Here is a 57,671-nt window from a genome sequence, read left to right on the forward strand (position 1 = left end):
ATGATGTTCGTTGCCGTTCTTATAGGCGCGCTTATAGCGGCATATGGGCTATATGACGGCTTCCTTACCCTCTAAAGCCTTGGCGGCTTGATGTTTAAAGGATGATCTCAATGCTCACCGAAAATGTTAAATACGGCGTCCATTCCGAATGCGGAAAACTCCGGAAAGTACTGGTGTGCTCGCCGGGTCTGGCTCATCAGCGACTGACCCCTTATAACTGCGACGCGCTATTGTTCGATGATGTGCTATGGGTGGCCCAGGCCAAGCGCGATCATTTCGACTTTGTCACCAAAATGCGCGAACGCAATATCGATGTGCTGGAAATGCACAACCTGCTGACTGACATTGTCGCGATGCCTGAAGCACTTGACTGGATTCTTGAACGCAAAATCACTGCCAACTCGGTTGGCCTGGGTCTGGTCAATGAAGTCGCTGCCTGGCTACGTAGCCTGGAGCCGCGCAAGATCGCCGAGTTTCTGATCGGCGGCGTTTCGGCTGATGACTTGCCGGACAGTTTCGGGGGCCAGGCCATTCAGATGTTGCGCGAGTTTGTTGGCCATTCAAGTTTTATCCTCCCGCCGCTACCGAACACCCAATTTACGCGTGACACCACCTGCTGGATTTATGGCGGTGTGACGCTGAACCCTATGTACTGGCCGGCCCGTCGCCAGGAAACCTTGCTGGCGACGGCTATCTACACGTTTCACCCTCAATTCACGAGAGCCGACTTCGAGATCTGGTACGGCGACCCGGATCAGGATCACGCCAATGCAACCCTTGAGGGGGGTGATGTCATGCCGATCGGCAATGGCGTCGTTTTGATCGGCATGGGCGAGCGCTCATCCCACCAGGCTATCGGCCAGCTGGCAACGCGCCTTTTCAAGCACAACGCGGTAGAGCGTGTGATTGTCGCCGGTCTGCCTAAATCCCGCGCGGCAATGCATCTGGATACGGTGTTCAGTTTTTGCGATCGCGACCTGGTCACGGTATTTCCGGAAGTAGTGAATCAGATCGTCGCGTTTAGCCTTCGCCCGGACGAGAAAAAGCCCGGTGGTATTGATATACGCCGCGAAGAAGGCACGTTCCTGGACACGGTTGCCAAAGCGCTCAACCTCAAGGCACTGCGCGTGGTGGAAACGGGAGGCAATAGCTTTGCCGCCGAACGCGAGCAGTGGGATGACGGCAATAACGTTGTGGCGCTGGAGCCTGGCGTCGTCATCGGATACGACCGAAATACCTACACCAACACACTGTTGCGCAAGGCAGGAGTGGAAGTCATCACCATCAGTGCCAGTGAACTCGGCCGAGGCCGGGGCGGCGGCCATTGCATGACGTGCCCGATCATTCGCGACGCTATCGATTATTAAACCCGGTCACTGTGATGCGGTTTTAAAGCCGCCTGCAAACCGTCAGTCCAGATTGAGGATATCCACCATGGCTTTCAACATGCGTAACCGCAGCCTGCTCTCGCTCATGCACCACACTCCTCGCGAGCTGCTGTACCTTTTGGACCTGTCCCGAGATCTCAAACGTGCCAAATATACAGGCACCGAGCGTCAGCACTTGAAGGGCAAGAACATAGCGCTGATATTCGAGAAAACCTCAACGCGCACCCGTTGTGCATTTGAGGTCGCCGCCCACGATCAGGGGGCTCACGTCACTTATATCGACCCTGTGTCCTCGCAAATCGGCCACAAGGAAAGCATGAAAGACACCGCTCGCGTACTGGGGCGGATGTTTGATGCCATCGAGTACCGAGGGTTTGCACAGGACATCGTCGAAGAGCTGGCTCACTTTGCCGGTGTCCCGGTGTTCAATGGTCTGACCGCCGAGTTTCACCCTACGCAGATGATCGCAGACGTACTCACCATGCGCGAGCACAGCGATAAACCGCTGCACGAGATCAGCTACGCTTACCTCGGCGATGCGCGTTACAACATGGGCAACTCGCTGTTGATGATCGGTGCCAAGCTGGGCATGGATGTGCGTATTGCGGCGCCTGCAGCCCTTTGGCCGCACACTGATTTTATTGCCCAGTGCAAAGCCTTTGCCGAAGAAAGCGGCGCGCGTATCACGATTACCGAAGACCCGCTGCAAGCCGTCAAAGGCGTGGACTTTATTCATACCGACATCTGGGTATCCATGGGCGAGCCGGTAGATGCCTGGGATGAGCGTATTGGACAATTGCTGCCCTATCAGGTGAACCCGGCGATGATGAAGGCCTCTGGCAACCCGCGGGTAAAGTTCATGCATTGCCTGCCTGCATTTCACAACAGCGAAACCAAAGTCGGTAAAGACATCGCAACCCGGTATCCGAATCTGGCCAACGGCGTTGAAGTGACCGAGGAAGTGTTTGAGTCGCCAGCCAATATCGCGTTTGAGCAGGCGGAAAACCGCATGCACACCATCAAGGCCATTCTGGTCTCGGCACTGGCCGATATTTAAGCGCCAGCCTTCTTTCTGCCACCAGACTGCCCAACTGCAGCGCACATTTGATGCCGATGCTGCAGTGGCTTTCGAACGCCTACAGGACTGTACTATGCGTATTGTCGTAGCTCTGGGCGGTAACGCCCTGCTTCGCCGTGGTCAACCCATGACGGCGGACAACCAGCGTGCCAATATCCGGGTCGCCGCTGAACAAATCGCCAGGATATACCCGGGTAATCAACTGGTCATCGCCCACGGCAACGGACCGCAAGTAGGTTTGCTGTCTCTGCAAGCGGCAGCCTACACGCCTGTTTCGCCCTATCCGCTCGACGTACTGGGTGCCGAAACGGAGGGCATGATCGGCTATATGATCGAACAGGAACTGGGCAACCTGCTGGACTTCGAGGTGCCTTTCGCTACCTTGCTCACGCAGGTCGAAGTGGATCCGGCGGATCCCGCCTTCAACAATCCAGGCAAACCTGTCGGCCCGGTATACACCCAGGCCGAAGCTGAACGACTGGCTGCCGAAAAGGGCTGGGCCATCGCTCCGGATGGTGATAAATACCGACGCGTGGTGGCCAGCCCACGACCTAAACGCATCTTTGAAATTCGCCCTGTCAAATGGCTGCTTGAGAAAGGCTGCATCGTGATCTGCGCGGGTGGTGGCGGCATCCCGACCATTTATACCGCGTCTGGCAAACTGGAGGGTGTCGAGGCCGTCATAGACAAGGATCTGTGCTCGGCAATGCTGGCTGAAGAACTAGAAAGTGATTTGCTGTTGATCGCCACTGACGTCAATGCCGCCTACGTTGATTTCGGCAAACCAACCCAGAAAGCAATCGGTCAGGCGCACCCTGACGAAATGGACAAATTGGGATTTGCTGTGGGGTCCATGGGGCCCAAGGTTCAGGCCGCCTGCGAATTCGCCCGCCATACGGGAAAAGTTGCCGCTATCGGATCACTTTCCGACATTGAAGCGATCGTCCAGGGGCACGCGGGTACGCGCATCAGTACCGGGCAATCGGGTATCAACTACCGGTAGTGCATGCCAGCCGTATGTATCGGCTGGCTTTTGCCGCGGAAGGCTGATCCCCTGACTGATCAGGCGACCGGCAAAGATCATCAGCATGGCGAACAGACTCAGCCATGCTCCGATCAGGTGCCTGTTGCGTCACCCCGGGGGTTTACACCTTGCCTTCGACCAAGGGTCTCGCGGCGCGCCGATAGTCCAGTAGCGCGTCCAGGACGATAAAGCCCAGAAGACTCACACCCAGTACGGGCAGCGCAAAGCCAGTCAACAGTGCAACCAGGATCAACGCCCATTGCGCGCCCGGATTCAATGAGCGCCAGAGACTCAAGAGCGTTGCCTGCTGATTGCGTGCCTGAGAAAGCGATGGACGACGTCGCCACCACATCACATACCCCATGACGACCATGGCCGCCAGGCCACTGGCGAAAACCACCAGCACCAATTGATTGGCCAGACCAAACAACACGCCCATGTGCGCATCGATGCCCCAGCGGGTGAGCTTGGCGGGCAACGAGTAGTCTGAAAACCTGACGTGATCGACCACTTCCAGGGTTTGCGGGTTGATCGACACGGCATCCACTTGCGTCGGCCAACTGCGATCTATCTCGCTGACTACCCAGGCCTTGTCATTGCTCGCGGAGGGCCTGATTTCAACCTTGGCGGCATCGATATGTTCGGCACGCGCTCTGGCCAGAACACTGTCGAACAAGGCAGGGTCCAGCGCGGTAGCCTGTGTCGTCGGCGCCATGTGCATATGATGCTCGGCGTGCTCGTCCATAGGCATAGACATTGGCATCGCCGCCGACTTGCCCAGTGAGGTGGCCACACTGGGCGTCGACCAGCCGTAGTAGGCACGCAATACGCCAATGTTATCGCCAGCGTACTGTGACCATGTCAAACCGGTGGCCGAGAAGAACAGCAATCCCAGCAGCAGCCACACGCCGGTGGTTGCATGCCAGCGGCGCACGTTGCCGCGTTCACGAATCTGCCGACGACGGCGAACCGCCCACAGCACCAGACCACCAAGCGCAGCCACCCACAGCCATGACGCTGCCAGTTCGCTGTAGATCCTGCCGACATCGCCCAGCAGAAGGCCTCGATGAAACTGATCGATCCAGGTGCGCAGCGGTAATACGCCACTGGTACCGTAGACCTTCATGTCGCCGCGAATTTCGCCACTCACCGGGTCCACGAACAGCGCTCGATGCTCAGACGGACCAAAACCCGAATCACTGAACATGACCCGGGTGGTGTCCCCTTCCCGGGCTGCCGGGCGCACCGCTGCAACGCTCAGGCCTGGACCTGACGATGCCTGCGCGCGCTGGATCTGAGCCTGCAAGCTCATGGCGGGGCCACGGCTGTCTGTGTGCAGCGCACGTGCGTAGAGCGAATCCTCGATCTGCGGGGTCAGTGCATAGACGACGCCACTCAAGGCCGCGACCAGCATGAACGGACCGACGAATACGCCGATGTAAAAATGGAGCCTTTTCAGAAAGGCGACAAACGCCCCGGACGGCCGTGGCTCCGGGCTTGAAAATGATGCAGACATAGGGACTCACCAACATATGAACGCGCCCCGCCGGAATGACCTTCCGGCAGGCTGTAAAGACAATATCGGCTGTTCGTGCGAGCGATACTCACACGTCCATGATGGGCACTAAGGGGCCTGTGGATTGAGTCCCGGAAGGGTATACCTTGGCAGGTTGCCGAGCCAGAGGTCGGGCAACGCAAAACGAGTACGGCGGACACGGATCAGCCAGCCCAGCGCCACGAAGAAAATCATCGCCAGCGTCAGTGTTCCGGCAAACGAGCACTCTCCCGACTGCGCCTTCATGCTGCCTGACATGTCCATCTTCCTGGACGAGTCGTGCATGGACATGTGCATCGTGTGGTGCCCGGCATGCATATCTGACATCCCATGGCCGGCATGAGAAGCCGAAGCCGCTGCAGTGCCGGCAAAAGTGGCCATCATCTGGCCGTGACCGATGCTGCACGCAAGCCCATTGAACAGGACAACGGCGTACAGTATCCACGCAATGGGCGAGCAATGGGTTCGGAAGAAGTTCATGGCGACCAATTTAACATCTCTGGCCGGAACTAGACAGAACGGGGTGTGCCGGTCAGTAGCACTCGCGAGACCGATAATCGAGGAGACATGGGTTATCCGAGCCCACCCTGTGTTCCCACATGCCAAGGCGCTCTGCGCGGCGCTTTGCTTTCATGCACCCACTAAATCTGGCAGTTGCAGTCGAGCAGGTATCGATTTTTAAACCCGTGGTTAAATACTTCTTCTGTACCCGACCCGCACAGGGGGGTGCGAACGGAAGCAAGGTATACAACGTAAATCTTTAACACCCCACAACAACCGGCACGCTTGCGCCGAACTGTCTTGACCCTATAACACGCCCACTCACACCTTGATGTTTGCCTGCGCCAAACTGGCCATTATCAGCAACGTTGCTCTCCGCCACACAGCCCTGTCATACCGCTTGGTTATATATATATCACTTGATAGCACTCGTGCAGTCGTTCCTCTGAGCTGGGATTTACGCGAACGCGCAGCCCCTCGTAAAAGAACCGGGAAAAATGCCGATACTCCCCAATGAAAATGGTCTGCGAGCAACCTGACCGGGGTCAGGTTCGACCCTGCCCAGCAACACAAAACCCGTTTTCGGTCATGAAAACTTCATTAAAAAAACCTGCAACTGCAACACGCATCATCCGCTTTAACTTTTCATGATTATCATGAGCAAGCTGAACTAATGCTGTCTATTCATGACGCGCTCGATGAAACCTGAACGTCAGATTAATAATTCTACATGGACGCTTAACAGCATTGTCGTGCGTTTGAATTTCACCCTACTCTATGATTCGACAGCCTGCCAGGCGATACAAAAAAGCAACAGCGCATGGACATTATTTTCATAGTTGAACGCCTAAGTTCACGGCACTCACGTGCACCTATGTTTGCGCACTCGTCGTGTGATTTTTTTATATTCGGCCCTGCTGCTTCAATCGGAGAGTCTCTGTAAATGAGTCAAACTTTTCTTGCCTTTTCACGGCCGTCCATTGGCGATGAAGAAATTGCTGCAGTGACGCGCGTGCTGCGTTCCGGATGGATCACCACCGGACCGGAATGTCAGAAGCTGGAGGAAGAGTTCGCCGCGCGGGTCGGCGCGCAGCATGCAGTGGCATTGTCTTCGGCCACCGGGGCAATGCACGTTGCGCTGCTGGCGCTGGGTGTAGGGCCTGGCGATGAAGTGATTACGCCGTCGCAAACCTGGGTGTCGACAGCCAATATGATCTGCCTGCTGGGAGCCACTCCGGTGTTTGTCGATGTCGACCGCGACACCCTGATGACCAGCGCCGCGTTGATAGAGCAGGCCATCACTCCGCGGACCAAGGCGATCCTGCCAGTGCATTATGCAGGCGCGGCATTCGATCTTGACCCGCTGTATGCGCTGGCCGACCGGCACGGCATCACCGTGATCGAAGACGCTGCGCATGCTGCCGGCACTGCTTACCAAGGACGCCCGGTCGGCCAGCAGGGCACTGCGATCTTTTCGTTTCACGCGATCAAGAACATGACCTGTGCCGAAGGCGCGATGCTGGTCACCGACAATGCACGGCTGGCTGATCGGGTGCGTCAGCTTAAATTCCATGGCCTGGGTGTCGATGCCTACGATCGCCTGACCCTGGGTCGCAAACCGCAGGCCGAGGTCATGGAGCCTGGCTTCAAATACAACCTGGCCGACATCAATGCGAGCATTGCGCGGGTGCAGTTGCAGCGCCTCGACGCCATCAATGCACAGCGCCAGGCGCTCGCCAGCCATTACCTCGAACGACTGGCCAATAGCCCCGTTCTGCCTCTCGCCCTGCCCCGGTATGCCCAGCAACACGCTTGGCACCTGTTCATTCTGCGCATTGATCCCGAGCGCTGCGGGCTGGATCGCGATGCCTTCATGAAGGCCTTGCAAGCGCGAAATATCGGCACCGGCATCCACTTCATTGCGACCCACCTGCACAGCTATTACCGCAAGCGTTTCCCGGATGTACGCCTGCCCGACACTGAATGGAATTCATCAAGGCTGTGCTCCATACCCCTGTTTCCCGACATGAGCCTCGATGATGTCGAGCGGGTTGTCGGTGCCATTGAATCGACCCTGGAATCCAGCCATTGAAACCGTATCCGATCAAGTTCGTGTCGATCGTCATCCCTGTCTACAACGAACGACAAAGCCTGCCAGAGTTGTTGAGCCGTACTGAAGCGGCCTGCGAACAGCTCGACCACCGCTTCGAAATCGTGCTGGTCGACGATGGCAGCCGCGACGACTCGGCAGACATTCTCCAGCGGGCTGCCGAGCGCGCCGACAGCCCCTTTGTCGCAGTGATCCTGAATCGAAATTACGGTCAGCACGCCGCCATCATGGCCGGATTCGAGCAGTGCCAGGGCGACGTGGTCATCACCCTCGATGCCGACCTGCAGAATCCTCCCGAGGAAATCCCTCGTCTGGTAAAGCTCGCTGAACAGGGGTACGACGTGGTCGGCACGGTGCGCAGCAATCGTCAGGACTCCGCCTGGCGACGCTGGCCCTCGAAACTCATCAACCTGGCCGTGCAGCGCTCCACCGGCGTGGCCATGAACGATTACGGCTGCATGCTGCGCGCATACCGACGCACGATTGTCGACGCCATGCTCGCCTGCCGGGAGCGCAGCACGTTCATTCCGATTCTGGCGAACAGTTTTGCGCGACACACCACCGAGGTGCTGGTCGATCACGCCGAACGCGAGCACGGCGACTCCAAATACAGCCCGATGCGTCTGATCAACCTCATGTTCGACCTGATCACCTGCATGACCACCACGCCCCTGCGCCTGCTCAGCATCATCGGCTTCAGCATGGCGTTGCTCGGTGTCTCGTTCGCGGCGCTGCTGATCGTTCTGCGCCTGATCTTCGGCGCGTCATGGGCCGGGGACGGCATGTTCGTGCTGTTTGCCGTGCTGTTCGTATTCACCGGCGGGCAGTTCATCGGCATGGGACTGCTGGGTGAATACCTGGGCCGGATGTACAGCGATGTGCGTGCGCGTCCGCGGTTCTTCATCGAAAAAATCGTGCGCAGCTCGTCACCGGTTGCCACCGACAGCATTGATTCCTCTGTAACTCCCTATATGAACAAGGTCGCGCCATGAGCACTAAAGCTGTCGTTTTCGCTTATCACGATATTGGCTGTGTCGGCCTGCAAGCGTTGCTGGATGCAGGCTATGAGATTGCGGCGGTGTTCACCCATGCCGACGACCCCAAAGAAAAAACCTTTTTTGGCTCCGTGGCGCAGCTGTGCGCCCGGCACGGCATTGCGGTGCATGCCCCCGAGGACCCGAATCACCCGCTATGGGTAGAGCGCATCGGCAAACTGGCGCCGGACTTCATTTTCTCCTTCTACTATCGCCAGTTACTCGGCGATTCGTTGCTGGCCTGCGCGAAAAAAGCTGCACTGAACCTGCATGGCTCGCTGCTTCCGCGTTATCGCGGACGCGCGCCGGCCAACTGGGTGCTGGTCAACGGCGAAAGCGAAACCGGCGTTACCCTGCATCAGATGGTCAAACGCGCCGATGCCGGGCCGATAGTCGCCCAGCAGCGGGTCTCGATCAGTGCCACCGATACCGCCTTGACGCTGCATGGCAAATTGCGTGACGCCGCCGCTGACCTGCTCTGCGAGACACTGCCCCTGCTGGCGGCGCAAGGGCAACTGCCAGCGACGCCCCAGGATGAATCGCGTGCGACGTATTTCGGTCGGCGCACCCCGGCCGACGGTTTGATCGACTGGTCGCTGCCAGCCACTCAGCTCTATAACCTGATCCGCGCGGTAACACAGCCCTACCCTGGCGCGTTTTGCCCGGTCGGCGACAACAAGCTGATTGTCTGGTCTGCCAGCGTGGACACGAGCAGCAATGGCGAGGCGCCCGGCACGGTCATCAGTCACGAGCCGTTGCGTATTGCCTGTGGTGAGGGTTCGCTGGTCATCACCGCAGGGCAACGCGGTGACAACGGCTTGTACCTCAGTGGTGAGCAACTGGCACGCGAATTCGGGCTGGTAGCAGGCTCGCAACTGCTCGATAAGGCAAAGCGCCGGTCGGTTCGTCGTACCCGCGTGTTGATCCTCGGCGTCAACGGTTTCATCGGCAACCACCTGTCCGAGCGTCTGCTGCAGGATGACCGGTACGAAATCTACGGCATGGATATCGGCTCGGACGCCATCGAGCGCTTGCGTGCCAAGCCGAACTTTCACTTCATCGAAGGTGACATCAGCATCCACACCGAGTGGATCGAATACCACATCAAAAAGTGCGATGTTGTGCTGCCGCTGGTGGCTATCGCCACGCCGATTGAATACACGCGCAATCCACTGCGGGTCTTCGAGCTGGATTTCGAAGAGAACCTGAAGATCGTCCGCTACTGCGTGAAGTACAACAAGCGTGTGATTTTCCCGTCCACGTCCGAAGTCTATGGCATGTGCCAGGACGCAAACTTCAACGAGGACACCTCCAACCTGATCGTTGGCCCGATCAACAAGCAGCGCTGGATCTACTCGGTGTCCAAGCAACTGCTGGACCGGGTGATCTGGGCCTACGGGCAGAAAGGCCTGCAATTCACCCTGTTTCGCCCGTTCAACTGGATGGGACCGCGTCTGGACCGTCTGGATTCGGCGCGCATTGGCAGTTCGCGGGCCATTACCCAACTGATCCTGCACCTGGTCGAAGGCACGCCCATTCGCCTGGTGGACGGCGGCGCCCAGAAGCGCTGTTTCACCGATATCGTCGACGGCATCGAAGCGCTGGCGCGGATCATCGAAAACCGCGATGGGCGCTGTAACGGACAGATCATCAACATCGGCAACCCCGACAACGAAGCCAGCATCCGTCAATTGGGTGAAGAGCTGCTTCGCCAGTTCGAGGCCCATCCGTTGCGCGGCCATTTCCCGCCTTTCGCGGGCTTTCGTGAAGTCGAAAGCCAGTCCTTCTATGGCAAGGGCTATCAGGATGTCAGCCATCGCACGCCGAGCATCGACAACGCCAAAAAGCTGATTGGCTGGACGCCGGGTATCGAGCTGAGCGAAACCATCGGCAAAACCCTGGATTTCTTTCTGCGCGAAGCCATGGCTGAAAAAGCGGATCAGTGCTGATGCAGGCAGGCCTGAGAATCGATGTCGACACGTACCGGGGCACCCTTGAGGGCGTGCCCAGGCTGCTGGACATACTCGACGAAGCGCAGGTCAAGGCGACCTTCTTTTTCAGTGTCGGCCCCGACAACATGGGGCGCCATCTGTGGCGCCTGGTAAGGCCCACGTTCTTCTGGAAGATGCTTCGCTCCAACGCGGCGAGCCTGTATGGCTGGGATATTCTGCTGGCCGGCACCGCATGGCCGGGCAAACCGATCGGCCGGGACCTCGGCCCGCTGATGCGTCGCGCGCTGGATGCCGGTCACGAAATCGGCCTGCATGCCTGGGATCATCATGGCTGGCAAGCCAATGCCGGACACTGGAGCGACAGACAGTTGACCGCCCAGATACACCGCGGCGTCGATTGCCTGAGCGACATCCTCGGCCACCCGGTGGTCTGCTCTGCGGCGGCAGGCTGGCGCGCCGACCAGCGCGTCGTGCAGGCCAAAGAGGCGTTTGGCTTTCGTTACAACAGTGACTGCCGCGGCGCCAGCCTGTTTCGCCCATTGCTGGCCGACGGCAGCCTCGGTACCGCTCAGATTCCGGTGGACTTGCCGACCTTCGATGAAGTAATCGGCCCGCACCTGAAGCCGGATGCGTTCAACGACTACATTCTCGGCCGCTTCGCTGCACGACAGCTCAACGTCTACACCCTTCACGCCGAAGTGGAAGGGATCATCATGGCCGACGGTTTCAGGCAACTGTTAAAGCGGGCCAATACCCAGGGCATCCACTTCGCGCCGTTGGGCCATCTGCTGCCCGATGCTATCGAACGGTTGCCTTCCGGGCATATCGTTCGCGGCCACCTGCCCGGCCGCGAAGGCTGGCTGGGGGTGCAGCAGTGATGCACGTCAGGCATCGTCATCTTGTACTGCTGTTATTGGCGTTCGTGCTGGCTTATCTGCTGCCGCTGGGCTTTCACGGCCTGTGGATTCCCGATGAAACCCGCTATGCGCAGATCAGCCAGGAAATGCTCTACAGCGGCAACTGGATTGCGCCGCACTTCATGGGGCTGCGTTACTTCGAAAAACCGGCTGCCGGTTACTGGCTGATTGCACTCGGGCAGCAGGTCTTTGGCGAGAACCTGTTCGGCGTGCGCATTGTGTCGGCACTGGCCAGCGGCTTGAGCGTGCTGCTGGCCTATCTGCTGGCCGGCAAGATCTGGAACGACCCGCGCAAGCAGTTCGCCAGCGCCTTGCTGTTCATGAGCTTCGGCTTTGTCGCCGGCCAAGCGGGTTACGCCAATCTTGATCCGCAATTCACCTTCTGGACCAACGTGACACTGCTGGCATTCTGGTACGCCGTGCACAGCGTCCGTCGAGCGCGTCTGGTGGCATGGGCGTTAGTCGGCGTGGCCTGCGGGATAGGGTTCATGACCAAGGGCTTTCTCGCCTGGGCACTGCCCGTCATCATCGCCCTGCCCTACATGCTGTGCCAGCGACGCCTGGCCGAGTTGCTCAGATTCGGCCCGCTCGCGGTATTGATTGCCATCGCCGTCTGCCTGCCGTGGGCACTGGCGATCCACGAGCAGGAGCCCGACTACTGGCGTTACTTCTTCTGGCACGAGCATATTCGCCGCTTTGCCGGGGACAATGCCCAGCATGCCCAGCCCTGGTGGTTCTATATGCCATTGCTGGTGGCGGCCTGTGTGCCGTGGGCACTGCTGCTGCCGCTAACACTGAAACAGGCATGGCAGGAAAAAAGCCGCCCTGACATTGCCTTTTTGCTGCTGTGGCTGCTGCTGCCACTGGCGTTTCTGAGCCTGAGCAAAGGCAAATTGCCGACCTACATACTGCCGTGCCTGCTGCCGTTGGCGCTGCTGATGGCCAACACTCTGGTCGAGCGCCTCGATCGAGGCCACAGCACAGCGTTGCGCGCGAACGGAATATTCAACGCGACCGTCACTTTTCTTGGGCTTGTGGCGTTGATCTACCTGCAACTCAAGCAGCCCGTCTACGAAAACGAACCGATGCATCTGTCACTGGCGGTCATCGTGCTTCTCGGATGGACACTCGCCAACGCCCTGCAAGGCTTGCGCCCGCTGACATTCTGGGCCACACCGGCACTGGGCAGCTGGTTGCTGATCGCATTGCTGCCCGCAGCACTGCCAAACGATGTGATCAACAACAAGACTCCCGACCCGTTCGTGGTCACGCACCAGGCCGAACTGGCGGGCTGCACGCAGTTGCTGAGCAACGATCTGGGCGCTGCCTCGGCATTGGCGTGGCGCCTGAAACGACCTGATGTTGCACTGTTCAACACCTGGGGCGAGCTGGAGTACGGCCTGGGCTACCCGGATGTGCAGGGCCGTGAGGTCCGCCTGCAGAACATCGATGCCTGGATGAAGAACGCCCGCAGCCAAGGCCGGGTCGGCGTCATCATGCGAGGCAAGAGCGATGAGGAACTGAAAGAGCTCGAAAGTCTTCCCAAGGATGGTCAGCGCTATGACGAAGGCAACCTGGCCATCCTCGTTTACGAGAAGTCCGCATCGTGACCTGGCTGATGCTGGCAAGCGCATGCCTGCTGACCTGCCTGGGCCAGATCGCGCAGAAGTACGCGGTACAAGACTGGCGTGGCGCATTTCCCGGCGTGTTTGCAGCGCTGCGCTCGCTATGGCTGGCGCTGGCCTGCCTTGGGTCGGGCCTGCTGGTCTGGCTGCTGGTGTTGCAACGCCTGGACGTTGGCATCGCGTATCCGATGCTGGGTGTTAACTTCGTGCTGATCACGCTGGCAGGTCGCTATGTGTTCAACGAGCCGGTTGACGTACAGCACTGGCTGGGTATTGCGCTGATTCTTGTCGGGGTATTTCAGCTGGGACGCCAGGCGTGACCCACCGCCGGGCAACCCTGTGCGCCATGGCCAGTGTGGCGCTGGTCAGCGCGGCGCAACTGGGCATGCGCTGGAGCATGAGCCGCCTGCCCTCGCCCGTTCAATGGCTCGAAATGCAGGAACATGCGCAGCTTGATCTCAGCGCCCTGAGGGTCGTCTGCGCCTCGATCACCGCTTACGCGCTCTCCATGCTTTTCTGGCTACTGGCCCTTCGGGTCTTGCCCCTGAGCCGTGCCTATTCGCTGCTCAGTATCAGCTACGCGCTGGTTTATACGCTCGCCGCAGCGCTGCCATTTTTCCACGAGACGTTCACGGTATCGAAAACTGTGGGTGTCAGCCTGATCGTGGCAGGTGTCTTGACCATCAACCTCCGGCGCATTCCCCGGCCATCACCTCAGGATCTTTCCCATGAAAATCAGCGTTTTCGGTAGCGGATATGTCGGCCTGGTACAAGCGACCGTGCTCGCCGAAGTCGGCCACGATGTGGTCTGCATGGACATCGATCAGGCCAAAATCGACCAGTTGCGTCAGGGCCAGGTGCATATCTACGAACCTGGCCTGGCCAATCTGGTACGTGAAAACCTCGACCAGCAGCGTCTGTGCTTCACCACCGACGAGCAGCTGGCAGTGGAACATGCCGAGGTCCTGTTCATTGCGGTCGGCACGCCGTCCCGAGCCGATGGCTCCGCCGACCTGAGCGGCTTTTTCGCGGTGGGCGAAGCCATCGCCCGGCATCGACGCGAACCGCTGATCATCGTCGAGAAGTCCACCGTGCCGGTCGGCAGTGGCGACGCCTTGCGCAGCCACATCGACAAGGCGCTGCGTCAGGCGGGCCGGCTGTTGCAGTTCGATATCGTCTCCAATCCGGAATTTCTCAAGGAGGGCTCAGCGGTCAACGATTGCCGGCGCCCGGACCGTATCGTCATCGGCTGCGAAAATGAAGCGGTGCGCAACGTCATGCGCGAGCTGTATGCACCGTTCAACCGCAATCATGAGCGGATCATGTTCATGGACCTGCGCAGCGCCGAACTGACCAAGTACGCCGCCAACTGCATGCTGGCAACCAAGATCAGCTTCATCAACCAGATCGCCGAACTGGCCGAGCATCTGGGCGCGGACGTCGAGTCGGTGCGGTTGGGCATTGGCGCCGACTCACGCATCGGTTACGACTTCATCTACCCCGGTTGCGGTTACGGCGGTTCGTGTTTTGGCAAAGACATCCGTGCGTTGATTCACAGCGCCCGGGAGGCCCATTGCTCCAACGATCTGCTGTCGGTGGTCGAGGCGATCAACGAACGGCAGAAGAACAAACTCTTCGAGCGGGTCAACGCGTTCTATCAGGGCGACCTGCGCGGCAAGACCTTTGCCCTGTGGGGGCTGGCGTTCAAACCCAACACCGACGACATGCGCGATGCCCCCAGCCGCGTGCTCATGGAAGCGTTATGGGAGGCTGGTGCCAGCGTGCGGGCGTTCGACCCCGAGGCCATGCAGGAAACCCAGCGCATTTATGGCCATCGCAAGGACCTGATGCTCATGGGCACGCCAGAGTCGGCGCTCAATGAAGCCGATGCATTGATCGTCTGCACCGAATGGCAACAGTTCAAAGCTCCGGATTTCGAGTTGATCCAGCAGCGGCTGAGCGCACCAGTCATCTTCGACGGGCGCAATCTGTACGACACCGAACGACTGGCAAAACGCGGCTTCCACTACTTCCCCATCGGGCGTGGCGAGTCATGCGATCTGCCAATCCCGCAAAAACAGTGGACGGCCTGTAATCCGCTTGTCAGCAGCCAGGTTGTGTAACGGCCCTGCTCCGGTGGCCGTCAGTTGCCGACGGTCGCTGGACCCTGAGTAACGAAATAGTAGATACGCTCGCCGACCTTGACGCTGTCGACCATTCGCAAGGGTGGTTCGGGAGGCTGCAGGCGTTCCATGAGCGCCACATTGCCGTCGGCACGGGTCAGAAAGGTGCTCAATTCAGCACTGGACGTGAACGTGTCCAGCAAGCTCTGGCTGTAGAACACGCTGGCCCCTGCCAGCCGTTCGCTGGGCTGAAACAAGACGACATGCCGCCCCTGGACCTGCAGAGCATGAACCTTGTCGGTCAGCGGCAGGAACGACAACTGCCGGTCCGCTCGCGGTTCCAGCCACATGGCTGCGCCGAGATACCCCGTCACGATCAACACCGCCCCGGCAACCGTCATCGCCCGTCGGTTTCGTAGCACAAACGCTGCAGATGCAGAGCCTTGCGAGCGTGCCTTGATGCGCTCGCCCAACACAAAGGCATATTCCGCCGCGATGACTGCCGCCGCCGGGGCCAGTGACATCAGATAAACCATGCGTTTACTCGAGGCCAGCGACAATAGCAGGAACTGCGCGATCAGCCACAGGCTGAAAAACAGCAGGTAACGATTGGCCAGCAGCTGTTTACGGAAATGCCACAGCCCCAGATAGACGAGCACATTCCACGGCAAAAACGCTTCAGGCAGTTTGCTCAGGTAATAATGCACGGGCTCGTAATGCCCTGCCTCTTCGAACGAACCACTAAAGCGTCCGACACTGTTGGTCCAGAGCACGTCCTTCAACGACTGCGTACCGCCCTGCCCGTATAGAAAGCACAGCCATACCAGCAAAGGCACCAAAGCCAGGACGGTGAACATCGCCGGGCGTAGCCAGTGGACGGGAACAATGCGTTTGCTCTGCACCGACTCGCACACCAGCCAGGCGAAAATGACCACACCCGGCATCGCGAGGCCCAGCACACCCTTGCTCAGGGTTGCCAGCGCGATCCCCACTACGAAGAGCAGCCAGGCCCCTGCGGGAAATCCGTCGCTGCGCAAACGCTGACTGGCGTGAAAGAACCCCAGTAGCGCCATGCTCACACCCAGCGCCAGCAACGCGTCCTCGCCCACCTGCCGCGAATTGCTCCAGAAGCTGGCTTGGGTCGCGAGCATGAATGCAGCCACCCACGCCACGGAGGCAGGTCGCCCGAAGCGACGCAGCATGCTGTACAGCAGCAACACGCTGAACAGCCCCGCACAGGCGGACGCGAGCCTGACCGCCCAGGGAGTCGCACCGAACGCCCCGATGGACGCAGCGTCGAGCCAGACGCTCATCGGCGGCTTTTCCAGGAACGGTTGATCGTTCAGTTTCGGAGTGACCCAGTTGCCACTCAGGTGCATTTCCATGGCAATGCCCGCCACGCGGGGTTCTGTCGAGTTTTGTAATTGGTGATTGCCCAACGCGAGGAAAAACAGCATTGCACCCAGCAACAACAGCAACGGTGAAAGCACACGAGAAGTCATCAAGGTAGGTACCGGGTTGACGGGGGGGCAAGCAAAGAAGCGAATCGGTCTGGCGAAGTATAAGTCGCCAATTGTTGAAGAATTGTTAACCGGCGGCACACCAGACAGCCACTCAACGCTTGTTTAAAAGCTCGGCAAAAAGTCGGCCGTGAACGCCTGACCTGGCGCAGACTCCCCGTGGCCCAGAACGCATCCGACATGCAGGATGCGACCGGTGATCGGGCCCAATAAATCTCTTCGCAGGTCTACTAATCTTACAGATAAGCCAGCCTGATGCAGGTCATGCCTAAGCGTGACCTGGCCGTGTTGGTCAACCCTGTGTTAACCGCGAACTTTTAGTTCAGAAATAGTTATAGGGCAAACAAAATACTGACGGCGCAAGGGATGCGCCGACACAAGCAACAGGGAGAGTTATGAAAACAATGCCGGCTTTCACGTACGTGTTTTTCCTGGGTTTTTTCCATTCAAACGCCTTTTCTACGGAGATGAATCCTTATGAGCAGATCATCAGCATTGCGCAAGGTGAGCAGGTCTGTTTAACCCTCGACAGTGATTTAAGTTCTGTCTCACTGCAAAAGTGTGTCAACACCGATTATCAACAATGGATCTTTGTGTCATCAGGGTCCATGCTGTACCTAAAAAACAAGGCGTTAGGCGGATCAACGCAGGCCATGTGTTTATCAGCGTCGAATCCACGTCACGTCAGCATGAAAACCTGTGCCAGCGCCGACAGCAACGACTATCAATCCTTGCGACTCTGGAGCAGAGACGGCGACCATACCAGCGTGTTATCAAATAAATACATCAAGGATTTAGGCTTTGATAACTACCTGCTCAGTGATGGAAGCGGGCAGTTGGTATTTGGCCCTGCAGAGGGAGCTTCATCACACTGGACAATCACCCAACCTCTTTACGAAGAAATCATCAGTACAGTGAATGGCCCGGACGCCTGTTTAACACTGGCGGGTGACATGACCAGTGTGGCACTGCAAAAGTGCCTGGGGAGGGACAGTCAGCAATGGACTTTTACGCCCAAGGAAAAAAGGCTTTATGTAAAAAACAAACTGCTGTCCACATCAGCGCAAGAAATGTGTTTGTTTGCGGCGAATGCCAACAGCGTAAAAATGGCCGCGTGTGCCAGCGCGGGCAGTCATGATTATCAGTCCAGGCGACTGTGGAATCGGGACGGCAACAACCCCAGTCAGCTGTCAAACAAATATATCAGTGATCTGGGAATGGCTAACTACCTACAAATCAATGCCAGCGAACAGTTGATATTGGGTGGCAAAGAACAAGGCTCGGCGAGCTGGAGTATCGCCAAGCGTTATGGTTACATCAGGAACGTTGAAAAAGGGCAGGAAACGTGCCTCGCGTTGTCTGCAGATGAAGTCAGCGTCGAGTTTTCTCCCTGTAAAAGTGTGCCCGGCCAAGACTGGCGAATGTCCGTCATCGTACCGGGGTATGACAAATTGACCAATCGCGCGCTGCTGGACAGGGATACAGAAAAGTGCTTAGGGTCAACTAGTAAAATGATCAACTGCCAAGGTACCGGGTATACCTCGGAGCGTTCCTGGAGTTACAACAGGAACTTCATTCCCCTCATAGAAGGGTTTGTACTGGCCAATAAATATCGCAACGACCTTGTCGGTGATAACGAAGTTCTGGGCTTTGCAGGTAACACCATCCAGATGGTGCCGGAGTCACGGTCGAAGGCAGTGACATGGAACTTTGAATTGGCAGTACCCAAGATCCCCAGACGCCCCATCGTAGGCGATAGAAAAGTTCTCCTGCTGCACACCCGATACAGTGACAAGCCAGAAACCGACTTCGAGGCCACCAGGGAGGCCTTCTTCGGAGCGCCTGGTGATAACACATCATTTGTCAACGCGGTCTCTTTTTCCTCCGGCGATCATCTGAAGTTCATCGGGGATGCGGTGACCGGTCTAGACCTGGGCCCAAGACCTTCAGGTTGCCCGTCCACTGAACTGAGGAACAAAGCGATAGAACTCGCACGCGACAAGGGAACTGACAGGGATAATTACGATTATGTCGCCGTTGAGATTCCTTCTACTTCGTGCTCCTGGGGTGGGCTTGCTGCGATGCCGGGCTGGTGGGCCATGGGAAATAATTCGGGCCACAAGCCATGGATGTGGCAACACGAATTCGGTCATAGCCTCGGCGGACCTCATGCGACCTCGCTGGAGCGCTGCCCTTACAATAGTCGGGAAGTTGTGCAAATCGGCGCCAGTGGGTGCGCAGTCACTAATAGCGCTGACCCTTCGGATACCCTGAATGGTGGGGGGTCACGTCTTTACCCCATTCCTTATTTGTACTACGCGGGCTGGCTCACTGATGACCAATTTCCTGAAGTGATGAAAAATGGCACCTATAACATTGCCCCCTTGTTCAGAGCGGCGGATCCCGAAGTGGTCAAAGGCTTACGCCTGTTTCGTAGCGATGGCAGTTATCTCACGCTGGAATTCCGCAAGCCTTCACCCGGCTTTGAAAACTGGCCAACTGACGATCCATTTGTCAATGGTGTGATTGTGAGAATCGCTCGTTTTAATGGCAACTCCGTCTCCAACACGCTCGTGGACACAACGCCATCAGGCATACATGGCATGAATGACGCTCCGTTGCGGCAAGGTGGGTCGGCAGACGACGTTTTATCCGGGAAGCGAATCAGAGTGACCCATGCCGATGACACGGGGGCTACCGTTGAAATCAACGATATTCCTGGTAGCTCTTTGGCAGAACGCTTGCTCTTTGAACGCTCTTTTAATAAGCAGATTGCAGAACAGGATGATGAGGTGGTGGAAGATTGAGGATTTGCCGAAAGGTAACCTCAATCAAAAAATGTCGACTGCATCAGTATCAACTGCACGCCATCAATCACCTGCATCATGAATAAAAACGGGGAGCGATCAACGCTCCCCGTCTGGTGCTTCCGTTCAAGTCTTATTGCAGTGAATCAGACCGCAGCAACAACCTTGGCTGGCGGCTGAGTGCGACGACCCAGTACGCCTGCACCCGCAGCTACCAGACCCGAGATCACCAGCGTGATCAGCAGAATCCAGGCACCTTGCGAAACACGCTTGGCGGTCACTTCAGCCGCTTCGCGGGCTTTCTGTTCGGCCTGAGCTTTCAGTTCCTGATACTTGGCATACGCCTGACGGTAGCTGGCCTGAGCTTGATCGACGATCTGGTTGGCTTCGGCGTCAGTCTTGTTGCCACGCGCCTTGATCAGATTGACCAGCGCCTGACGGTCAGCGGCGTCCCACGCCTGGTCGCCTTTGGCTTTGATGCGATCCATCAGGCCGCTCAATTGCTCGTCAGCTTGCTGAGGGTTCTGCGCGCTCTGCTTGGCAGTATTCTGCGCATCTTGCTGAGTCGCTTGCGCTTCCTGCTTGACGTTGTCAGGGTTCAGCTCGGGCTTGCCGGTCTGACGCATGGCTGTTTCGATTTCGCCCTGGATATCGTCCAGATTGAAATCAATGCCTTGGGCGCGCAATTGATCCTGAATCTTGCTGCCAACGGCCGGAGCCACCTGTGCGATACCGCTGCCCAGTGCCGACATGCCGCTGCCTGCCAGGTTAAGGCCGCCGCGCACGACGCCGGTCACTGCGCTGGAGACCAGATAAACAGTGATCAGCGAGACGCTCGCCCACACCAGCAGGCCATGAAACGCACCTTCGCGCTGCGCCAGACGTCCAGCGGCCCAGCCGCCGACGAACAGCGAGATCACCGAGCTGACCACGACCCAGATACCGGCGCCCGTACCAATGCCGGACAACGGATTGGCTTCCTGCATGGGGTCGATACTGGCACTTCCGATTGCCGTACCCAACAGGTTCAGCAACAGCGAAACAACCATGGCCAGAACAACACCGGCCAGAATCGCACTCCAGGAGATTCGTTTAAGCAGCGGAGCCGCTGCATGAGTTTCGTGGTACACGGGGGCACCTGGGGCGATACGGTCGTCGCGAATCATAGTCATAGTCCTTTGAGTCATTGGCAGTAAACGCACACATGTGTGGCGTACACATCAATGACCCAAACGACGTTCAAGAAGTTTAAAACTTTTATAGACTTTTTTTCAGGCTGGGCCCAACACAATAGAACTGTATTGATACTGACGCACATCAAGGGAACGTAGCCTTTGCCCTATGTTCCAAGCGATTTACACACTTTTTGTTTTATTAGGCTGTTTGCTCTAACTATTGGGAGTTGTGTGATGTCCGTCAATAACAGACGGGAATTAACCGACTGCCCGCCTTTTTGAATACCGACACTCACTGGCTATACGCAACACTCACAAGTGTGTGCGCAGGTATCGTAATAAAAACAGCGCCAAACAGCATGAAGGCCCGACTGAGAACAGGCAGGCCTTCATGTGTTCATTGTCAGTATCGTCAGGCGATACCGTTCGGCCCGTCGAGGACCTGCCTGACCTTCCTGGCGAGGTCCTGCGGCATGCAGGGCTTGGACACCACCTCAAACTCGGAGCCGCCAATGTCGGTTCGCTCGATCGAGCTCTCAGCGTAGCCGGTGGTCAACAGCACCTTGACCTTCGGGTACCGACGCCTGACTTCCCGCGCGAGCATCACACCGTTCATCCCGCCCGGCATGATCAGGTCAGTGAACAGCAAGTCATACGTGGCGCCGGCCTCGAAGCGCTTCAGTGCCTCCCGGGCATTGAGGACAATTTCCGACACATAGCCGTAATCATCCAGCACCATCTTCGCCAGTTCTGCCACATCAGGACGATCTTCCACGATCAGGATCCGCTCGGAACTGCCAATGCGCCGTTCCGAGGCTTTCGGCGGATCGTTTTTGCTCAGGACGGCTTCGTCTACCGGGAAATACAGGCGCAGCGTGGTGCCGACACCTTCTTCGGTATAAATACGCGCCGCACCACCCGACTGTTTGGCAAAGCCGTAGACCATCGACAGGCCGAGCCCGGAGCCCTTGCCTTCTTCCTTGGTGGTAAAAAACGGGTCCATTACCCGATCACGGATACTCGCAGGCATGCCAATGCCATTGTCCGTGACCGCAATAGAGACATAACGGCCAGGTAACAGGCCGTCATAGGACATATTGGCCAGCTCATCGACGACCAGGTTACGGGTTTCGATGAATATCTTGGGGTTGAGCCTGCCAATCAGCGCGTCCCGGGCGTTGATGAAAATGTTCAGCAAGGCAACTTCTGCCTGGGTCGGATCAATACGGCAGTTCTTCAGCGCCGGATCCAGATCGGTTTCGATAATCACTTCCGGGCCAAAAGTACGCTCGATCAGCGGTTCTGTCGTGGAGACCAGACCATTAAGATTGAGGACTCGCCCCTGCAGTTTCTGTTTACGGGCAAACGCCAGCAATTGCTTGGTCAACGTACTGGCGCGTTCGACGGCAGACTTGGCGTGATGAACACTGCGCTGGACACGCTGCACATCAATGACGGGTTTCTCTGCCGCACTGCCGATCAGATCAATATAACCGCCCATCACTTGCAGCAGGTTATTGAAGTCGTGCGCGATGCCACCGGTAAGCTGCCCCAGCGCTTCCATCTTCTGTGCCTGACGCAATGCTTCTTCGGCATCTCGACGGCGACTGATGTCCAGTTGCGATGCAAAAAAATAAATAAGCTCGCCTGCGTCGTTATAGACCGGAGAAATAAACAGGGCATTCCAGAACGAGGAGCCGTCTTTACGGTAGTTGAGAATTTCAGTGGAGATATCGACGCGCTGGTCAATTGCATCGCGAATCGACTGCACCGCCGTCCGATCAGTGTCAGGCCCTTGAAGAAATCGGCAGTTGCTGCCGATGATTTCCTCTGACGCATAGCCGGTCATTTCCAGAAATGCCCGGTTGGCAAAGATGATGGGATTGTCCGGGCGATTGGGGTCCGTCACGATCATCGGCATCCGTGTCGTTTCTACCGCCGCGAAAAAGATATCTTTCCCCTGATGCTTGATATCTCCCGTCGCCGCATTGTCGACCCGGGTTTTATTTTCCGACACTCCAGAAACTCCAAGACTGTTTATTGGGCTATTGCGCCTGCTCTCTAATGGCTAGGACTGGCGCAGCCTCAAAAGGGTTCTCAGGTATCTGACAAAAATCGAATTATATTCATTTGAGGGGTCACGCACTCCCGAAACGCTTACTCAAACGGCAGGTTTTCCATTCTTTTCTCGAATGAGAGCCGCCAATTCAAGCGTGTTGTCGCGCAACGCCACCTGCAAAGGGTCAAAGATCGCCCGCGTACCCTGCCCGTCTGCATAACCCAGCAGCCCCGCCGGACAGTGTCGGCCGTCATCCCAGCCCGGATAATCGAGAACGGGATACCAGCAGATACCTTGCACAGGTACGCCGGCCCTCAACGCCTTGCCGACCTCGGCACAAACGTAATTGAACCAGGGCAGACGCTGAACGCCTTCCGCACCGGTTTCAGAAATCAATATCGGTCTGCCGTATCGCCCGTGCAACTCGCTCAACATGCCCTGAAAAGGCCTGTACTGCGGATCGTCGTGCTTAAGTTTATGGCCATTGAGCTGCCATTGATTATGCGGATAAAAGTTGACGCCCAGGATATCCAGATACTCGGGGCGGCCGCCCAGCCCAGGCCATTGCCGTCCGGATAAAAGATCCCAGGCTTCGAACTGCGCCAGCCGATAGCGCTCTGCTGCCGCAGCATCTCCGCTGCCACGTGTCGCCGGTACTACATGAATCAATGGCTCGGCCTGAATAAAACGCGCGTTGGGCTCTATCATGCGTATCGCGTCTATTGCCGCAATACTGGCCCGGACCAGTTGATGCTTGAGTTCCATGCCGCGCTGCTCACTACCGGGGTTGAAATAAGCCATGTCGCCCCCGGCCCAACTCCAGAACGAAATCTCATTGATCGGCGAATAGAAAGGTACGGTCTCCCCTTCGTCCTTGACGCGCTGAGCCACCGCAGCGGCAAAACGCGCAAAGTGCTCGACAAACTGCGGCCGCCAGACATCCAGATGATCAGGGTAACCGTAATGGCACAAGTCCCAGATGACCTGGGTGCCCTGATGCCGCGCGGCTCGCAACATGGGCAGAAAACTGCTCCAGTCGTAACAACCTGGGCGGGCTTCAATCAGATGCCAGCGCAGACCGTCACGTACAGTACGCATTCCGCACTCAGCCACTGTGGCAAAATCTTCCTGCGTCCAGCGGTCGTGCCCGGTGGAGTGAAGCAGGTCGAGTCGCACACCGTCACCTCGTCGATGGCTGGCGCACTCGAATCCGCCGATGAAAAAACTGTCGAACAGACCGCCCATGCTCAACCTCGCGCAGGCTGTTCAATCGGTTCGGGAGGTTGCTCAGGGAAGTCATGGGCCAGCCGCTGGTACAACGCCAACGCCTGGCCCACGACCTGGTCCATGTTGTAATACTTGTAGGTGCCCAGCCGCCCAAGGAAAGTGACTTCATCCGACTGATCGGCCAATGCTTTGTAACGCTTGTACAACTCGGCATTTTCGGGTCGGGGAATGGGGTAATAAGGGTCGCCCTCGGCACTTGGAAACTCGTAGCTGAGACTGGTTCTGGCGTGCAGTTGACCGGTAAGGTGCTTGTATTCGGTGATGCGCGTATGAGGGACTGCCTCATCCGGGTAGTTGATCACCGCCACCGATTGAAACTGCGCCTGATCAACGGTCTTGTGCTCGAAACGCAACGATCGATACGGAAGACGGCCGTAGCAATAACCGAAGTATTCATCGATCGGCCCGCAATAGATCAAATGCGAATACTTCACCGCCTTGCGCACATCGGCAAAATCGACCCCCAGTACGGTATCGATAAGCGGGTGGTTGAGTATCTGTTCAAACATGTGCGTGTAGCCATGCAGCGGCATTTTCTGAAAAGTGTCCGTGAAGTAACGACTGTCCGAGTTGGTACGGGTAGGTACTCGGGCGGTGACCGACCGGTCCAGTTGCGAGGGGTCCAGCCCCCATTGTTTGCGGGTATAGCCACGGAAAAACTTCTTGTACAGCTCCCGACCAATCTGACTGATCACAACATCTTCGGAGGTTCTTATCGTCTCGACAGGCTCGGCGCGGCTGGCAAGAAACGCTTCGGCTTCTTGTTCATTCATCTGCAAGCCGTACAGGCTGTTGAGCGTATCGAGGTTGATCGGAACAGGCAGCAGTTGGTTGTCTACGCTGGCGAGCACACGGTGTTCGTAATCGCGCCATTCGGTAAATCGTGAAAGGTATTCCACAATCCGCTCAGCGTTGGTGTGGAATATATGGGGCCCGTATTGATGAACCAACACCCCGGCACTGTCCAGGTGATCGTAAGCATTACCCGCGATATGTGGACGTCGGTCGATCAACAAAACGCGCTTGCTCGATCCCGCCGCCAGCCTTTCCGCCAACACACTGCCTGCAAAACCTGCACCGACGATCAGAAAGTCATAGGGCGTCTTTTCACGCGCGGCTGATTCAAGATTTATCCGAGGCATTCGATGTGCTCCCCGATGGCCACCAGGGCGATTTGCGCCTTCATGGCCGCGCACGTGTTGTCCCAGGACTCGCCAACCAGCAATGCGTCAACTTTGCGAAGAAAATCGATAGTACCTTTGTGCGCCAGGGCCTCTTGAATCGCGCGCACAAACCCGTCGGCGTCATCGGCAATGGCCACAACACCCGACTCACCATACGCTCTGACAACATCGGCAATCCGGGTTGATACCACCGGGCAGCCGCCAGCCAGGTATTCCGGCGTCTTGGTCGGGCTGATAAAGCGTGTGGAGTCGTTCAGCGCAAATGGCATCAACGCAACGTCCCAGCCCGACAGATAGGCTGGCAAGTCGTCATAGGACTTGCTGCCTAGATAATGGACGTTGGCCAAATGCGGCAGGCTTGCCGGGTCGATTTTCACCACGGGGCCGATCAAGACGATTTGCCAGTGCGGCTGCAACTCGGCCAGTTGCTGAATCAGCCCGATATCAAAACGTTCGTCAATGACGCCGAAAAAGCCAAGTCTTGGATAGGGAATGTACTGTTGATCCTCAGGGTCAGACTGCCCGCTGCGAGCGGCTGCAAAATGCCCGACATCGACGCTGCTGGGCATGGCGTGCACATTTGCATGCTGCAGACGCTTGGTCTCCCATAGGCTGAAGCCGCCAGTAAACACAACATCTGCGCGCTTCATCAAGGCTTTTTCCTGTTCGACAAGCTCTGGCGGCGCACCTTTGAACGCAGACAATTCGTCCATGCAATCGAAGATCGTCACGTGCGCGCTGAGGTGGTCGGTAAACGCCAGGCTCATCGGGGTGAAATACCACAACAGCAACTCACCGAAGTGTTGTGCATCGATAAAACGATTCAGTAATGCGCGCTGTGCAGTGATCACCTCATCAGGCTGCATTTTCCGGGGCAGGTGCGGCACCAGTACCGTGACACCGCACGCTTGCGGAAGCTGTTCAAGCCGGATATCAGGGGAGTCCGACAGAACAGGCTCCTCAAGAAACACCACCTGATAATCCTGCGCCATTCGCGACATGATGTGCTGAGGACGCTGATAGACAAACCCCCATCGCAGATGGGACAGGCACAGCAGTAAAGGCCTGATGGCAGCCTCGACTCTGGTTAAGGCCGACGTCTCGGATTGAATCGTTTGAACACCGTTCATAGAGTTTTCCCTTCTGTTAAAAAGTCCTGGATGAAACTGAAGGGCTCTGAAAAGGGCTGAACTTCGACGGCATTCATGATGAGGATAGGCAGTGGCGGCTGTTGCGTACATGGAACAATCACATGCATGGAGCAACCATAGACCGGCTCATGGGTTTCGAACACGCGCCCAGGCCGCTGTTCGTTGATTCCGATAAAGGGTAGGCGCCGTTGAGAATGAACCGTTGAACTAGGCGGAACAAATACGCCCCTAGTCTTGAGCGAATGTTTTTTTGGCACCTGCAGTACGTTTTCCCCACGCGGTGGTCTGGTCCTGATTTTCGCAAGCGAGGCTCCTCTGTCGTCCTGTTGAGAAAGGTCACGACGACGAGCCGTCAGCTCGCTTCTTGCCGAGGCGGCGAAAATCCAGGGAGGACAATCATGATTCTGGTTACCGGTGGTGCGGGATACATTGGCGCTCACATCGCGCTCGAGTTGCTTGAAGATGGCCGCGATGTCGTCGTGCTTGATAACTTGTGCAACAGTTCGCGAGAGCCGTTAAGACGGATAGAGGAACTCTGCGGGCGACAGGTTGCGTTCATCCACGGCGACGTGCGCAGCAAAGCGACGTTGCACCGGCTGTTCGCTCAGTACCCTGTCAAGGCAGTGGTGCATTGCGCCGGACTCAAGGCGGTGGGCGAAAGCGTTCGAGAGCCGCTGCGCTATTTCGAGACCAACGTGAGCGGCAGCGTCAACTTGTGTCAGGCAATGGCAGAAGCAGGCGTGTTCGACCTTTTATTCAGCTCATCCGCGACGGTTTACGGCGGGTGTGAGCAAATGCCGCTGGATGAGAACTGCCCACTGGGTTTACCGACCAATCCTTACGGGCACTCCAAACTGATGGCCGAGCATGTGATGCAAAGCGTCGCCCGCTCGGATCCACGCTGGTCCATCGGTCTGCTGCGCTACTTCAACCCCATTGGTGCGCATCCGTCCGGCCTGATGGGCGAGTCACCCTGCAACACGCCGAACAACCTGTTGCCCTTCCTGCTGCAGGTTGCCAATCGACTACGCCCTGCCCTGCACATATTCGGCAGTGACTACCCCACGCTGGACGGAACAGGTGTGCGTGATTACCTTCATGTGATGGATCTGGCCGAGGGACACCTGAAGGCGCTGGACAAAATTCATGACGAACGTGGCGTATCCGTCTGGAATCTGGGCACAGGACAGGGTTATTCGGTGCTTGAGGTGGTGCACGCCTTCGAACGTATCTCCGGCAAAGCTGTGCCGTTGATCTTTGAACCACGCCGGCCCGGAGACATTGCAGCATGCTGGTCCGATCCGGGAAAAGCAGCGCGCGAGCTGGATTGGCGAGCCAGGTTCAACCTTGATTCGATGCTCACCGACGCCTGGCGCTGGCAGTGCATGAACCCGCAGGGTTACAGGCCGACAGCGCTGGTCAGTTGAATTTTATCCAGACGTGTTGCCAGACGTGCTGAACGATCATCACGTTATCGTGACGCCTGCCAGCAAGCGCATGCTAGAAGTTGGCCGGTGTGTTGGCGCTGATGATCTCGGCTTCGTCCTGGCCAATATTGCGGAAGCGATGCGGCAAGGTGGTCGGGAAGTAATAGCCGTCCCCCGGACCGAGAATGTTGACTTGCCCATCGATGGTCAGCTCCACGGTGCCGCGCGTCACCAGACCGCACTCCTCGCCTTCGCTGTGAACGATCGGCTCATCGCCCGAGTCGGCACCCGGCGCGTATTGCTCACGCAGAAAACGCATCTGCCGGCTTGGCAGGGTCGCGCCCACCAGCAGCAAACGGGCACCGTTGCGCCCCAGATCGGGTTGATCACCGGCTCGAAACACGTACTGATCCTGTCCCGGAGGCTGATCGAATGTGAAAAAATCCGCCAGCGTCATGGGAATCCCCTCAAGCAGCTTTTTCAGCGAGCTGATGGAAGGACTGACACGATTTTGTTCGATAAGGGAAATCGTGGCATTGGTCACACCACTGCGTCGGGCGAGCTCACGCTGTGACAGCTTGTAGCTTTCACGCACCAGTTTGAGTCGTGCTCCCGTATCCATAGTGGCCTTATGTGAAAGATATCCGGTGAATGAGGCAGCGCCCCGGCGCAATGGATCGTCCATTACCCGAAGCCGTCAAGCCGGATATTAAATCACGTTTGCCCGCAACACTCAGCAGCTCATCGCTCTAGCGGTGGTTGCGCGCATAGCTCTGGCAGGCCTCGCGGAAGGCCTTGAACAGGTTGAGCGACACGGGGTTGTCCATGAACTCCCATTCCGGATGCCACTGCACACCCAGCACAAAGCCTGGCGCGCCGGGCATGGACACCGCTTCGACCAGACCGTCGGGGGCCAATGCTTCTGCGCGCAGGTCCGACGCCAGACGATCGACACCCTGACTGTGCAGGCTGTTGACCTCGAAGCCCGGGCCCAGCCCGAGCGAGTCGAGCAAACCGCCAGGCTGCACCTGCACGGCATGCTTTGGCGTGTACTGCACCGCCAGCACCTCGCTTTGCGGCTCACGATGATCCAGATAGCCGGGCAACTCCTGAACCCGCTGATGCAGGCTGCCGCCCAAAGCGACATTCAGCTCCTGAAAACCGCGGCAAATGCACAACACCGGCACGCCCTGAGCGATGGCAGCCCTGAGCAGCGGCAGTGTGGTGCGGTCCCGGAATACATCATGAGCGGTGCCCTCCACGCTCGCCGGTCCATTGTAGTGACGCGGCTCGACGTTGGACGGCGAGCCGGTAAACAGCAGGCCATCCAGCGACGCGAGCAGTTGCGCAGGCTCGGTGGGCACCTCGAGTGCAGGCAGAATCACCGGCATGCCGGCGAAGGCTGCAGCCTCGACGTACTTGTCGCCTGCGGTGTGAGAAGAATACTTGCCCAACTGCTGACGGCAGGCGGTGACACCGATCAAGGGAGGTCGCGACATAGCTTGAATCCTGTGTGAAATCTGAATGGTCAGCGCCATTTGGACGCTATCCAGCGGGAATGAAACCAGTCTAGGATAGTCATCTGCGCAACAAACATAGGCATTCCGGCAAAGGAACAATGCACCGATGCAATATGAAATCACCCACGCCGACCTTTCATTGGTGCTCGCCCTGGTTCGCGGCCGCACGCTGGCACGCGCCGCCGATCTGTTGCAGGTTGATGTATCGACCGTATTCCGCTCGATCCGTCGCCTGGAAGCAGCCCTCGGTGCAGCGCTGTTTGAAAAGAACCGGCGCGGGTACATACCGACCGATACCGCGCAGGCCATGGCCGAGCAGGCCGAGCGCGCCGAACAGGCGCTTGCTGCTGCGCGCATCGCCCTGCAACAGGGCGAACAGGTCGTCAGCGGCACGGTACGCCTGACCTGTACCGATGCAGTACTGCATAGCCTGCTATTACCAGCGCTGGCGGACTTCATGCCGCAGTACCCTGCCCTTACGCTGGAGCTGGCCACCTCCAATGCCTTTGCCAACCTCAGCCGTCGCGATGCCGACATCGCCCTGCGCCTGACCAATACGCCACCCGAGCACCTGATCGGACGCTGCCTGGGCAGTGCCGACTACTTTGTCTGTGGCCGAGCCGAATACCGCGAGGCCTTGACGCAGAACCCTGCCTCGATCCCGTGGATCAGCCCGGACGACTCGATGCCCGACCACACCTCGGTAATCTGGCGTAAACAGGCCTTTCCGGGGGTATTACCGAGCTACCGCTGCAGCAACATGTCGGCAGTCTCGCAGTTGGTCGCTGCCGGCCTGGGCGTCGCGGCGTTGACCGGCTTCACGGTCGAGGGCCTTGGAGCGGTCGAACGCCTGAGTGGCCCGCTGGAAGGATGCCGCACCGACCTGTGGCTGCTGACCCGCCCCGACTGTCGCGCACTGCGTTCTGTGCAGACCCTGCTGGAAGCACTCGCGCCACGACTGCGAGCCGCATTGCAGGTATCCAGCCCCGGCTGATCAGCCTCTGTGGATCCATTAAATAATAGTTAACAAAATTAATCATTGGATTAATCGCGATCCTGTGGCATTAATAATCACGAGGAAACAACTTGATTCATTCTGTGGATCCATAAGACCAATAATCGAACCGTGGAGAACCATCATGCACCCGAAAAATGCGTGGTACGTCGCTTGCACAGCGGATGAAGTCGCCGACAAGCCTCTGGGCCGGCAGATCTGCAACGAAAAGATGGTGTTCTATCGCGACCAGAACCAGCAGGTCGTGGCCGTCGAAGACTTCTGCCCGCATCGCGGCGCCCCGCTCTCGCTGGGCTATGTCGAGAACGGCCAGCTGGTGTGTGGTTACCACGGGCTGGTCATGGGCGGCGACGGCAAGACTGTTTCGATGCCCGGCCAGCGTGTTCGCGGCTTCCCTTGCAACAAGACCTTCGCCGCGGTCGAGCGCTACGGCTTCATCTGGGTCTGGCCCGGTGACCGGGAAAAAGCCGACCCGGCACTCATTCATCATCTGGAGTGGGCAGTCAGCGACGAATGGGCCTACGGCGGCGGGCTGTTTCATATCCAGTGCGACTACCGCCTGATGATCGACAACCTGATGGACCTCACTCACGAAACCTACGTGCATGCGTCAAGCATCGGCCAGAAGGAAATCGACGAGGCAGCGCCCGTCACAACGGTCGAAGGCGAGGAAGTGGTCACCGCCCGGCACATGGAAAACATCATGCCGCCGCCGTTCTGGCAGATGGCATTGCGTGGCAACAATCTGGCCGATGACGTGCCGGTCGATCGCTGGCAGATCTGCCGCTTCACGCCGCCCAGTCATGTGCTGATCGAAGTCGGCGTCGCCCATGCGGGCAAAGGCGGCTATGACGCGCCTAAGGAGTTCAAGGCGTCGAGCATCGTCGTCGACTTCATCACCCCCGAGACCGACACGTCCATCTGGTACTTCTGGGGCATGGCGCGCAACTTCAATCCGGCCGACGAAGCGCTGACTGCCAGCATCCGTGAAGGCCAGGGCAAGATCTTCACCGAAGACCTGGAAATGCTTGAGCGCCAGCAACAGAACCTGCTTCAGCATCCGCATCGCAACCTGCTCAAGCTCAATATCGACGCCGGTGGCGTGCAGTCACGCAAGATCCTGGAGCGATTGATCGCTGCCGAGCAGGCCGGTCCCGGCGAGCAGATTCCCGTGATGGCGACGAAATGACCGGCCATTGCCCGTCGAAATACGAAGAAAACAATCAGAAGTGACCCTTGCCGCGGTCACCCGAGGACCTGACATGATCGACGTGACAGTGTTATCACGTAACGATGAAGCGCTGGATATCTGCAGCTTTGAACTGGTGCGGGCAGACGGAGCGCTGTTGCCGCCGTTCAGCGCAGGCGCGCACATTGACGTGCACCTGCCTGACGGGCTGATCCGCCAGTACTCGCTGTGCAATGCCCCGAGCGAGCGTCACCGCTATCTGATCGGCGTCCTCAACGACCCGGCCTCGCGTGGTGGCTCACGCAGCCTGCATCAGCAGATTCAGCCTGGCGCGCAGTTGCGTATCAGCGAACCGCGCAACCTGTTCCCGCTGGCTGAAAACAGCCGACGCACGCTGCTGTTCGCCGGCGGTATCGGCATCACCCCGATCCTGTGCATGGCCGAACAGCTTGCGTTGGAGGCTGCCGATTTCGAGCTGCACTATTGCGTGCGTTCCGCCGAGCGCGGCGCCTTTATCGAGCGCCTGAAGCATTCGGCATTTGCCGAGCGCATCACGCTGCACTTCGATGAACAGCCGGACACCGCACTGGAGGCTGGTAAAGTGCTCGCCCCCCCCCAGCCCGATACCCATCTGTACGTGTGCGGGCCAGGCGGTTTCATGCAATACATCCTCGACAGCGCGCGTGCCGCTGGCTGGTCCGAGGACACTCTGCACCGCGAGTACTTCTCCGCAGAGCCGGTAGACACCAGCAACGACGGCAGTTTTTCGATAGAGATCGCCAGTACTGGCCAGGTCATTGCCATTCCGGCCAACAAGACGGTCGCTCAGGTGCTCGAAAGCCACGGCATCGATATTCCACTGTCGTGTGAGCAAGGTGTCTGTGGCACCTGCCTGACGCGGGTCTTGAAAGGCATTCCGGATCATCGCGATCTGTTTCTGACCGAAGATGAGCAGGCGCTCAACGATCAGTTCACGCCGTGCTGTTCACGTTCGAAGACGCCCGTGCTGGTGCTCGACCTCTGATCAGTCCGGGCGCTGAATGACCTTCATGCGCTCGTTCTGCCCGGCGCCGAAGATTTCCGCGTAACGCAAGGTGGCATTGGCATGCTCGCGCATGATGGCCTCGGCGCGAGCGCCCTGCCCGTTGACCAGCGCATCCACCACGGCGTGATGCTGCATGTGGGCGAAATTGAACCGCCGGTATTCGCGAATCAGGTTGTCGCGATCCACGGCCAGCGCGGTCACCGAGGCAAAAGGCAGATGGTCGTTGCGCGACAGTGCATCGGCAATGGCGCGATTACCGCTGCCCTCGACGATCACGCGATGCAGACGCATGTTCATGTCGTGATAGACCTCAAGGTCATCTTCAGTGACATGGCCTTTCTCGAACAGCGCGTCACCCTGCACCAGACAGGCTTCCAGTTCATCGCGCGCCTCCTGGGTCACGCCGCGCTCGGCCATTTGCCGCGCGGCAAGCCCCTCCAGGACACCGCGGACATCCACCGCACCGGCGATTTCCATCGGGCTGATCGAACGCACCTGAAACCCACGCCCGCCAAAGGGCACCAGCAGCCCTTCCTGCTCCAGCGTGCGGAACGCCATGCGCACCGGCATGCGCGACACGCCAAACAGCTCGGCGGTCGGCACCTCCATCAGGCGCTCGCCGGCAGCCAGCTCGCCTGATGCGATCATCTTGCGCAACGCAACGAGGACGGTCTGCCCGGGTTTGCTCATCAAAAGGCTTCCGTGGGGATCAAAAAAGGCATCTTACCCCACGCGCGCCCGAGTGAATCGCCCACATGCAATCGATCAGAGGGGGCACGAGGCGGCGTAACCGAAGGTGCGCTCTTCATCAGGTATTTCAATCCACGCCAGCGTCTCTGCAAAACTGATCGGCGGGCTGTAGAAGTAGCCCTGCACCATCGTGCAACCCAGGGTGGTCAGTGCATTCAACTCATCCTGTGTTTCGACGCCTTCGATCACGCAGCCCAGGGACATGTCCAGACTCAAGGCAACCAGCGATTTGACGATCTTGTAACTGGCCGGGTTGTTATGCACCCCGGTGACAAAGCTGCGGTCGATCTTCAGCTTGGTCAGCGCCAGCGCGTGCAACTGACTGAGGCTGGAGAAGCCGGTGCCGAAGTCGTCCAGCGAGATGCCGCAACCCAGCTTGCGGAACTGGGTAATGGCCTGCTGCACCTGGGCGATATCCTGCATGACCGCCGTTTCGGTGATTTCCAGATCGAGCCGCGACGCATCGAAGCCGCTGTGTTCGATGATCTCGACAATTCTGTTGACACTTTCCCAGGTCGCACAGTCGTGCGCGGACAGATTGAACGACAGCCTGACAGGCGCAGGCCACGATAGGGCCATGCTTAGCGCCTGGGTCAACAAGGGCACAGTGAGCTTGTTGATCATGCCGATGCGCTCGGCGATCGGAATGAAATGCGCCGGCGAAACAGCCCCCAGTTCCGGGCTGTTCCAGCGCGCCAGCGCCTCGAACGCCACCGTTTCGCGCGTGCAGCTTTCAATGATCGGCTGAAACAATACGTGGAACTCGGTTTCCAGATTGGCGCGCCGCAAGGCCTGTTCGGTAACGCCGTCGGCATGCAACTGCTCACGGTGGCTAGCGGAGAACAGGCAGGTGGTTCCGGGGTTATGGTTTTTGCCCTGATACAGCGCGTAATCGGCAAATTCGAACAGCTGGGTCGCGTTATCTGCGGTAGCCGGGTACGTCGCCAGGCCCAGTGTCGCGCCAATCTGGATCGGCATGTCCGACAGTTCGAAGCTTTCGTGCATGAGGTCACACAGGTGTTTGCCAAACGCCTGCAATGCCTCGCTGTCGATGTCTCCCTTGATCACCAGCGCGAACTCGTCACCGCCCAGTCGCGATACATGCACCTTGTCGCTTGAGGCGCTGGTCAGGCGTTCAGCCACCAGCATCAGCAGACGGTCGCCGATTCGATGACCATAAAGGTCATTGACCGGCTTGAACCCGTCCAGGTCCAACACGCCCACTGCCAGCCCGCTGCGCTGCGCCATTGCCTCGGTCATCGCGGTATCCAAAGTCTGAAAGAACTGCCGACGATTGGGCAGGCCCGTCAGGCTGTCCTGATTGGCCAGCAGCAGGTTCTCGTTGCTCAGTTGCTCGGTCTTTACCTGCACATTCACCAGACTGGTGAAATCGCGGTACTGGTAATGAAGAATGATCAGCATGCCGATCGACACCAGCACGATATTCACCGCCGTGGCGATAAAGGTAATGTTGTAAGTCGAGGCGAAGAAAATCACGAAGGCGGTGTTGACGACCAGCGCGGTGGTCAGCGCTGCGGGCCGCAAGTGCATCATGCAGAAGATGCAGACAATCACCGTAATGCCCATAAAAAACGCGACATGCGCCTGGGAATAGGCATCGCCATAGGGGTAAAGCGACAGGGACCAGGCGGCAAACCCGGCCGCTATCACGCCCGCCAGACCATGCGTACCGCGCAGCGTGGCCAGAATGATCGCCGGAGCGGGTGGCGGCCGGTTTACAGTGCGCAACCATTTGCTTGCACGGACGCCACAGATAACCGTGAGCAGCGCAGGGACCAGCAGCGTCAGCCACACCGGAGCGGTTCGCCAATGAGTGAACGCCAACGCCCAGGTATTGACCAGCAGCACGAAGTACATCAACGGCAGTTGTCGGGACAACGCAACGTACTGGGCCTGCAACAACCTGGGGTTATCAGCAGGCACAGACATCAGGGCACGCAAGGCACCCGGTAGTTTTTTCAGCATCGCAAGGCTTCTCTGTTACCACAGTCAAAGCACACGTGGCTTGCTGCTCATCATGCGAACCGGACAGCTAATTGTCGGCTCGCTTGTCAGGCTCTCGGCAGAAGTGATTAATTCTTTACGGTAAAACCGAGCCGTGCATCGGTTTAATTGAAATAACCCGCCGGTCACTTTCCCCTGCGCGCGCCTGGATTAATGACGCTTGTACACCTTTCAAGCGTCCCCTACGGGGCAAGGAGCATTAACGTGCCGATCTTCGATTTGCAGGCGACCATGCTGATGGCAGGCGGTATTGAAGCAGCGAAAGTCGATGAGCAGTTTCTATCGGTCAACAGCCTCACAGGCCTGACGCAGTCACTACAATCAGTTCGCCGCCACTTGCGCCCGGTCGGCCTGCATGACCAGGGCTTTGAGCGAGGCGTCGAACTGCTTCAAGGCATTCACTTGCAGATCACGCTGCTGATCGATCTGTGCGGCGATCTCCGGAGCGGCCTTGCCTTGCACCCAGACCGAGGTCATTTCCCGAACCACCTCACCTTCAGCCTTGCCGATGTATTGCAGGTCGTTGTCATAGAAGCGTGCCATGAACCGCGCTTCGACCTGACTGTTGCGCTTGCTCACCAGACGATTGTAAGTGTCGAGCATGACCACCACATCCGGCCGCGCCTGCATCAGCGCATCGAGCGTGTCGTAGACGGTCACCGAGGCGAACTCTTTCTTTAATGAGCCCACCAGCCAGTCGGTCGCCAGTGCCGGGTCCGAACTGTTGACGAATGCATTGCGGATACGCGAATCGAGCGCGCCACTGCGGCCACTCCTCAGCGCCACCGAGTGATAGTTGTTCAAATACTGAAGGTTGCTGAGGGTGTTTTCGCTGTACAGCACGCCCACCGACTGAGTGTGTTGCAGGCCCGCAGCGCTGTCGACGACGGGCATGAAATGGCAGGACTGTTCGGAGACCGGGGAGACGGCAGCATTGACGGGGGCAGTGAACACAATGCTGGTGCTGAACACGGCAGCAAACGTCAACAGATTGAACATTCTCATCGCGTCGTCTCCCTTTGGAGCAGGTGGCTATGGCGCCATCCTCCTCCTTTGCCGGAAAAACAGAACTTGCCTTGCTTGATGATGACTATCGACTGAATGAATGATAGTTGATGCCACTACGTTGCAAGGTTTTTCGCTTCAATTTTCATCTGCCCTGACGGCCGCCCGAATGGCTTGCAGCAGCATCCGGCACGCCGGATTGTCATTGTCGGTACGCCAGACCAGGTGCAACTCGCTCTGCACGCCTTCGCCCAGGTCAATGTCACGAAACACGACATCCTTGAACACCACATTGGTTGCACAACGCGGCACCAAAGCCAGGCCCATTCCGGCGTTGACCAACGCCAGAATAGTCAGTGACGATCCAAGCCATTGGACATACTCCGGTGCAACTCGTGCGGAGCGAAACATACCGGTCAGCAGTTCGTTGAACGGTGGATACGCCGAATGCGAATACATCAGGAACGGTGCGCCATCCAGATCGGCCACCGCCACCGAATCGGCATGCGCCAGGCGATGATTGCTCGGCACGGCCAGCACGAACGGCTCGCGTACCAGGCATTCGCTCTCGTAACCCGGCTGAAACAACGGTGCCCGCACGATGCCCAGGTCAATGCGCCGCGCCCTGAGTGCTTCGTGCTGCTGATAGGTATTCATTTCCGTCAGGGAAATCTTCACCTGCGGCTGTTTGAGGCGCGCCTCGGCGATCACCCTGGGCAGAAACTCGTACACCGCGCTGCCGACAAAACTGATAGTCACCGAGCCGATGTCACCTTCGGCAAAGCGCCGCGCGGAAATGGCCGCCTGCTGCGCGCGCTCCAGCAAGGTCTGCGCCTCAATGAAAAAGGCCCTGCCCGCGGCAGTCAGTGCCACACTGCGAGTGCTGCGGGTGAACAGTTCTACGCCTAGGTTGTGCTCCAGTATCTGAATCTGCCGACTCAACGGCGGCTGCGTCATGTTAAGCCGTTCGGCGGCACGGCGAAAATTCAGCTCTGTGGCCACCGTGGTGAAGCAACGCAGTTGGGAAAGCTCGAACATTGATCCACTCCCGGTATCAATCAAGTCACTGACACAGAGTACAGTAACTGCTCGAGCAACCCAGTGCGCCGTTTGACAAAGCAAAGGGAAAGACGCCCATAGCTGACACGTCTTTGAACCTTTGATTATTCAAACGTATTATTCAAACGTACAGCGTGTTGGGTCAGCGGCTTTACATTCTTTGTCTTTCCAACTGCTCCCGACAGTCTTGGGCTCCGACGGAGTTTTAAGTATTAATCTAAACCCCGCATCCTTCGATCCTTTATCACTCGCTCCCTCATAATCACACGCGACAAAAAAACCCTTATCGTTATTGCGGATACCGGCCAGTGTAAAGTGAACACTTTCAAGGTCTGCTTCCGTAGCCAAAGGGTTTTCGCCACTCCAGTGCTGCCCAGAAGGGTCAGCAGCTTTGTAGGAGTAGCCCCAATCCTCGGAGGTTTGAGTTATGTTTTTGACTGCCGGGCATGCGCTGGTCGCTGCGTAGGTATTGCCCATCAAAGCAGTCATCATCACAAGGCATGCTGACGCGTTCTTGAATTTCATATTCATGTCTAACGCTCCGTTTTCAACGAAATAAGCTGGATAACTAATTATCAGCAAAGCGCACGACGCCGACAGAGATGACCGGAGGCCATTATTGCAAGACTAGCTTATGTACATACCTGGGCAAGACGGCCGCTTACAGGGGTCGTTATATCCGACAGGTGGAGTGACTAACGGAAGATACAGGGACTTGGCAATGAAACTTACACTCGGCTAGAAACTGTAAGCGCCGATTGACAGGCAGCGATTCAATCAAGCACTCCGGCACTGGATTCTGTGCTCTGAAAATGCACCCACTCTGCACGGGTTCCATAAATCATACCGAAGGTGCCCAGCACCGCACAGAAGCACAGCGATCAATACAATATGGGTATCAATCAAGTCAAAAGCTGGATTGGACAGGAATAATACACGCCTCCATGATCGACTCATCCCCAAAAAAACAATGAATGGGAGTCGCCTCTTGAATACCGTCCCTGGTACTACGGACGCCACGGTGCTTGCCCGTGCGGCCGCCAAGGTGAAACGCCACGTGCTGCCGCTGTTCGTGGTGATGTTCATCGTCAATTACATCGACCGGGTCAATATCGGTTTTGTACGCAGCCATCTGGAAACCGATCTGGGTATCGGCGCAGCAGCTTACGGGCTGGGTGCCGGATTGTTCTTCGTCGGTTACGCACTGTTCGAAGTCCCCTCCAACATGCTGTTGCAGCGCTACGGCGCCCGCGCCTGGCTGACCCGCATCATGTTTACCTGGGGAGCGGCCGCCATGGCCATGGCGTTCGTCCAGGGCGAAACCAGCTTCTACGTGCTGCGCTTCATTCTGGGCGCTGCCGAAGCCGGCTTCTTCCCCGGCATCATCTATTATTTCACCCAGTGGCTGCCTTCCGGTGACCGCGGCAAAGCCATGGCGCTGTTTCTCAGCGGCTCGGCGATAGCCTCGGTGATTTCCGGACCGGTGTCCGGCGCCCTGCTTGGCCTCGAGGGCCTGAACCTGCATGGCTGGCAGTGGATGTTCCTGATCGAAGGCTTCGCGTCTATCGTGCTCTGCGGTTTCGTCTGGTTCTGGCTGCAATCACATCCTCACGAAGCCCGCTGGCTCAGTGACGAAGAAAAAACCGCGCTCAGCACCGCTATCGCCGAAGAGCAACGGCTGCGCGAAGCAGCACAAACCGTCAGACCCTCGGTATTCCGACTGTTGGCGGACCGGCAGATCCTGCTGTTCTGCTTCATCTATTTTTCCGTGGCCCTGACCATCTACGGCGCCACCTTCTGGCTGCCGAGCATGATCCGCAAGATGGGCAGTTTCAGCGATTTCGAGGTCGGGCTGTTCAATTCGATCCCGTGGATCATCTCTATCGTGGCCATGTACGGCTTCGCAGCTCTGGCCGCACGCTTCAAGCACCAGCAGGCCTGGGTAGCGGTGACCCTGGTCATCGCCGCCGCCGGCATGTTCATGTCCACCGTGGGCGGTCCGGTGTTCGCCTTTGTCGCCATCTGCTTCGCGGCAATCGGTTTCAAGGCCGCGTCTGCGCTGTTCTGGCCAATCCCTCAAGGCTATCTGGATGCACGCATTGCTGCTGCGGTCATTGCGCTGATCAACTCCATCGGCAACCTGGGCGGTTTCGTCGCACCGACCACGTTCGGCTTTCTGGAACAGACCACCGGTTCGATTCAGGGCGGTCTGTATGGCCTGGCAGCGACATCGCTGCTCGCTGCCGTGGTGATCTTCTTCGCCCGCACTACGCCACGAGGTGACCGCGGCCGCCCGTCCAGGGCTGAGCGGCCCGCAGCGCTCAGCCCTGCCGTCAATGGCACCCCTTCCAGCCTCAAACCCTGACCTCCGGGAGACCGCCCTTTGAAAATCATCCGTGTAACCGTGACCCCTATCGCCTTTCGCGACCCGCCACTGCTCAACGCCAGTGGTATTCACGAACCTTTCGCCCTGCGCTCGATCATCGAGATAGAAAGCGACAACGGCTACATCGGCCTCGGTGAAAGCTACGGTGATGCCCCGGCACTGGCGATTCAGCAACAGGTGCAGACCCAGCTGATCGGGCTCGACCCGTTCAACCTCAATCAGCTGCGCAGCATCGTGCAGGCGACCGTGGCGGCGCATAAGCCTGCCAGCCTGGCCGGTGCCGAACTGGCGCCGGGCTCACACGCCAGCAAGGCGGTCAGCAATGCTTATTCTGCGTTCGAAGTAGCGTTTCTGGACCTGCAGGCACGTTCCATGAACCTGCCACTGGTGGACCTGCTTGGCGGTGCCATTCGTGACCAGATACCCTTCAGCGCCTATCTGTTCTTCAAATATGCGCAGCATGCCGATGCGCCTTACGCGCCCGACAGCTGGGGTGAAGCGCTCAGCGAAGAGCAGATCGTCGCCCAGGCCCGGCGCATGATCGACGCCTACGGTTTCAAAAGCATCAAGCTCAAGGCCGGTGCACTGCAGCCGGAACACGAGGTGTCGTGCATCAAGGCGCTGAAAAAAGCCTTCCCCGGTTACCCGCTGCGCATCGACCCCAACGGCAACTGGTCACTGGAGACCTCGATTCGGATGGCCGAACTGCTGGGCGATGATCTGCAATATTACGAAGACCCGACGCCCGGCCTCGACGGCATGTCCGAATTGCACAAACGCACCGGACTGCCGCTGGCGACCAACATGGTGGTGACCGATTTCGACGAGTTCCGCCGCAGCGTGGCACTGGACAGCGTGCAGATCGTGCTCGCCGACCACCATTACTGGGGCGGCCTGCGCGACACTCAGGCGCTGGCGAAGATGTGCGACACCTTTGGCCTGGGCGTGTCGATGCACTCCAACTCGCATCTGGGCATCAGCCTCATGGCCATGGCCCACGTCGCAGCGTCGGTGCCCAATCTGGACTACGCCTGCGACACGCACTACCCGTGGCAGGAACCGGACGAGGAAGTCATCAAGGGCGGCAAACTGCCGATTGTCGACGGCTGTGTCAGCATCACCCGCGCACCCGGTCTGGGGCTGGAACTGGACTACGACCAGCTCGGCAAACTCAATGATCAGTACCACAGCTGTGGCATCCGGCAGCGCGATGATGTGAAGCAGATGCAGAAGTACAATCCGGACTGGAAGGCGGTCAAACCGAGGTATTGAAGCCGCCCGGCTCGGCTTAATCGGCCTGCTGAACAGGCGCGGGCCTCTGGTAGACACCCGGTGGATCCTGCCGGGTGCGGCCACGGATCAAGGCTTCGGGGTTGCGGCTCAGGTAATCGGTGAGGACCCGTACCGAGCGGGCCATGCGCTGAACCTCATCCATTGTCCGGTCGATCTGTTGACGCACAGGCGAGTCCTCGTCGAGCGCTGCGCCGGCGACGTCCATCGTGCTTCGGGATTGCTCCAGAACGCCGTGCAGCTCAGGCATCACCTGCGCGTTGAAAAGCCTGAACGTTTTCTGCACCTCGTCAAGGCTGCCATTCAGGTTGCCGGCGATCTCCTGCACCGGCACTTTGCCGACCTTGTCGATGATCTGCTGTACCTGCTCCTGCATCTTTTCAAGCTCCCCCGGCACGGTCGGGATTATCAGCGGCTGCGCACTGACATCGAACGGTACCGGCGCAGCGTCAGCGATAAAACCCAGGGAAATATACAGCTGTCCGGTCAGCAGACTCTCGCTGCGAGGCTGCGCACGCAGGCCTCGCTTGACGAAGTCGGCTATCAACTGTGCCGTACGTGCATCGTCGGTAACGCCCAATGTCTTTACGATTTTTTCATTGGCCATACCCAGGCGATCCGGGTAAATCACCGCCCCGACAATACTGGTGAACGACTGGCTGGCCGCGTCGTAGTCCAGGTCTACCGAGACGACTCGCCCCAGTGTTATACCCATGAACTCGACCGGTGAATTGACCTCAAGACCACGCAGCGACTGACTGAAGATCATGCGGATGTAACCCGGCTCGCCGTCGGGCGGCGACAGCGCCTTCTGCTGATCGTCGAACAGCGTAAAGCGTGCATGCTCTGCAGCCCTGGGTGCCTTCGTGCTGTAATCCGGCTCGACGAAGGCCACCCCTCCCGCCAGTATCGTCGAGACTGATTCAGTCTTTATTTTCAGACCATCGGCGTCCACCGTCATGCCAATGCCGCTGGCATTCCAGAAGCGCGTATCGGTGGTCACAAACCTGTCGTTGGGCGCATTGATGAAAACTTCCGCATCCACGCCCTTGCCGTCATCGGATAAATGAAAGGCCGCTATCTGTCCGACTTGAATACGTCGGTAGTACACAGGAGACCCCACCTCCAGTGAGCCCAGGTCCCCGGCGTGCAGGGTAAAACGTGTGCCTTTTATGCCGTAGGTAATGGGTGGCGGAGTTTCCTGACCGACAAAGTGTTTTTTCGTACGCCCGGACGTGCCGCTGTCCGCCGCGATAAATGGCCCGGAAAGCAAGGTATCCACGCCCGACACACCGGTGGCGCCTATACGCGGGCGCATCACCCAGAACAGGGAATCCTCGGCAGTGAACGCACGGGCGTCGGCATCGAGATCCACCGTCGCCACCACGCCTGTGCGGTCTTTGTTCAAGACCACAGCCGATACCTCGCCGATCACGACATTCCTGACCTTGACCCTCGTCTTTTGAGCTTCAAGCCCCTCGGCGCTCTGGAAGGTGATGAAGATTCTCGGGCCTTTGGAGAGTGTGCTGCCGATCAGCAGCGACAGGCCTATCAAGGCAGCAAGCAGCGGAACCAGCCAAGCCGGGGATACGCCGAAACGTCTGTTTCGGGAGAGTGAAGCGCCGACTGCCGATGCAGAAACCGAACCTGAGCGATCAGACATTTTGTCCTCTGAGACGCCCACAAGGGGTCATGCCGACGATTGATACTGTCGGTAGAACTCTGAACCTCGGCTGTTAATAAACCATCAAGGAAATATCAAGATCTGATCAAGACGCGATGGTGCCGTTGCGGCGGGAATCCATCGTGTGGTCTTGCATGAAGCCGACCTTTTGCTCGGCTTCATGCCGTTGATCAGGGCAACGGGTCGAACTTCAATTCGCTGAGGCTTTGTACCTTGTCTTCGCGAACCATCTTGTATTCGGTGTTCGGGCCGATCCAGTGCGCCCAGATTGCGTCGATTTCGCCTGCGGCTTCCATTTCGCGCAGTGATTCGTTGACCTTCGCCAGAAAGGCCGGTTCGCCCTGGCGCATGCCGGCACCAATGGGCTCAAGCGCCATCGGTTCCTTGGCGATTGCCAATTCCACGCCGCCGGCCTTGGCCTGCCCTACCAGCTTGATCGCAGTCATGGTGTTGGTCACCAGGCCCACCACCTTGTTCTGTTGCAGCGCCATGTAGGCAGAGCCGGTGTCCTGAAAGGTCACTGGCGTTGCGTCAGCCAGGCGGATCGACTGCTCGGACGTAGAGCCTTTAGTCGAACTGATGCGTTTGCCCTTGAAGAACGATTTCGGTTGATCGGCATTCGCGGCACGGACTACCAGTGTTTCCTTGGCGATGTAGTAAGGGTCGCTGAACTGAATCTGCTCGGCACGGCTCTTGGTGTAGGCAAGGTTGGCGAAAATCACGTCCACGCGGCCCATTTTGACTTCCGGGATACGTGCTTCGACCGACAGCGGCTTGAGTTCCAGCTCCACGCCCATGTGTTTGGCCAGGGCTTTGCACAGGTCGACGTCCATGCCCACCAGTTCGCGGGTTTCAGGGTCTGGTGCCGAGAACGGCGGAACGTCGGCATACACGCCACAGCTCAGGCTTTTCTTGCTCATCACATCGCTGAGCTGATCGGCATGGACCACCGAAACAGCCAACGGCGACAACGCCAGTGCAGCCAGTACAGACTTGATACGCATGGTGAGACTCCTGGAAATGAATTGGGTGATTCGCTGAAATCAGTGCCTGCGCTCAATGGCTGCGCAGGTCGGCAATGAAGCGCTGGGCACGCGGATGGCTCGGTTGCTGAAAGAACACCTCAGGGCTGGATTTTTCGAGGATCTGCCCCGCGTCCATGAACCAGATGGTGTCGGCCACTTCCCGGGCAAAATTCATCTCGTGGGTGACGCACATCATGGTCATGCCCTCCTTGGCCAGGCCTTTCATGACACTGAGCACCTCGCCGACCATTTCCGGGTCGAGTGCGCTGGTGGGCTCGTCAAACAGCATGACGGGCGGCTCCATGGCCAGCGCGCGGGCAATCGCCACACGCTGCTGCTGGCCACCGGACAACTGTGCAGGGTAGGCACCGGCCTTGTGTGCCAGCCCTACCCGATCCAGCAACTCCATGGCGCGGGCGCGCGCTTCGCTGCTCTTCAGGCCGCGGACCTTGGTCGGGGTCAGGATGATGTTGTCGAGCACCGACAGATGCGGAAACAGATTGAAGCTCTGGAACACAAACCCCACGCGGCTGCGCAGCCGGTTGACGTTGGCGTCGGTGCCATTGACGTCACGGCCATCAAACAGGATCTGGCCTTGCTGCACGTCCTCAAGACGATTGACGGTGCGGATCAGCGTCGACTTGCCCGAGCCTGAAGGCCCGCACAGCACCACCACTTCGCCGCGCTGCACTTCGGCGGTGATATCGGTCAGGGCCTGGTACTCGCCATACCATTTGTTGATCCTGGAAAACATGATCATCGGATGCATTGGGCAACCCTCAGTTATCGGTAGTCAAAGGCCGGGCAACGGGCACAGGCGATACATCGCCTTCGCGTTTGCGGGCAATACGCTGCTCCACCACGGCGGCGAGACGGGTCAGGCCGTAGCACAGCACGTAGTAAGTGATCGCCAGGATGAAGAACACCTGAAACGGCTTGGTCAGCAGCTGGTTATTGATCTGATTGGCGGCGAAGGTTACTTCCTGGACGTTGATCACGTAGCCCAGCGACGTTTCCTTGATGATCGAAATGAACTGGCTGATCAGGCTCGGCAACGCGTTGTACAGCGCCTGCGGCAGGATCACCCAGACCGTGGTGCGCAGGTAGCCCATGCCCAGTGCGCGGGAAGCTTCGTACTGACCGGTGGGCAGCGCCTGGATGGCGCCGCGGATGATTTCGCACAGATAGGCGCTCTGATAGACCACCAGCGTGCAGAGCATGGTGGTGAAGCCGGTGATGTTATGGCCGATCAGCAAAGGAACCAGAAAGTAGGTCCAGAAAATCACCATCAGCAGCGGAATTCCGCGCATCACATAGACCCAGACCGTCGCCGGGTAGCGCAGCCAGCGCCACGGCGACACGCGCGCCAGCGACAGCAGCAGGCCCAGCGGAAAGGCCAGCAAGAGGGCCAGCGCGGCCAGCATCAGCGTCGAAATCAGGCCGCCCATCGGGCCATGGGGGTATTGACCGACCAGCAGCAAGGTCCAGTTATCGCGAACAATCGTGAATACATCGAACATCGCCGCCTACCTCGCCATGGCTTTGCTGAACTGCCGGGCCAGCAACGCGCCCAGGCCCATCAGCATCAAGGAAATGGCCAGGTAGACCACGGTTGCGACCAGATACGCTTCGAAGGTGCGGAAGGTGTAGTTCTCGACCTCGCGGGTGGCATAAGTCAGTTCCACCACGCCGATGGCCATCACCAGACTGGTGTTCTTGAACAGCAGGACCGTGTGATTGATCAACGACGGCAGGCAGTTGCGAACCCCTTGCGGCAGGATCACGTAGCGCATCGAACGCACATAGCCCAGGCCCAGGGCGCGCGACGCTTCGACTTGCCCGGCTGGAATCGCGCGTAACCCGCTGCGGATGTCTTCACTGAAATAAGCCGCCTGGCAAAGCCCCAGCGCGATGACCGAGAACAGGTACTCGGTGCTGTAGTTGGCCAGCCAGATCTGAGTGCTTTCGGACAGCAAGGTGGGGATACCGAAATACCAGAGCATCAGTTGCACCAGCGTCGGCACATTGCGGTGGTAGGACACATAGGCCGCCACCAGGCGTTCGGCGTACTTGTTGCCAGTCAGGCGAATCGACACCAGCAGCAGGGCAATCGCCATGGCCAGGCACCAGGCAACCAAGGCCAGTTGCAGGGTCGTTTCTATGCCCTTGACGATCAGCTCGGCGTACTCGCCCTGCAGGATCGCTGAAAGATCGAATTTACTCGTCATGGTTGTTCCCATAGACATTCAGCCAGGGCAGAAGCAAGGCGCCAGTGGGTCTGGCGCGGGTATCGCATGGCGGCTGGTGCCGCTCTCGTGATGGGTACAGCGCTTGAAGACGCGGTCTCAGCCTTCGTAGTCCTGCGGGCGTGCGGTCGACAGTCCGCCGGGCACCTGCAACGTCGGGGTGATCTCCATGTGGCCGATGTTGACTGCGATGGGCGCGGCAATCACATAGGCGATCGCATCAGCAATGTCCTTGGCCACCGGCAGCTCATAGCCCTCGATGAAACGCTTGCGCACTTCCTCGGAGTCGCCATGCACGTGGGCGAAGATATCCGTCGCCACGCGCCCCGGGCAGATTTCGGTAACCCGCACGCGCTTGCCGAAGGCATCGATACGCAACTGCCGGGACAGCATGCTCACCGCAGCCTTGGTCGCGTGGTACGTCGAGTTGCCACCGAAGTTGTAGGCCGCAGCGATCGAGCTGATGTTGATTATGTGCCCGCGATCACGCTCGACCATCCCCGGCAACGAAAGCCTGGCGATCTGCAACACAGCGCGCAGGTTCACATCGACCAGCAGATCAATCCCTTCGGCGTCCGCCTTGAGCAGCGAGCCAGGACGGTCGACGCCGGCATTGTTGACCACGACATCGAAATGATGGGCCTGGAACAGGGCCGTCAGGCCGGCCAGATCCGTCACGTCGATAGCGTGCGCGATACATCCGGTGCGCTGCGCCAGTGCTGCCAGCTTGTCGGCACTGCGCGCCAGCGCATGGACCTGCAGACCTTCGGCACACAGCCGCTCGACGACGGCTTCTCCAATGCCTGAAGAAGCGCCGGTGACCAGCGCGGTTTTGTAATCGGAAAATGGCATGTCGGGGTTTCCTTGAATAAGCGTCGATCAGCCGCTTGGTTATTAATGCTGATCGCCTTGTACTGGACTTTAACCAGCGTCATGGGCAGCGACCAAGACACAATGGTTGTGTGGCGATAAGCTGCGCTTATGACCCGAGCAGCTGTGAAACCGGGGTGATGACACCGCCCTGCTCTTCGATGCTCTGGCGAATGCTGCGCGCCAGCTGCACCGCTCCCGGCGTGTCGCCATGCAACAGAATCGACTGGGCGTTGACCGCCACACGCTTGCCACTCAGGGTCGTGACCGTGCCGTCCTGCAGCAGCTGCGCAACCCTGGCCCGGACCTGCTCCGGGTCCTTGATCACCGCACCGGCAATGCCACGCGGCACCAGCAGACAGTTTTCGTCATAAGCGCGGTCAGCCAGAAAGGTCGTCGCCACCCTCAGGTTGCACGCCTCGGCGGCCTGCTCGATGGCGGCGCTGCTGGATGAGCTGATGATCAACTGCGGATCAAAAGCTGCGACCGCCCTGACCAAAGGCCCGGCCAGTTCGGCATCGGCTGCGGCCATATTGCCCAGCGCACCGTGAAAACTCATGTGCGTGACGCGGTATCCGGCAGCGGCTGCAAGGCCCGCCAGCGCGCCGAGTTGATACACCACAATGGCGCACAACTCCTTGAGTTCGATGTTCATCCTGCGGCGGCCGAACCCCTGCAGATCAGGAAAACCGATGTGCGCACCGAGATCGATGCCCAGCGCCTTGGCGCGGCGCACCGTGCTGTCCATGATCAGCGGATCCCCGGCATGAAAGCCGCAGGCGACGTTGGCCGAGGAGATCAATGGCATCAACGCCTCGTCCTCGCCCATGGTCCAAGGGCCGAAGCCCTCGCCCAGATCAGCATTCAGATCAATGCGCATGGTCATGTTCCTCCAGTTCAATCAGCGGCTGTCCATAACCAACGCGTTCGTTCTCGTCAGCCAGGAAGCGCAGTACGCGCCCTGCCTGGTTACTGCGCACCGGCAGATACAGCAGACCGATACGCAACAGCCCAAGCAACTGCCCTGCAGCCACTGCATCGCCGGGTTTCACGTAGCTGTCGCGTTCATCGGGATGACTCGAGACAAATACGCCGGGGTTATCGGCACTCACCACATGCGCAGTCAGCGCCGACTGTTCAGCGGCAACAGGTGGCGCAGAAGGCGCAGCACAGGCCTGCACAGGCTCGCCACGGCGGATCAACAGCTCGAACCCCGGGCGTTTCAGTTCCAGTACAGTAAGCCCGGCGTCCCGAATCCATGCTGCCAGCTGGCGAATCTCTTTGATGTTCATCAGCGATGTCCTTGCAGGCTGCGCAGCGCGAGCATGCGCCGGGCGTCTTCGATGAAAGCGTGATTGGTGGCCAGCGCCTCGACCGCCTCGTCGTAACTGCACTGCACAAAACGCACCTTGCTGCCGATCGGTGCCTGACCAAGGCGCCACAGATCGGCTTCAATGACCGTGGCAAACTTGGGATAACCGCCACTGGGCTGGGCATCACGCATCTGCACGATCGGCTGCCCGCCGTGGGGCACCTGAATCACACCGGGCACGATGCCGTGAGAGCGGATTTCCAGCGCCTCGCGCGCAAGCAAGGGCGTGCCCTCCATGCGGTAACCATAACGGTTGCTCTGCGTGGTGATTTTCCATTCGCCGGCAAAAAACGTTGCTTGCGCCTCGGCACTGAAACAGTCGAACTCGGCAGCCGGCAGCACCCGGATGGCGGGCAACCCGTCGAGCAGCAACGGCAAGGCCGCCACGGACGATTGCACACCGAAATCACTGGCGCGCGGCTCATTGGCAACGCCTGCAGAAATCACATCGCCCTGCTGCAACGCACGGCCCTGCCAGCCCCCAAAAGCCCCACGCAATTGCGTGCTGCGCGAGCCCAGTACCACCGGCACATCGACGCCACCGGCCAGACACAGGTACACGCGGCTGCCCATTGTCGGGTAATTGAGCCGCAACACCTGATTCTTGCGTGCCTGAGCGACCCAGTTACCCGGCAGCCGCTGACCATCGAGCGACGCACCGCAGGCGGCCCCGGTGATCGCGAAGGTGCAGTCATCGACAAACCGCACTTCAAACGGGAACAGCGGAATTTCAATACCTGCCGCGTCTTCATCGTTGCCCAGCAACAGGTTGCCGAGCCGCAGTGACAGCGTGTCCATTGCGCCGGACGTGCCGACGCCGTAACCCAGGCTGCCGTGTCGCCCAAGATCCTGAACGGTCGCCAGTGCGGTAGCGCTGATAACTTCGATCATCGGATGATCCTCTCGATGCGCAAGCGCAGTTGATCGCCGGGTTGCAGCAGCGCCGGAGGCTGCTGACCCGCATCGAAAAACACCATCTCCGTGCGTCCTATGGTGTTCCAGCCACTGGGGCCGGCCGAGGCGGAAATACCTGTCTGAACGCCACCGATAGAGACCGACCCGGCACCGATATCGAGTACCGGCACCTTGCGCCGCGGCGTCGCCAGGCGCTGGTCCATGCCGCCCAGGTAGCAATAACCCGGATGGCTGCCCAAGGCGTACACCGGGTACAGCGGCTCGCAGTGCAGATTGGCGATGGTTTCGATATCCAGCCCGGTATGGGCGACGACATCAGCCATGTGCGGGCCGCCATCGCCGCCGTACACCACCGGCAATTCAATGATCCGGCCCTGCAACGGCAGCGGCTGGCACTGTTCCCAGGTCTCCAGCAAGCGGGTGTTCAGACCGGCCAGATCCCGCGGTGGCGCAGCGAAGGTCAGCATCAGATTGTTCATCCCCGGCACTGCTTCGCGTACCTGGGGCCAGTCCTTGCTCAGACGGGCCAGCGCCCATATCCGTTGGTGCGTTGCCAGGTCGAGCTCGCCGGGTGCTTCGAACAGCAACGCGGTGGTGCCCAGCAAGGTAATTCTTGGCACATTCGGCGTCTGCAGGATGGTCATGGGTGCCTCCTTGTCTGCAACCAGCGCTCCAGGTGATGAATGTCCATGCCACCCTTGCAGAACACCGGGTCCTGCAGAATGTCGCGATGCAGAGGGATGTTGGTGGAGATCCCCTCGACGTGCATTTCGCTCAGTGCCAGGCGCATGCGTGCCAACGCCTCGTCGCGACTGGCGCCATGGGTGATGACCTTGGCCACCATCGAATCGTAATAAGGCGGAACGCGGTAGCCGTGGCTGACATGCGAATCGACCCGCACGCCGAAACCACCGGGGATCTGCCAGCGGGTGACCAGCCCCGGCGTCGGCATGAAGCTGCGCGGGTCCTCGGCGTTGATCCGGCACTCCAGCGAATGGCCCGACACGCGTACGTCGGCCTGACTGAAACTCAGGCGCTCGCCCATCGCCATGCGAATCTGCTGCTGGACAATGTCGATACCGGAAGTCATTTCCGTTACCGGATGCTCGACCTGCAGGCGGGTGTTCATCTCGATGAAATAGAACTCATCCTTTTCGAACAGGAATTCGAACGTGCCGACACCCTGATAGCCGATCTGGCGGCAGGCCTGTGCACAACGCTCGCCCACTCTGCCCATCAATGCCGCGTCGATGCCGGGCGCAGGCGCCTCCTCAAGGACCTTCTGGTGGCGGCGCTGCATCGAGCAATCCCGCGAGCCAAGCCAGACAGCATTGCCGTAGGCGTCGCATAACACCTGAATCTCGACATGACGCGGCTGGCCCAGAAACTTCTCGATATACAACTCGGGATTGCCGAAGGCGTGTCGGGCTTCTTCGCGGGTCAGCGCAATTGCATCGAGCAGCTGAGACTCTTCCTGAACCACGCGCATGCCCCGCCCTCCGCCGCCGCCTGCGGCCTTGACGATGACCGGGTAGCCGATGTCGCGAGCGATTTGCACAATGCTCTGCGAGTCGTCGGGCATGCTGGTGTCCGGACCGGGTACGCACGGCACGCCAGCCTCGCGCATCGCCCGCTTGGCTGCGACCTTGTCGCCCATGACCCGAATGCACGCAGCGCTGGGGCCGATGAAGGTCAGGCCAGCCTGTTCGATGCGTTCGGCGAACGCGGCATTTTCAGACAGAAATCCATAACCGGGATGGATCGCCTGAGCACCGGTCAGTTGCGCGGCATAGAGCACGGCCGCCTGATTCAGATAACTCTGCCCTGCGGCAGCAGGGCCAATGCACAGTGCTTCGTCGGCCTGCTGTACGTAATCGGCATCGCGATCCGCTTCGGAATACACCGCGACCGTGCGCAGGCCCAGGCCCTTGCAGGCTCGCTGGATGCGCAGGGCGATTTCGCCGCGATTGGCGATCAACACTTTATCGAACATCAAAACCCCCTGATCGGTGAACCCGCAAGACGGTCGGCAAGGCAACTCAAGACCATCACGCAATGCTGAACAGCGCCTGACAGGCCTGAACTTCTTCGCCATTGGCAACCAGAATGGCTCTCACCACCCCTGCCGCTTCAGCCTGCACCGGATGAAACATCTTCATGGCCTCGACCACGGCCAAGGTCTGCCCCACCTCGACGGACGTGCCGATCTCGACGAAAGGTGGCTGGTCGGGTGCCGGTGTCAGGTGCAACACCCCGTATAGCGAAGCGCAGGCCTGTGTCTGTTGCACGGCGGCTGTCGTACTTGCCTGAGCCGCAGAAACAGGGCGCGCGGCGGGCGTCGTCTGCGCTGTCGCAACAGCCGGGTTGACGCGGTTGGCGACCTGAACGGGCTCGCGCAGTAAACGCAGCTGCGCGTCGCCTTCACACAGGCTCAGTTCGCTCAGGTCCGATTCGGCCATCAGGTCGATAAGTGCTTTGATACGTTCCGGTTTCATGCAACAGCCCTTGCCTGGCAAATGAAATGTGGCTGAGGGCAATGTAACGAGGCAGGTTTTTGACCGCCAAGACGGTTTGACTGTGGGGTGATAAGCGCCCCTTATGACGTCGGGATCATTGCGCGCGGCGGTTGCCGCGCATCTCTGCGACCAGTTCCAGAAGGATCGCCTTGACCGCCTGAGCCGGAACCGACAGCGGCAAGTGCCCGGAAAGGCACAGCGCGAGAGGTGCTTCGATCTCGGGTTCGACAATGCGACTCAGGTTGACCGCATGCGTGTCTGCCAGCACCCGTGCAGCAGACTCGGGAAGAATGGTCGAGCCGAATCGATCGGCCACTGCTGCGGCCAGCGTCGTCGAAGATTCGACTTCTGCCACCACCCGGGCACTGCGCTCGATACGCACAAATGCCTCGTCCACCAGACGCCGGACAGTGTTGTAGGTGCGCGGCAACAGCAGGTCGATATCGGCCAGCTCGCTGAGCGGAATTTCCTCGCGCCCCTGGAGCGCCTCTTCGGCACTCACCAGGTACAACTGCTCGCGTATCAACGGCACGAAACTCAGGCCATGCACCTCGCGCCCGCCATAGAGAACGGCCATGTCCATGCGCCCGTTCATGATCAACTCGCTGAGGGTGGTGCCAAAGTTCTCATTGAGGTACAGCAGAATGCCCGGATGACGCTCGCGTACGCGTTTGAGCAACGGCAGCGACAGCGTCGAAGCGGCTGTGCCGGGTGCCAGCCCTACCGACACAGGCCCCGATAACGCCAGACCGCTGGCGTTGACGTCACTCTGCGCCTGCTCGCACTGGCGCAGGATCACCTGAGCATGCCCGTACAGCACCTTGCCCGCCTCGGTCGGGATGACACCGCGCTTGGTGCGGATCAATAACTGTTGCTGCAACTCGGCCTCCAGCGTCACCAACTGCTGGCTCAGCGCAGGTTGTGCGATGTGCAGCACATCGGCGGCCTGGGTCAGGCTGCCAATGTCGACAATTTTCACGAAATATTTCAAACGGCGAAGGTTCAAGGTGCTGCACTCCAGAGTCACGACATACAGGGTTCAGCAAGACCCAGGCCAGCCCTGAAAAAACCAGGCATAAGCAATTGCTATGTCAGCTGCCGCTGATCGGGTTTGTCAGGCGCTGATCCCCCTGCAACCATTGCCCGCCCGCTTTTGGTGCGACGCTGGTTCATCTGCGGTCATAAGCGCTGCCTATCAACCCAGAACGAACTCGTCTTATGGCGCGCGCCTCGCTGGCTCGTAACGTATTCCCCGTCAAGGCCATCAACGAGGAATGCCAACGTGACCGCATCTCGCATCGCTGCCCGCGTGCTCCGCATCAAACCGTCGCCAAGCAGCGCCGCTGCCGATCGGGCCAATGAACTGCGGCGCGCAGGCAAATCGATCATCAATCTGGTGGTTGGCGAGCCGGACTTCGACACGCCGGCGCACATTCGTCAGGCCGCCTGTGCCGCCATCGAGAACGGTGAAACGCGCTACACGCTGAACGCTGGCACCACAGCGCTGCGCGAGGCTATCGCCGCAAAACTGCAGCGTGAAAACGGCCTTGCTTATGCGCCAGGCCAGATCGTGGTCACCAGTGGTGCCAAGGCGGCCATCTTCAATGCATTCGCGGCGACATTGGGTGTCGACGATGAGGTGCTGATTCCCGCGCCTTACTGGGTGTCATACCCGGACATGGTCCTGGCCTGCGATGGTCGCCCTGTGACCCTGGCATGCCCGGAAGAAAACCGGTTCAAGCTGACTGCCACGCAACTGCGCAATGCGATCACGCCGCGCACCCGCTGGCTGCTGCTCAACTCGCCGAGCAACCCGACCGGTGCCACCTACAGCGCATCCGAATGGCGCGCGCTGGCCGACGTACTTCTTGATTACCCGCACGTGCTGGTCATGACCGATGACATCTACGAGCACATACGCTACGACGACGCCCCACTCAGCCACCTGCTCACTGTCGAGCCGGCGCTGCGTGAACGCGTGCTGATCATCAACGGCGTGTCGAAAACCTACGCCATGACCGGCTGGCGCATCGGCTACGCCGCAGGCCCCGACGATATCATCAAGGCGATGGCGACCCTGCAATCGCAGTCCACCAGCAACGCCTGCTCGGTGAGCCAGGCCGCCGCAGTAGCCGCGCTGAACGGCGACCAGTCTTTTGTCAGCGACAGCGTCAAGGTCTACAGACAGCGCCGTGATCGTTGCCTTGAGCTGATCAACGCCATTGAAGGCCTGAGCTGCATCAAGCCGCAAGGCGCGTTCTATCTCTACGTCAATTGCGGGGCACTGATCGGCAAAACCACGCCGTCAGGTTCGCTTCTGGAAGCCGATACCGACGTGGTGCTCTACCTGCTGGAAAGTCAGGGCGTGGCCGTTGTCGTAGGCACCGCCTATGGCCTGGCACCGTTTTTCCGGATGTCTACGGCTACAGCACTGGAAACCCTTGAAGACGGCTGCGCGCGCATGGCGACTGCTGTCGCTGCGTTGCGCTGAGCACCTCGACATGACAACGCCGAGCCATCCAGCCCTGACCTTCAAACAGGCGTTGTTGGCGATGCTTGGCATATCACTGGTGCTGGGCCTTTCCGCGCTGGATCAGACGGTCATCGGCAACGCACTGCCCAGCATTGTCGCCGAGCTCAACGGTTTCGAGCTGTACGCCTGGGTCGCCACCGGCTATCTGCTGGCCTCTATCGTGACCATCCCGATCTTTGGCCGGCTGGGCGATTTTTACGGGCGCAAACCGTTCGTGCTGGCCGCCACAGTCATCTTCACGCTGGCCTCGCTGCTCTGCGCACTGGCAGACAGCATGTTGGTGCTGGTGATCGGGCGAGCCTTGCAAGGTGTGGGCGGCGGCATGTTGATCGGTACCGCCTTTGCCTGTGTGCCGGAGCTGTTTCCCGACACCCGCCAGCGGTTGCGCTGGCAGGTGTTGCTGAGCGCCATGTTCAGCGTGGTCAATGCCATCGGTCCGGGGCTGGGGGGTTATCTTTCCGGCGAGTTTGGCTGGCGTTCGGTGTTTTGGTTGAACCTGCCCCTGGGCGTGGTTGCCTTGTTTTTTGCCTGGCGCTTTCTGCCGTGGTATCGCCCGCAAGGGCATCGAGCCCATTCTGCCGGTGCGATCCGGCTCGACTGGCTCGGGGCTTTATTGATCGTACTGACGCTGGGCAGCCTGCAACTGTTCGTCGAATGGCTGGGCCAGCGCTCCCTGTCGATCAGTCTGACCTGTGGCGCTGTAACCCTCGTCGCCATGACCGGGCTCTGGTTTCAGGAGCGCCGTTGTGCCTTTGCCTTGCTCCCCGCCGGACTATTCTCCAACCGCAGCATCCGCCTGCTGTTCATCATGTCGCTGCTGGCCGGCGCCATCATGTTCACCCTTCTTTTTTACCTGCCGCTGCTCTTGCAGGGCAGCTACGGCTACTCGCCAAAAGACGCCGGGTTACTGCTTACCCCGCTGGCGCTGAGCATTACGCTGGGCGCCATCGTCAACAGCCGGATCGTCACACGCATGGCCAACCCCAACCGGCTGCCGGTCGCCGGGTTCGCGGCCTTGTCAGTCGCCTGCATTGCCCTGGCACTGGTCGGGCTGCATGCCGGGTTCAGCACCTTGCTGGGGCTCATTCTGCTGGCGGGGCTGGGGCTGGGTTTCATTCTGCTCAACCTGACCGTGTTCACCCAGACGCTCGCCGAACGGCAATTTCTCGGCATTGCCACGGCGCTGACCCAATCCTTGCGACTGGTCGGCGGTTTGCTGGGCACGGCGGCCATGGGCGTGCTGGTCAAGGTGCTGTATGTCGCCAACCTGAAAAGTGCGCTGAACGCAGCAGGTCAGGCGGCGGCCCTAGCGCGCCTGGCCGACCCTCAGGTTCTGCTGCAGCACACGTCCGCCGATGTCGATGCCGCGCAATTGATAGCCCGCACCGCCCTCGCCCAGGCGGTAGGCACTGGGCTGCTGACATGCGCCGGGCTGGGCGTGCTCGCGCTGCTGGTGCTGCATCGTCTGCCTCGCGTCACCCTTCATAGGGTACCCGGTGCAACAACGCCTGCAACGAACTCATCTGCAACACCTGCTCCTGAAAAACAACAAGAAACCTGACTGCCGCCTGATTCTGCCTCTCAAAAAACACTTAATTACAGCATGAGGATGAACCCGATGGAGCGTATCAATCGCGCCACCCCTTTCGTTGCGGGCTTTTGTGGTCTGCTGATCGCTCAGCAGAGCTACGCCGAAGGTTTTCTCGAGGACAGCAAGGCCAGCATTCTCGCGCGCAACTTTTTCAGTAACGCAGACAATCGCAGCGGCGCTGCCGACCCGAACTACACGCAGGAGTGGGGCCAGGGCTTCATGCTCAACTACCAGTCAGGCTACACGCCGGGTACAGTGGGCTTCGGTGTCGACGCACTCGGCCAGTTGGGCATTCGTCTGGACTCGGGCAAAGGCCGTCACTACAACCCGCAAAGCACGGCGTTCAACGGCAATATCTTCCCCACGGACAGCGACGGTCGTGCGGTCGACGAGTTCAGCAGCCTGGGGGCGACGCTCAAGGCACGCGTCTCCAAGACCGAACTGAAATACGGCACGCTGGTGCCGATGCTGCCGGTGGTAATGTCCACCGACCGCATGTTGCAACAGACTTTTCGTGGCGGGCAGATTCAGTCTGGCGACCTGAAGGACTTCACGTTCACGGCAGGCCAGCTGGAACATGTCATGGGCCGTGGTTCGACCAATCAGATGGGCATGTCCATTCCGGGTGCAAACAACCCGCTGACCGGCGAGTTCGTCAACAAGTTCTACTATGCAGGCGTCGATTACAAACCGACCAAAGACCTGACCTTGCAGTACTACTACGGCAACCTGGAAAACTTCTACAAACAGAACTTTCTGGGCCTGAAATACGACATGCAACTGGGTCCAGGCACCCTGCGCACCGACCTGCGCCATTTCGACAACCGCTCGGACGGTGCCAACGGTCACGACCCAGCGTTCTACACAGTAGGTTATTACGGCAACGGCGTCACCAAGGGTGAAGTCGACAGCCGCCTGTCCAGCGCCCAGTTCACTTACCTGATCAATGGCCATACGTTCGCTGCGGGTTACCAGGCCGTGACCGGCGACAGTGACGCGGTCTGGCTGAATCAGGGTGACGGCTCGACTGCCTATTTCATGACCGAGTCAATGATCGGTAAATTCCAGCGTGCCGGAGAGCGTACCTGGCAGGTTCGCTATGGCTACGACTTCGCCAGACTGGGCGTCCCCGGCCTGAACTTCCTGGCGATGTATGAAAGCGGCTCGAACATCCAGACGTCCGACGGCGACAAGAAGGAATGGGAACGCAACGTGACCCTGAGTTATGTGGTGCAGTCCGGCCCGGCAAAAAACCTCAGCATCGCGCTACGCCACGCGCAACTGCGCACCGAATTCGCCAGCCAGCGTGATTCCGATGAGCACCGGGTGATCGTGAGTTACCCGATCAATATTTTCTAAGGCAACGGGACAGCAGATGCAGGACGTGTCTGCTGTTCGAACCGACATGGTTACCCTGGCTCGTATTCGCCAATCATTCGTTATAACCTCTGCAGCATGCAAAGGAAGCGAACACCATGAACAGTACACATCCGGATGACGCATCTGATCAAGCCCGTCCGCCACCTTCAGTAAAGCCTGAAACCCGTCTTCTTGAGTCGGAACCGTCCGCGCCTCACGCAGGCGTCCAGGCGACACCTCACAAAGCCATTCACCCTGCCTTTATGGATATGCCTGCAGCACCCTACCCTGGATTGGAAAACCAGACGGGCATGCCCTTCAGCTCGTTCTACCTGAGCAGGTACATTGCCTTTGCCTCA

General features: G+C 58.8%; 51 protein-coding genes and 1 pseudogene (2 of these 52 running past the window's edge). 24 read left to right on the top strand and 28 right to left on the bottom strand.

The features are described 5' to 3' along the window. The 4 genes from arcD to arcC all read left to right on the top strand — a co-directional run. On the top strand, positions 1 to 75 hold the 3' portion of the coding sequence (gene arcD, locus KUIN1_RS13875; RefSeq protein WP_152092045.1) for an arginine-ornithine antiporter. It extends 1,353 nt beyond the left edge of the window; 75 of the gene's 1,428 nt are visible here — the last part of the coding sequence; the start codon falls outside the window, past its left edge; the stop codon is at positions 73 to 75. A 35-nt stretch (positions 76 to 110) separates the two neighbouring features. Beyond that, positions 111 to 1,367, top strand: a complete 1,257-nt coding sequence (gene arcA, locus KUIN1_RS13880) for an arginine deiminase (RefSeq protein WP_152092046.1) — start codon at positions 111 to 113, stop codon at positions 1,365 to 1,367. Positions 1,368 to 1,434: 67 nt separating this feature from the next. Beyond that, positions 1,435 to 2,445, top strand: coding sequence for an ornithine carbamoyltransferase (locus tag KUIN1_RS13885; RefSeq protein ID WP_011267886.1), 1,011 nt, complete (start codon positions 1,435 to 1,437; stop codon positions 2,443 to 2,445). A 94-nt stretch (positions 2,446 to 2,539) separates the two neighbouring features. Further along, complete coding sequence (gene arcC, locus KUIN1_RS13890; protein WP_152092047.1) at positions 2,540 to 3,469, top strand: carbamate kinase; 930 nt, start codon at positions 2,540 to 2,542, stop codon at positions 3,467 to 3,469. Between the two features lie 142 nt (positions 3,470 to 3,611). On the opposite strand, the gene KUIN1_RS13900 is transcribed toward arcC, so the two are convergent. Next, the gene (locus KUIN1_RS13900) at positions 3,612 to 5,006 is read right to left on the bottom strand and encodes a PepSY-associated TM helix domain-containing protein (RefSeq protein ID WP_152092048.1); all 1,395 of its coding nucleotides are present in this window, start codon (positions 5,004 to 5,006) and stop codon (positions 3,612 to 3,614) included. 108 nt (positions 5,007 to 5,114) lie between these two features. After that, on the bottom strand, positions 5,115 to 5,303 hold the full coding sequence (locus KUIN1_RS28700; protein WP_225651238.1) for a hypothetical protein: 189 nt from the start codon (positions 5,301 to 5,303) through the stop codon (positions 5,115 to 5,117). A 1,186-nt stretch (positions 5,304 to 6,489) separates the two neighbouring features. On the opposite strand from KUIN1_RS28700, the gene arnB reads away from it, so the two are divergent. The 8 genes from arnB to KUIN1_RS13945 are packed head-to-tail and all read left to right on the top strand — an operon-like array spanning position 6,490 to position 15,307. Next, a complete protein-coding gene (gene arnB, locus KUIN1_RS13910) occupies positions 6,490 to 7,638 on the top strand; it encodes a UDP-4-amino-4-deoxy-L-arabinose aminotransferase (protein ID WP_111522557.1) in 1,149 nt (382 codons plus the stop codon). Next, positions 7,635 to 8,648, top strand: coding sequence for an undecaprenyl-phosphate 4-deoxy-4-formamido-L-arabinose transferase (gene arnC / locus KUIN1_RS13915; RefSeq protein WP_024638151.1), 1,014 nt, complete (start codon positions 7,635 to 7,637; stop codon positions 8,646 to 8,648). The genes arnB and arnC overlap by 4 nt, the downstream gene beginning before the upstream one ends. Further along, positions 8,645 to 10,639, top strand: a complete 1,995-nt coding sequence (gene arnA / locus KUIN1_RS13920; RefSeq protein ID WP_152092049.1) for a bifunctional UDP-4-amino-4-deoxy-L-arabinose formyltransferase/UDP-glucuronic acid oxidase ArnA — start codon at positions 8,645 to 8,647, stop codon at positions 10,637 to 10,639. The genes arnC and arnA overlap by 4 nt, the downstream gene beginning before the upstream one ends. Next, entirely contained in the window at positions 10,639 to 11,520 is an 882-nt protein-coding gene (arnD, locus tag KUIN1_RS13925; protein ID WP_024638149.1) for a 4-deoxy-4-formamido-L-arabinose-phosphoundecaprenol deformylase, read from the top strand. Before arnA ends, arnD begins: the two co-directional genes overlap by 1 nt. Then, a complete protein-coding gene (gene arnT, locus KUIN1_RS13930) occupies positions 11,520 to 13,169 on the top strand; it encodes a lipid IV(A) 4-amino-4-deoxy-L-arabinosyltransferase (RefSeq protein ID WP_172980057.1) in 1,650 nt (549 codons plus the stop codon). Before arnD ends, arnT begins: the two co-directional genes overlap by 1 nt. Continuing rightward, positions 13,166 to 13,504: a 4-amino-4-deoxy-L-arabinose-phosphoundecaprenol flippase subunit ArnE gene (gene arnE / locus KUIN1_RS13935; RefSeq protein ID WP_024642178.1), complete on the top strand. Its 339-nt coding sequence runs from the start codon at positions 13,166 to 13,168 to the stop codon at positions 13,502 to 13,504. The genes arnT and arnE overlap by 4 nt, the downstream gene beginning before the upstream one ends. A gap of 26 nt (positions 13,505 to 13,530) precedes the next feature. Beyond that, on the top strand, positions 13,531 to 13,935 hold the full coding sequence (gene arnF, locus KUIN1_RS13940; protein WP_024651951.1) for a 4-amino-4-deoxy-L-arabinose-phosphoundecaprenol flippase subunit ArnF: 405 nt from the start codon (positions 13,531 to 13,533) through the stop codon (positions 13,933 to 13,935). Further along, positions 13,913 to 15,307, top strand: coding sequence for a UDP-glucose dehydrogenase family protein (locus KUIN1_RS13945; protein ID WP_060406291.1), 1,395 nt, complete (start codon positions 13,913 to 13,915; stop codon positions 15,305 to 15,307). Before arnF ends, KUIN1_RS13945 begins: the two co-directional genes overlap by 23 nt. 20 nt (positions 15,308 to 15,327) lie before the next feature. On the opposite strand, the gene KUIN1_RS13950 is transcribed toward KUIN1_RS13945, so the two are convergent. Further along, positions 15,328 to 16,809, bottom strand: a complete 1,482-nt coding sequence (locus KUIN1_RS13950) for an ArnT family glycosyltransferase (protein WP_152092051.1) — start codon at positions 16,807 to 16,809, stop codon at positions 15,328 to 15,330. A 413-nt stretch (positions 16,810 to 17,222) separates the two neighbouring features. Between KUIN1_RS13950 and KUIN1_RS13955 the strand changes: the two genes are divergently transcribed. Further along, entirely contained in the window at positions 17,223 to 19,634 is a 2,412-nt protein-coding gene (locus tag KUIN1_RS13955; RefSeq protein WP_024651949.1) for an RICIN domain-containing protein, read from the top strand. Positions 19,635 to 19,780: 146 nt separating this feature from the next. Here KUIN1_RS13955 and KUIN1_RS13960 read toward each other — a convergent pair whose 3' ends face one another. From KUIN1_RS13960 to KUIN1_RS13980, 5 genes are all read right to left on the bottom strand, one after another. Next, a complete protein-coding gene (locus KUIN1_RS13960; protein ID WP_003401109.1) occupies positions 19,781 to 20,800 on the bottom strand; it encodes a hypothetical protein in 1,020 nt (339 codons plus the stop codon). 421 nt (positions 20,801 to 21,221) lie between these two features. Further along, positions 21,222 to 22,826, bottom strand: coding sequence for a hybrid sensor histidine kinase/response regulator (locus KUIN1_RS13965; RefSeq protein ID WP_096136116.1), 1,605 nt, complete (start codon positions 22,824 to 22,826; stop codon positions 21,222 to 21,224). 144 nt (positions 22,827 to 22,970) lie between these two features. Further along, positions 22,971 to 24,113 (bottom strand): family 1 glycosylhydrolase, encoded by a 1,143-nt coding sequence (locus KUIN1_RS13970; protein ID WP_152092052.1) that lies wholly within the window; start codon positions 24,111 to 24,113, stop codon positions 22,971 to 22,973. Positions 24,114 to 24,115: 2 nt separating this feature from the next. Beyond that, positions 24,116 to 25,297, bottom strand: a complete 1,182-nt coding sequence (gene glf / locus KUIN1_RS13975; protein WP_032655755.1) for a UDP-galactopyranose mutase — start codon at positions 25,295 to 25,297, stop codon at positions 24,116 to 24,118. Beyond that, positions 25,285 to 26,469, bottom strand: coding sequence for a glycosyltransferase family 1 protein (locus tag KUIN1_RS13980; RefSeq protein ID WP_024638140.1), 1,185 nt, complete (start codon positions 26,467 to 26,469; stop codon positions 25,285 to 25,287). Before KUIN1_RS13980 ends, glf begins: the two co-directional genes overlap by 13 nt. A gap of 419 nt (positions 26,470 to 26,888) precedes the next feature. Here KUIN1_RS13980 and galE point away from each other — a divergent pair, with 419 nt between their 5' ends. Continuing rightward, a complete protein-coding gene (gene galE / locus KUIN1_RS13990) occupies positions 26,889 to 27,917 on the top strand; it encodes a UDP-glucose 4-epimerase GalE (RefSeq protein WP_152092053.1) in 1,029 nt (342 codons plus the stop codon). 73 nt (positions 27,918 to 27,990) lie between these two features. Here galE and KUIN1_RS13995 read toward each other — a convergent pair whose 3' ends face one another. Together KUIN1_RS13995 and KUIN1_RS14000 are read right to left on the bottom strand one after the other, a co-directional pair. Next, positions 27,991 to 28,539: a cupin domain-containing protein gene (locus tag KUIN1_RS13995; RefSeq protein WP_003344936.1), complete on the bottom strand. Its 549-nt coding sequence runs from the start codon at positions 28,537 to 28,539 to the stop codon at positions 27,991 to 27,993. A 127-nt stretch (positions 28,540 to 28,666) separates the two neighbouring features. Continuing rightward, positions 28,667 to 29,416, bottom strand: a complete 750-nt coding sequence (locus KUIN1_RS14000) for a gamma-glutamyl-gamma-aminobutyrate hydrolase family protein (RefSeq protein ID WP_024638139.1) — start codon at positions 29,414 to 29,416, stop codon at positions 28,667 to 28,669. 127 nt (positions 29,417 to 29,543) lie between these two features. Between KUIN1_RS14000 and KUIN1_RS14005 the strand changes: the two genes are divergently transcribed. The 3 genes from KUIN1_RS14005 to KUIN1_RS14015 all read left to right on the top strand — a co-directional run bounded on the left by KUIN1_RS14005 (position 29,544) and on the right by KUIN1_RS14015 (position 32,665). Continuing rightward, a complete protein-coding gene (locus tag KUIN1_RS14005; protein ID WP_011267906.1) occupies positions 29,544 to 30,431 on the top strand; it encodes a LysR family transcriptional regulator in 888 nt (295 codons plus the stop codon). A 145-nt stretch (positions 30,432 to 30,576) separates the two neighbouring features. Further along, the gene (locus KUIN1_RS14010; RefSeq protein ID WP_003401095.1) at positions 30,577 to 31,641 is read left to right on the top strand and encodes an aromatic ring-hydroxylating oxygenase subunit alpha; all 1,065 of its coding nucleotides are present in this window, start codon (positions 30,577 to 30,579) and stop codon (positions 31,639 to 31,641) included. Positions 31,642 to 31,714: 73 nt separating this feature from the next. Next, the gene (locus KUIN1_RS14015; RefSeq protein WP_103753833.1) at positions 31,715 to 32,665 is read left to right on the top strand and encodes a PDR/VanB family oxidoreductase; all 951 of its coding nucleotides are present in this window, start codon (positions 31,715 to 31,717) and stop codon (positions 32,663 to 32,665) included. On the opposite strand, the gene KUIN1_RS14020 is transcribed toward KUIN1_RS14015, so the two are convergent. Both KUIN1_RS14020 and KUIN1_RS14025 read right to left on the bottom strand, forming a co-directional pair. Beyond that, a complete protein-coding gene (locus KUIN1_RS14020; RefSeq protein WP_003416800.1) occupies positions 32,666 to 33,376 on the bottom strand; it encodes a GntR family transcriptional regulator in 711 nt (236 codons plus the stop codon). A gap of 75 nt (positions 33,377 to 33,451) precedes the next feature. Further along, complete coding sequence (locus KUIN1_RS14025; protein ID WP_011267909.1) at positions 33,452 to 35,422, bottom strand: putative bifunctional diguanylate cyclase/phosphodiesterase; 1,971 nt, start codon at positions 35,420 to 35,422, stop codon at positions 33,452 to 33,454. A gap of 228 nt (positions 35,423 to 35,650) precedes the next feature. Here KUIN1_RS14025 and KUIN1_RS28705 point away from each other — a divergent pair. Next, a pseudogene (locus tag KUIN1_RS28705) lies at positions 35,651 to 35,755 on the top strand (nucleoside hydrolase); the annotation flags it as partial. 27 nt (positions 35,756 to 35,782) lie between these two features. On the opposite strand, the gene KUIN1_RS14030 reads toward KUIN1_RS28705, so the two are convergent. From KUIN1_RS14030 to KUIN1_RS14040, 3 genes are all read right to left on the bottom strand, one after another. Beyond that, positions 35,783 to 36,466: a hypothetical protein gene (locus KUIN1_RS14030; RefSeq protein WP_003401089.1), complete on the bottom strand. Its 684-nt coding sequence runs from the start codon at positions 36,464 to 36,466 to the stop codon at positions 35,783 to 35,785. Positions 36,467 to 36,604: 138 nt separating this feature from the next. Further along, positions 36,605 to 37,504 (bottom strand): LysR substrate-binding domain-containing protein, encoded by a 900-nt coding sequence (locus tag KUIN1_RS14035; RefSeq protein ID WP_011267910.1) that lies wholly within the window; start codon positions 37,502 to 37,504, stop codon positions 36,605 to 36,607. 138 nt (positions 37,505 to 37,642) lie between these two features. Next, the gene (locus KUIN1_RS14040; protein WP_024643289.1) at positions 37,643 to 38,056 is read right to left on the bottom strand and encodes a DUF3757 domain-containing protein; all 414 of its coding nucleotides are present in this window, start codon (positions 38,054 to 38,056) and stop codon (positions 37,643 to 37,645) included. Between the two features lie 490 nt (positions 38,057 to 38,546). Between KUIN1_RS14040 and KUIN1_RS14045 the strand changes: the two genes are divergently transcribed. Together KUIN1_RS14045 and KUIN1_RS14050 are read left to right on the top strand one after the other, a co-directional pair. After that, positions 38,547 to 39,890: an MFS transporter gene (locus KUIN1_RS14045; protein ID WP_060400281.1), complete on the top strand. Its 1,344-nt coding sequence runs from the start codon at positions 38,547 to 38,549 to the stop codon at positions 39,888 to 39,890. A gap of 18 nt (positions 39,891 to 39,908) precedes the next feature. Next, on the top strand, positions 39,909 to 41,183 hold the full coding sequence (locus KUIN1_RS14050) for a glucarate dehydratase family protein (protein ID WP_104684235.1): 1,275 nt from the start codon (positions 39,909 to 39,911) through the stop codon (positions 41,181 to 41,183). 16 nt (positions 41,184 to 41,199) lie between these two features. Here the strand turns inward: KUIN1_RS14050 and KUIN1_RS14055 are convergent, their stop codons facing one another. The 13 genes from KUIN1_RS14055 to nac form a co-directional block, all read right to left on the bottom strand. Next, positions 41,200 to 42,864, bottom strand: coding sequence for a PqiB family protein (locus KUIN1_RS14055; RefSeq protein WP_152092055.1), 1,665 nt, complete (start codon positions 42,862 to 42,864; stop codon positions 41,200 to 41,202). A gap of 191 nt (positions 42,865 to 43,055) precedes the next feature. Beyond that, positions 43,056 to 43,889 carry an ABC transporter substrate-binding protein gene (locus KUIN1_RS14060; RefSeq protein WP_003401080.1) on the bottom strand — a complete coding sequence of 278 codons (834 nt, stop codon included), beginning with the start codon at positions 43,887 to 43,889 and terminating at the stop codon, positions 43,056 to 43,058. Positions 43,890 to 43,941: 52 nt separating this feature from the next. After that, entirely contained in the window at positions 43,942 to 44,670 is a 729-nt protein-coding gene (locus KUIN1_RS14065) for an amino acid ABC transporter ATP-binding protein (protein ID WP_024960952.1), read from the bottom strand. Between the two features lie 19 nt (positions 44,671 to 44,689). Further along, positions 44,690 to 45,430 (bottom strand): amino acid ABC transporter permease, encoded by a 741-nt coding sequence (locus tag KUIN1_RS14070; protein ID WP_103377798.1) that lies wholly within the window; start codon positions 45,428 to 45,430, stop codon positions 44,690 to 44,692. A gap of 6 nt (positions 45,431 to 45,436) precedes the next feature. Further along, positions 45,437 to 46,138 carry an amino acid ABC transporter permease gene (locus KUIN1_RS14075; RefSeq protein WP_024643283.1) on the bottom strand — a complete coding sequence of 234 codons (702 nt, stop codon included), beginning with the start codon at positions 46,136 to 46,138 and terminating at the stop codon, positions 45,437 to 45,439. A 117-nt stretch (positions 46,139 to 46,255) separates the two neighbouring features. After that, positions 46,256 to 47,008, bottom strand: a complete 753-nt coding sequence (locus KUIN1_RS14080) for an SDR family oxidoreductase (RefSeq protein WP_024643282.1) — start codon at positions 47,006 to 47,008, stop codon at positions 46,256 to 46,258. 127 nt (positions 47,009 to 47,135) lie between these two features. After that, positions 47,136 to 47,906 carry a LamB/YcsF family protein gene (locus KUIN1_RS14085; RefSeq protein WP_152092056.1) on the bottom strand — a complete coding sequence of 257 codons (771 nt, stop codon included), beginning with the start codon at positions 47,904 to 47,906 and terminating at the stop codon, positions 47,136 to 47,138. Further along, on the bottom strand, positions 47,896 to 48,318 hold the full coding sequence (locus KUIN1_RS14090; protein WP_152092057.1) for a biotin/lipoyl-containing protein: 423 nt from the start codon (positions 48,316 to 48,318) through the stop codon (positions 47,896 to 47,898). The genes KUIN1_RS14085 and KUIN1_RS14090 overlap by 11 nt, the downstream gene beginning before the upstream one ends. Further along, positions 48,318 to 49,289 (bottom strand): biotin-dependent carboxyltransferase family protein, encoded by a 972-nt coding sequence (locus tag KUIN1_RS14095; protein ID WP_060409626.1) that lies wholly within the window; start codon positions 49,287 to 49,289, stop codon positions 48,318 to 48,320. The genes KUIN1_RS14090 and KUIN1_RS14095 overlap by 1 nt, the downstream gene beginning before the upstream one ends. Beyond that, entirely contained in the window at positions 49,286 to 49,957 is a 672-nt protein-coding gene (gene pxpB, locus KUIN1_RS14100) for a 5-oxoprolinase subunit PxpB (protein ID WP_152092058.1), read from the bottom strand. The genes KUIN1_RS14095 and pxpB overlap by 4 nt, the downstream gene beginning before the upstream one ends. Beyond that, positions 49,954 to 51,306, bottom strand: coding sequence for an acetyl-CoA carboxylase biotin carboxylase subunit (accC, locus tag KUIN1_RS14105; protein ID WP_152092059.1), 1,353 nt, complete (start codon positions 51,304 to 51,306; stop codon positions 49,954 to 49,956). Before accC ends, pxpB begins: the two co-directional genes overlap by 4 nt. Positions 51,307 to 51,361: 55 nt before the next feature. Further along, a complete protein-coding gene (locus tag KUIN1_RS14110; RefSeq protein WP_096126808.1) occupies positions 51,362 to 51,808 on the bottom strand; it encodes an acetyl-CoA carboxylase biotin carboxyl carrier protein in 447 nt (148 codons plus the stop codon). A 115-nt stretch (positions 51,809 to 51,923) separates the two neighbouring features. Continuing rightward, complete coding sequence (gene nac, locus KUIN1_RS14115; protein ID WP_122249234.1) at positions 51,924 to 52,835, bottom strand: nitrogen assimilation transcriptional regulator NAC; 912 nt, start codon at positions 52,833 to 52,835, stop codon at positions 51,924 to 51,926. Positions 52,836 to 53,111: 276 nt separating this feature from the next. Here nac and KUIN1_RS14120 point away from each other — a divergent pair, with 276 nt between their 5' ends. The 4 genes from KUIN1_RS14120 to KUIN1_RS14135 form a co-directional block, all read left to right on the top strand. After that, a complete protein-coding gene (locus tag KUIN1_RS14120) occupies positions 53,112 to 54,320 on the top strand; it encodes an aspartate transaminase (protein WP_152092060.1) in 1,209 nt (402 codons plus the stop codon). Between the two features lie 10 nt (positions 54,321 to 54,330). Continuing rightward, a complete protein-coding gene (locus KUIN1_RS14125; protein WP_110393049.1) occupies positions 54,331 to 55,923 on the top strand; it encodes an MFS transporter in 1,593 nt (530 codons plus the stop codon). Positions 55,924 to 55,980: 57 nt separating this feature from the next. Further along, a complete protein-coding gene (locus KUIN1_RS14130; protein ID WP_024638125.1) occupies positions 55,981 to 57,312 on the top strand; it encodes an OprD family porin in 1,332 nt (443 codons plus the stop codon). A gap of 116 nt (positions 57,313 to 57,428) precedes the next feature. Beyond that, positions 57,429 to 57,671: the 5' portion of a hypothetical protein gene (locus KUIN1_RS14135; protein ID WP_058399021.1), read on the top strand. The gene runs 240 nt beyond the window's last position; only the first 243 of its 483 coding nucleotides appear in the window; the start codon lies at positions 57,429 to 57,431; its stop codon lies off the right edge, out of view.

This window comes from Pseudomonas sp. KUIN-1, from assembly GCF_009176725.1.
GTDB lineage: Bacteria > Pseudomonadota > Gammaproteobacteria > Pseudomonadales > Pseudomonadaceae > Aquipseudomonas > Aquipseudomonas fragariae.

What these genes read in the sequence shown, in the direction of transcription:
- arcA (WP_152092046.1), top strand. Translation starts at nt 111, where the DNA reads ATGCTCACCGAAAATGTTAAATACGGCGTCCATTCCGAATGCGGAAAA.
- KUIN1_RS13885 (WP_011267886.1), top strand. Translation starts at nt 1,435, where the DNA reads ATGGCTTTCAACATGCGTAACCGCAGCCTGCTCTCGCTCATGCACCAC.
- arcC (WP_152092047.1), top strand. Translation starts at nt 2,540, where the DNA reads ATGCGTATTGTCGTAGCTCTGGGCGGTAACGCCCTGCTTCGCCGTGGT.
- KUIN1_RS13900 (WP_152092048.1), bottom strand. Translation starts at nt 5,006, where the DNA reads ATGTCTGCATCATTTTCAAGCCCGGAGCCACGGCCGTCCGGGGCGTTT.
- KUIN1_RS28700 (WP_225651238.1), bottom strand. Translation starts at nt 5,303, where the DNA reads ATGTCAGGCAGCATGAAGGCGCAGTCGGGAGAGTGCTCGTTTGCCGGA.
- arnB (WP_111522557.1), top strand. Translation starts at nt 6,490, where the DNA reads ATGAGTCAAACTTTTCTTGCCTTTTCACGGCCGTCCATTGGCGATGAA.
- arnA (WP_152092049.1), top strand. Translation starts at nt 8,645, where the DNA reads ATGAGCACTAAAGCTGTCGTTTTCGCTTATCACGATATTGGCTGTGTC.
- arnD (WP_024638149.1), top strand. Translation starts at nt 10,639, where the DNA reads ATGCAGGCAGGCCTGAGAATCGATGTCGACACGTACCGGGGCACCCTT.
- arnT (WP_172980057.1), top strand. Translation starts at nt 11,520, where the DNA reads ATGCACGTCAGGCATCGTCATCTTGTACTGCTGTTATTGGCGTTCGTG.
- arnF (WP_024651951.1), top strand. Translation starts at nt 13,531, where the DNA reads ATGGCCAGTGTGGCGCTGGTCAGCGCGGCGCAACTGGGCATGCGCTGG.
- KUIN1_RS13945 (WP_060406291.1), top strand. Translation starts at nt 13,913, where the DNA reads ATGAAAATCAGCGTTTTCGGTAGCGGATATGTCGGCCTGGTACAAGCG.
- KUIN1_RS13950 (WP_152092051.1), bottom strand. Translation starts at nt 16,809, where the DNA reads ATGACTTCTCGTGTGCTTTCACCGTTGCTGTTGTTGCTGGGTGCAATG.
- KUIN1_RS13955 (WP_024651949.1), top strand. Translation starts at nt 17,223, where the DNA reads ATGAAAACAATGCCGGCTTTCACGTACGTGTTTTTCCTGGGTTTTTTC.
- KUIN1_RS13960 (WP_003401109.1), bottom strand. Translation starts at nt 20,800, where the DNA reads ATGATTCGCGACGACCGTATCGCCCCAGGTGCCCCCGTGTACCACGAA.
- KUIN1_RS13970 (WP_152092052.1), bottom strand. Translation starts at nt 24,113, where the DNA reads ATGGGCGGTCTGTTCGACAGTTTTTTCATCGGCGGATTCGAGTGCGCC.
- glf (WP_032655755.1), bottom strand. Translation starts at nt 25,297, where the DNA reads ATGCCTCGGATAAATCTTGAATCAGCCGCGCGTGAAAAGACGCCCTAT.
- KUIN1_RS13980 (WP_024638140.1), bottom strand. Translation starts at nt 26,469, where the DNA reads ATGAACGGTGTTCAAACGATTCAATCCGAGACGTCGGCCTTAACCAGA.
- galE (WP_152092053.1), top strand. Translation starts at nt 26,889, where the DNA reads ATGATTCTGGTTACCGGTGGTGCGGGATACATTGGCGCTCACATCGCG.
- KUIN1_RS13995 (WP_003344936.1), bottom strand. Translation starts at nt 28,539, where the DNA reads ATGGATACGGGAGCACGACTCAAACTGGTGCGTGAAAGCTACAAGCTG.
- KUIN1_RS14000 (WP_024638139.1), bottom strand. Translation starts at nt 29,416, where the DNA reads ATGTCGCGACCTCCCTTGATCGGTGTCACCGCCTGCCGTCAGCAGTTG.
- KUIN1_RS14005 (WP_011267906.1), top strand. Translation starts at nt 29,544, where the DNA reads ATGCAATATGAAATCACCCACGCCGACCTTTCATTGGTGCTCGCCCTG.
- KUIN1_RS14010 (WP_003401095.1), top strand. Translation starts at nt 30,577, where the DNA reads ATGCACCCGAAAAATGCGTGGTACGTCGCTTGCACAGCGGATGAAGTC.
- KUIN1_RS14015 (WP_103753833.1), top strand. Translation starts at nt 31,715, where the DNA reads ATGATCGACGTGACAGTGTTATCACGTAACGATGAAGCGCTGGATATC.
- KUIN1_RS14020 (WP_003416800.1), bottom strand. Translation starts at nt 33,376, where the DNA reads ATGAGCAAACCCGGGCAGACCGTCCTCGTTGCGTTGCGCAAGATGATC.
- KUIN1_RS14025 (WP_011267909.1), bottom strand. Translation starts at nt 35,422, where the DNA reads ATGCTGAAAAAACTACCGGGTGCCTTGCGTGCCCTGATGTCTGTGCCT.
- KUIN1_RS14030 (WP_003401089.1), bottom strand. Translation starts at nt 36,466, where the DNA reads ATGAGAATGTTCAATCTGTTGACGTTTGCTGCCGTGTTCAGCACCAGC.
- KUIN1_RS14035 (WP_011267910.1), bottom strand. Translation starts at nt 37,504, where the DNA reads ATGTTCGAGCTTTCCCAACTGCGTTGCTTCACCACGGTGGCCACAGAG.
- KUIN1_RS14040 (WP_024643289.1), bottom strand. Translation starts at nt 38,056, where the DNA reads ATGAATATGAAATTCAAGAACGCGTCAGCATGCCTTGTGATGATGACT.
- KUIN1_RS14055 (WP_152092055.1), bottom strand. Translation starts at nt 42,864, where the DNA reads ATGTCTGATCGCTCAGGTTCGGTTTCTGCATCGGCAGTCGGCGCTTCA.
- KUIN1_RS14060 (WP_003401080.1), bottom strand. Translation starts at nt 43,889, where the DNA reads ATGCGTATCAAGTCTGTACTGGCTGCACTGGCGTTGTCGCCGTTGGCT.
- KUIN1_RS14065 (WP_024960952.1), bottom strand. Translation starts at nt 44,670, where the DNA reads ATGATCATGTTTTCCAGGATCAACAAATGGTATGGCGAGTACCAGGCC.
- KUIN1_RS14070 (WP_103377798.1), bottom strand. Translation starts at nt 45,430, where the DNA reads ATGTTCGATGTATTCACGATTGTTCGCGATAACTGGACCTTGCTGCTG.
- KUIN1_RS14075 (WP_024643283.1), bottom strand. Translation starts at nt 46,138, where the DNA reads ATGACGAGTAAATTCGATCTTTCAGCGATCCTGCAGGGCGAGTACGCC.
- KUIN1_RS14080 (WP_024643282.1), bottom strand. Translation starts at nt 47,008, where the DNA reads ATGCCATTTTCCGATTACAAAACCGCGCTGGTCACCGGCGCTTCTTCA.
- KUIN1_RS14085 (WP_152092056.1), bottom strand. Translation starts at nt 47,906, where the DNA reads ATGCGCATTGATCTGAATGCTGATCTGGGCGAGGGCTTCGGCCCTTGG.
- KUIN1_RS14090 (WP_152092057.1), bottom strand. Translation starts at nt 48,318, where the DNA reads ATGAACATCAAAGAGATTCGCCAGCTGGCAGCATGGATTCGGGACGCC.
- KUIN1_RS14095 (WP_060409626.1), bottom strand. Translation starts at nt 49,289, where the DNA reads ATGATCGAAGTTATCAGCGCTACCGCACTGGCGACCGTTCAGGATCTT.
- pxpB (WP_152092058.1), bottom strand. Translation starts at nt 49,957, where the DNA reads ATGACCATCCTGCAGACGCCGAATGTGCCAAGAATTACCTTGCTGGGC.
- accC (WP_152092059.1), bottom strand. Translation starts at nt 51,306, where the DNA reads ATGTTCGATAAAGTGTTGATCGCCAATCGCGGCGAAATCGCCCTGCGC.
- KUIN1_RS14110 (WP_096126808.1), bottom strand. Translation starts at nt 51,808, where the DNA reads ATGAAACCGGAACGTATCAAAGCACTTATCGACCTGATGGCCGAATCG.
- KUIN1_RS14125 (WP_110393049.1), top strand. Translation starts at nt 54,331, where the DNA reads ATGACAACGCCGAGCCATCCAGCCCTGACCTTCAAACAGGCGTTGTTG.
- KUIN1_RS14130 (WP_024638125.1), top strand. Translation starts at nt 55,981, where the DNA reads ATGGAGCGTATCAATCGCGCCACCCCTTTCGTTGCGGGCTTTTGTGGT.